General features: G+C 74.3%; 46 protein-coding genes, 1 tRNA gene and 1 pseudogene (1 of these 48 cut by a window edge). 19 read left to right on the top strand and 29 right to left on the bottom strand.

The genetic code is table 11. The features are described from left to right. Nucleotides 1-491: the 5' portion of an ABC transporter permease gene (locus IE245_RS00265; RefSeq protein WP_189944512.1), read on the bottom strand. The gene continues 196 nt to the left of window position 1, outside the view; only the first 491 of its 687 coding nucleotides appear in the window; it begins with the start codon at nt 489-491; the stop codon falls past the left edge of the window. Nucleotides 492-654: 163 nt separating this feature from the next. Between IE245_RS00265 and IE245_RS00270 the strand changes: the two genes are divergently transcribed. Continuing rightward, nucleotides 655-1,638, top strand: coding sequence for an ABC transporter ATP-binding protein (locus tag IE245_RS00270; protein ID WP_189944513.1), 984 nt, complete (start codon nt 655-657; stop codon nt 1,636-1,638). A 39-nt stretch (nt 1,639-1,677) separates the two neighbouring features. On the opposite strand, the gene IE245_RS00275 is transcribed toward IE245_RS00270, so the two are convergent. Continuing rightward, on the bottom strand, nt 1,678-2,790 hold the full coding sequence (locus IE245_RS00275) for an alpha/beta hydrolase (protein ID WP_189944514.1): 1,113 nt from the start codon (nt 2,788-2,790) through the stop codon (nt 1,678-1,680). A gap of 152 nt (nt 2,791-2,942) precedes the next feature. Here IE245_RS00275 and IE245_RS00280 point away from each other — a divergent pair, with 152 nt between their 5' ends. The 6 genes from IE245_RS00280 to IE245_RS00305 all read left to right on the top strand — a co-directional run bounded on the left by IE245_RS00280 (nt 2,943) and on the right by IE245_RS00305 (nt 7,786). Beyond that, on the top strand, nt 2,943-4,787 hold the full coding sequence (locus tag IE245_RS00280) for a phosphatidylglycerol lysyltransferase domain-containing protein (RefSeq protein WP_189944515.1): 1,845 nt from the start codon (nt 2,943-2,945) through the stop codon (nt 4,785-4,787). 37 nt (nt 4,788-4,824) lie between these two features. Further along, nucleotides 4,825-5,688, top strand: a complete 864-nt coding sequence (gene folP, locus IE245_RS00285; RefSeq protein ID WP_189944516.1) for a dihydropteroate synthase — start codon at nt 4,825-4,827, stop codon at nt 5,686-5,688. After that, the gene (locus IE245_RS00290; protein WP_189944517.1) at nt 5,685-6,191 is read left to right on the top strand and encodes a nuclear transport factor 2 family protein; all 507 of its coding nucleotides are present in this window, start codon (nt 5,685-5,687) and stop codon (nt 6,189-6,191) included. The genes folP and IE245_RS00290 overlap by 4 nt, the downstream gene beginning before the upstream one ends. Before the next feature lie 111 nt (nt 6,192-6,302). Further along, nucleotides 6,303-6,662 carry a dihydroneopterin aldolase gene (gene folB, locus IE245_RS00295; RefSeq protein WP_056569486.1) on the top strand — a complete coding sequence of 120 codons (360 nt, stop codon included), beginning with the start codon at nt 6,303-6,305 and terminating at the stop codon, nt 6,660-6,662. Then, the gene (gene folK, locus IE245_RS00300) at nt 6,659-7,258 is read left to right on the top strand and encodes a 2-amino-4-hydroxy-6-hydroxymethyldihydropteridine diphosphokinase (RefSeq protein WP_189944518.1); all 600 of its coding nucleotides are present in this window, start codon (nt 6,659-6,661) and stop codon (nt 7,256-7,258) included. Before folB ends, folK begins: the two co-directional genes overlap by 4 nt. 48 nt (nt 7,259-7,306) lie before the next feature. After that, nucleotides 7,307-7,786 carry a DUF3180 domain-containing protein gene (locus tag IE245_RS00305; protein WP_189944519.1) on the top strand — a complete coding sequence of 160 codons (480 nt, stop codon included), beginning with the start codon at nt 7,307-7,309 and terminating at the stop codon, nt 7,784-7,786. Nucleotides 7,787-7,804: 18 nt separating this feature from the next. Here IE245_RS00305 and folE read toward each other — a convergent pair whose 3' ends face one another. The 6 genes from folE to dacB all read right to left on the bottom strand — a co-directional run bounded on the left by folE (nt 7,805) and on the right by dacB (nt 15,192). Beyond that, nucleotides 7,805-8,410: a GTP cyclohydrolase I FolE gene (folE, locus tag IE245_RS00310; RefSeq protein ID WP_189944520.1), complete on the bottom strand. Its 606-nt coding sequence runs from the start codon at nt 8,408-8,410 to the stop codon at nt 7,805-7,807. A gap of 100 nt (nt 8,411-8,510) precedes the next feature. Further along, on the bottom strand, nt 8,511-10,523 hold the full coding sequence (gene ftsH / locus IE245_RS00315; RefSeq protein ID WP_189944521.1) for an ATP-dependent zinc metalloprotease FtsH: 2,013 nt from the start codon (nt 10,521-10,523) through the stop codon (nt 8,511-8,513). A 191-nt stretch (nt 10,524-10,714) separates the two neighbouring features. Beyond that, complete coding sequence (gene hpt / locus IE245_RS00320) at nt 10,715-11,254, bottom strand: hypoxanthine phosphoribosyltransferase (protein WP_067161225.1); 540 nt, start codon at nt 11,252-11,254, stop codon at nt 10,715-10,717. Between the two features lie 41 nt (nt 11,255-11,295). Continuing rightward, nucleotides 11,296-12,312, bottom strand: coding sequence for a tRNA lysidine(34) synthetase TilS (tilS, locus tag IE245_RS00325; RefSeq protein ID WP_189944522.1), 1,017 nt, complete (start codon nt 12,310-12,312; stop codon nt 11,296-11,298). Nucleotides 12,313-12,551: 239 nt separating this feature from the next. Continuing rightward, a complete protein-coding gene (locus tag IE245_RS00330) occupies nt 12,552-13,691 on the bottom strand; it encodes an Rv3626c family coenzyme F420 biosynthesis-associated protein (protein ID WP_189944523.1) in 1,140 nt (379 codons plus the stop codon). An 82-nt stretch (nt 13,692-13,773) separates the two neighbouring features. Then, nucleotides 13,774-15,192, bottom strand: a complete 1,419-nt coding sequence (gene dacB / locus IE245_RS00335) for a D-alanyl-D-alanine carboxypeptidase/D-alanyl-D-alanine endopeptidase (RefSeq protein ID WP_189944524.1) — start codon at nt 15,190-15,192, stop codon at nt 13,774-13,776. A gap of 102 nt (nt 15,193-15,294) precedes the next feature. Between dacB and IE245_RS00340 the strand changes: the two genes are divergently transcribed. Then, nucleotides 15,295-15,786: an inorganic diphosphatase gene (locus IE245_RS00340; RefSeq protein ID WP_189944525.1), complete on the top strand. Its 492-nt coding sequence runs from the start codon at nt 15,295-15,297 to the stop codon at nt 15,784-15,786. Nucleotides 15,787-15,920: 134 nt separating this feature from the next. Then, entirely contained in the window at nt 15,921-17,576 is a 1,656-nt protein-coding gene (locus IE245_RS00345) for a threonine/serine exporter family protein (RefSeq protein ID WP_189944807.1), read from the top strand. A 9-nt stretch (nt 17,577-17,585) separates the two neighbouring features. Here IE245_RS00345 and IE245_RS00350 read toward each other — a convergent pair whose 3' ends face one another. Then, nucleotides 17,586-18,800 carry a DedA family protein gene (locus IE245_RS00350; RefSeq protein ID WP_189944526.1) on the bottom strand — a complete coding sequence of 405 codons (1,215 nt, stop codon included), beginning with the start codon at nt 18,798-18,800 and terminating at the stop codon, nt 17,586-17,588. Between the two features lie 171 nt (nt 18,801-18,971). Between IE245_RS00350 and IE245_RS00355 the strand changes: the two genes are divergently transcribed. The 3 genes from IE245_RS00355 to gad all read left to right on the top strand — a co-directional run bounded on the left by IE245_RS00355 (nt 18,972) and on the right by gad (nt 22,319). Beyond that, nucleotides 18,972-19,340, top strand: a complete 369-nt coding sequence (locus IE245_RS00355; RefSeq protein ID WP_189944527.1) for a YbjQ family protein — start codon at nt 18,972-18,974, stop codon at nt 19,338-19,340. 236 nt (nt 19,341-19,576) lie between these two features. Next, nucleotides 19,577-20,854 (top strand): ion channel protein, encoded by a 1,278-nt coding sequence (locus IE245_RS00360; protein WP_189944528.1) that lies wholly within the window; start codon nt 19,577-19,579, stop codon nt 20,852-20,854. 43 nt (nt 20,855-20,897) lie between these two features. Further along, nucleotides 20,898-22,319 carry a glutamate decarboxylase gene (gad, locus tag IE245_RS00365; RefSeq protein WP_189944529.1) on the top strand — a complete coding sequence of 474 codons (1,422 nt, stop codon included), beginning with the start codon at nt 20,898-20,900 and terminating at the stop codon, nt 22,317-22,319. Nucleotides 22,320-22,367: 48 nt separating this feature from the next. Here gad and IE245_RS00370 read toward each other — a convergent pair. From IE245_RS00370 to IE245_RS00395, 6 genes and pseudogenes are all read right to left on the bottom strand, one after another. Next, a pseudogene (locus IE245_RS00370) lies at nt 22,368-23,139 on the bottom strand (ABC transporter permease). Then, nucleotides 23,136-24,113: an ATP-binding cassette domain-containing protein gene (locus tag IE245_RS00375; RefSeq protein WP_229851002.1), complete on the bottom strand. Its 978-nt coding sequence runs from the start codon at nt 24,111-24,113 to the stop codon at nt 23,136-23,138. The pseudogene IE245_RS00370 and the gene IE245_RS00375 overlap by 4 nt, the downstream one beginning before the upstream one ends. A gap of 87 nt (nt 24,114-24,200) precedes the next feature. After that, on the bottom strand, nt 24,201-24,833 hold the full coding sequence (locus IE245_RS00380; RefSeq protein ID WP_189944530.1) for a PadR family transcriptional regulator: 633 nt from the start codon (nt 24,831-24,833) through the stop codon (nt 24,201-24,203). Between the two features lie 42 nt (nt 24,834-24,875). After that, a complete protein-coding gene (locus IE245_RS00385; RefSeq protein ID WP_189944531.1) occupies nt 24,876-25,427 on the bottom strand; it encodes a DinB family protein in 552 nt (183 codons plus the stop codon). 73 nt (nt 25,428-25,500) lie between these two features. Next, complete coding sequence (locus IE245_RS00390; protein WP_189944532.1) at nt 25,501-26,958, bottom strand: aldehyde dehydrogenase family protein; 1,458 nt, start codon at nt 26,956-26,958, stop codon at nt 25,501-25,503. A gap of 94 nt (nt 26,959-27,052) precedes the next feature. Then, nucleotides 27,053-27,925: a Sco1979 family transcriptional regulator gene (locus IE245_RS00395; protein WP_189944533.1), complete on the bottom strand. Its 873-nt coding sequence runs from the start codon at nt 27,923-27,925 to the stop codon at nt 27,053-27,055. A gap of 349 nt (nt 27,926-28,274) precedes the next feature. Here IE245_RS00395 and IE245_RS00400 point away from each other — a divergent pair, with 349 nt between their 5' ends. Continuing rightward, nucleotides 28,275-28,769, top strand: coding sequence for an ATP-binding protein (locus IE245_RS00400; protein ID WP_189944534.1), 495 nt, complete (start codon nt 28,275-28,277; stop codon nt 28,767-28,769). 81 nt (nt 28,770-28,850) lie between these two features. Here IE245_RS00400 and IE245_RS00405 read toward each other — a convergent pair whose 3' ends face one another. The 3 genes from IE245_RS00405 to IE245_RS00415 all read right to left on the bottom strand — a co-directional run bounded on the left by IE245_RS00405 (nt 28,851) and on the right by IE245_RS00415 (nt 32,870). Next, nucleotides 28,851-29,063, bottom strand: a complete 213-nt coding sequence (locus IE245_RS00405) for a DUF397 domain-containing protein (protein WP_030219358.1) — start codon at nt 29,061-29,063, stop codon at nt 28,851-28,853. Between the two features lie 297 nt (nt 29,064-29,360). Next, a complete protein-coding gene (locus IE245_RS00410; RefSeq protein ID WP_189944535.1) occupies nt 29,361-31,415 on the bottom strand; it encodes an FUSC family protein in 2,055 nt (684 codons plus the stop codon). 279 nt (nt 31,416-31,694) lie between these two features. Next, the gene (locus tag IE245_RS00415; RefSeq protein ID WP_189944536.1) at nt 31,695-32,870 is read right to left on the bottom strand and encodes a DUF2786 domain-containing protein; all 1,176 of its coding nucleotides are present in this window, start codon (nt 32,868-32,870) and stop codon (nt 31,695-31,697) included. Nucleotides 32,871-33,211: 341 nt separating this feature from the next. Between IE245_RS00415 and IE245_RS00420 the strand changes: the two genes are divergently transcribed. Further along, on the top strand, nt 33,212-34,045 hold the full coding sequence (locus IE245_RS00420) for an ABC transporter ATP-binding protein (RefSeq protein WP_189944537.1): 834 nt from the start codon (nt 33,212-33,214) through the stop codon (nt 34,043-34,045). Continuing rightward, the gene (locus tag IE245_RS00425) at nt 34,039-36,045 is read left to right on the top strand and encodes an FtsX-like permease family protein (RefSeq protein WP_189944538.1); all 2,007 of its coding nucleotides are present in this window, start codon (nt 34,039-34,041) and stop codon (nt 36,043-36,045) included. The genes IE245_RS00420 and IE245_RS00425 overlap by 7 nt, the downstream gene beginning before the upstream one ends. 323 nt (nt 36,046-36,368) lie before the next feature. On the opposite strand, the gene IE245_RS00430 is transcribed toward IE245_RS00425, so the two are convergent. Next, a complete protein-coding gene (locus IE245_RS00430; protein WP_189944809.1) occupies nt 36,369-37,286 on the bottom strand; it encodes an NADP-dependent oxidoreductase in 918 nt (305 codons plus the stop codon). A gap of 179 nt (nt 37,287-37,465) precedes the next feature. Here IE245_RS00430 and IE245_RS00435 point away from each other — a divergent pair, with 179 nt between their 5' ends. Together IE245_RS00435 and IE245_RS00440 are read left to right on the top strand one after the other, a co-directional pair. Continuing rightward, nucleotides 37,466-38,713: a LuxR C-terminal-related transcriptional regulator gene (locus IE245_RS00435; protein WP_189944539.1), complete on the top strand. Its 1,248-nt coding sequence runs from the start codon at nt 37,466-37,468 to the stop codon at nt 38,711-38,713. Nucleotides 38,714-39,035: 322 nt separating this feature from the next. Continuing rightward, complete coding sequence (locus IE245_RS00440; protein WP_189944540.1) at nt 39,036-40,751, top strand: bifunctional 3'-5' exonuclease/DNA polymerase; 1,716 nt, start codon at nt 39,036-39,038, stop codon at nt 40,749-40,751. Nucleotides 40,752-40,781: 30 nt separating this feature from the next. Here IE245_RS00440 and IE245_RS00445 read toward each other — a convergent pair whose 3' ends face one another. Together IE245_RS00445 and IE245_RS00450 are read right to left on the bottom strand one after the other, a co-directional pair. Then, nucleotides 40,782-42,134, bottom strand: coding sequence for a hypothetical protein (locus tag IE245_RS00445; protein WP_189944541.1), 1,353 nt, complete (start codon nt 42,132-42,134; stop codon nt 40,782-40,784). Nucleotides 42,135-42,282: 148 nt separating this feature from the next. Continuing rightward, nucleotides 42,283-42,792: a SigE family RNA polymerase sigma factor gene (locus tag IE245_RS00450; protein WP_189944542.1), complete on the bottom strand. Its 510-nt coding sequence runs from the start codon at nt 42,790-42,792 to the stop codon at nt 42,283-42,285. A 172-nt stretch (nt 42,793-42,964) separates the two neighbouring features. On the opposite strand from IE245_RS00450, the gene IE245_RS00455 reads away from it, so the two are divergent. Both IE245_RS00455 and IE245_RS00460 read left to right on the top strand, forming a co-directional pair. Continuing rightward, the gene (locus IE245_RS00455) at nt 42,965-43,348 is read left to right on the top strand and encodes a DUF6479 family protein (protein WP_189944543.1); all 384 of its coding nucleotides are present in this window, start codon (nt 42,965-42,967) and stop codon (nt 43,346-43,348) included. Nucleotides 43,349-43,360: 12 nt separating this feature from the next. Next, nucleotides 43,361-44,131, top strand: a complete 771-nt coding sequence (locus IE245_RS00460) for a sigma factor-like helix-turn-helix DNA-binding protein (protein WP_229851003.1) — start codon at nt 43,361-43,363, stop codon at nt 44,129-44,131. On the opposite strand, the gene IE245_RS00465 is transcribed toward IE245_RS00460, so the two are convergent. The 8 genes from IE245_RS00465 to IE245_RS00500 form a co-directional block, all read right to left on the bottom strand. After that, the gene (locus IE245_RS00465; RefSeq protein WP_189944811.1) at nt 44,128-44,760 is read right to left on the bottom strand and encodes a pyridoxamine 5'-phosphate oxidase family protein; all 633 of its coding nucleotides are present in this window, start codon (nt 44,758-44,760) and stop codon (nt 44,128-44,130) included. The two genes, IE245_RS00460 and IE245_RS00465, sit on opposite strands and share 4 nt — an antisense overlap. Before the next feature lie 120 nt (nt 44,761-44,880). After that, nucleotides 44,881-44,954, bottom strand: a tRNA-Thr gene (locus IE245_RS00470). Between the two features lie 95 nt (nt 44,955-45,049). Next, nucleotides 45,050-46,609, bottom strand: a complete 1,560-nt coding sequence (locus IE245_RS00475; RefSeq protein WP_189944544.1) for an alpha/beta hydrolase — start codon at nt 46,607-46,609, stop codon at nt 45,050-45,052. Nucleotides 46,610-46,667: 58 nt separating this feature from the next. After that, the gene (locus IE245_RS00480; RefSeq protein WP_189944545.1) at nt 46,668-47,870 is read right to left on the bottom strand and encodes a DNA polymerase III subunit delta'; all 1,203 of its coding nucleotides are present in this window, start codon (nt 47,868-47,870) and stop codon (nt 46,668-46,670) included. A 205-nt stretch (nt 47,871-48,075) separates the two neighbouring features. After that, on the bottom strand, nt 48,076-51,312 hold the full coding sequence (gene tmk, locus IE245_RS00485; protein ID WP_189944546.1) for a dTMP kinase: 3,237 nt from the start codon (nt 51,310-51,312) through the stop codon (nt 48,076-48,078). Nucleotides 51,313-51,420: 108 nt separating this feature from the next. Beyond that, entirely contained in the window at nt 51,421-54,240 is a 2,820-nt protein-coding gene (gene topA / locus IE245_RS00490; protein ID WP_189944547.1) for a type I DNA topoisomerase, read from the bottom strand. Nucleotides 54,241-54,454: 214 nt separating this feature from the next. Next, nucleotides 54,455-54,652 carry a hypothetical protein gene (locus IE245_RS00495; RefSeq protein WP_189944548.1) on the bottom strand — a complete coding sequence of 66 codons (198 nt, stop codon included), beginning with the start codon at nt 54,650-54,652 and terminating at the stop codon, nt 54,455-54,457. A gap of 363 nt (nt 54,653-55,015) precedes the next feature. After that, nucleotides 55,016-56,569 (bottom strand): DUF7059 domain-containing protein, encoded by a 1,554-nt coding sequence (locus IE245_RS00500; RefSeq protein ID WP_229851004.1) that lies wholly within the window; start codon nt 56,567-56,569, stop codon nt 55,016-55,018. Nucleotides 56,570-56,671: the final 102 nt, after the last annotated feature.

Genomic DNA, 56,671 nt, shown 5'->3' on the forward strand with positions numbered 1-56,671 from the left:
GTGGTGAGGGCGATGGTGGAGACCGTGGCCATCCGGACGCCGGCCATCAGGACCGGCAGCGCGAGGGGCAGTTCGACCTGCCAGAGCAGACGCCAGGGGCCGAAGCCGAGGCCCCGGGCGGCCTCCCGGGTCTCGGCCGGCACGGCTTCGAGGCCGGCCAGCGCGTTCCGCACGAGGATCGTCAGGGCGTACAGCACGAGGCCGGTGACGACGAGCGCGGAGGAGAGCCCGAAGACGGGCAGCAGCAGCGAGAACATGGCGAGCGACGGCACCGTGTAGAGCAGGGTGGTGAGCCCGAGGACGGGGGTGGCCAGGCGCGGGCGGGCCCGCACCAGGAGGGCCAGCGGCACGGCTACGAGCAGCGCGATCGCCACGGAGGCGGCGGTGAGGCCGATGTGCTGGACCAGCGCGTCGGTCAGCTCCTCGCGGCGGGTGCGCAGGTACTCCCCGCAGATCCAGTCGTTGGCGACCAGGCAGTTCGGCGCGCTCATCCGGACCTCCCCCAGGTCGCCGCCGCTAGAACGTGTGTCTGACGACGACCCTAACCCGCGCCACCGACGGATCGGCCGGTCCGCGGCCTCGTGGCGCCCATCCGCCACCTCGCCGCAACACCTCCTTCACACACGCCGGGTGACGAGGGGACACAATGGGCCCATGATCCGGTTCGAACAGGTGACCAAGCGCTATCCGGACGGCACCACCGCGGTCGACGACCTCTCCTTCGAGGTCGCCGAAGGTGAGCTCGTCACGCTCGTGGGCCCCTCGGGCTGCGGCAAGACGACCACGATGATGATGGTGAACCGGCTGGTCGAACCGACCGCCGGCCGCGTCCTCGTCGACGGCCACGACATCGCCGGGGTCGACCCCGTCGCCCTGCGCCGCAAGATCGGCTACGTCATCCAGCAGGTCGGGCTCTTCCCCCACCGCACGGTCCTCGACAACACCGCCACCGTCCCCGCCCTGCTCGGCTGGAAGAAGACCGCCGCACGCGCGCGTGCCGCCGAACTCCTCGAACTCGTCGGCCTCGACCCCGCCGTCCACGGCTCCCGCTACCCCGCGCAGCTCTCCGGCGGACAGCGCCAGCGCGTCGGCGTCGCCCGCGCGCTCGCCGCCGACCCGCCGGTCCTCCTCATGGACGAGCCCTTCGGCGCCGTCGACCCGGTCGTCCGCGAACGGCTCCAGAACGAGTTCCTCGCCCTCCAGGCCACCGTCCGCAAGACCGTCCTCCTCGTCACCCACGACATCGAGGAGGCCGTCCGGATGGGCGACCGCATGGCCGTCTACGGACAGGGACGCATCGAGCAGTTCGACACCCCGGCCACCGTCCTCGCCTCCCCCGCCACCCCGTACGTGGCCGACTTCGTCGGCGGCGACCGCGCCCTCAAGCGCCTCGCCGTCACCCCCGTCACGGCCGAGGACCTCGACCCGCTGCCGGACGACGCCCCCGCCCCCGTACCGGGTGCGGCACCCGGCCCCGCGCCCCGCTCCGTACCCCTCGGAGGCACCCTCAAGGACGCGCTCGCCCTCCTCCTCCAGGACGACTCCGGGCACCTGACCGTCACCGGCGCCGACGGCCGCCCGCTCGGCACCCTCACCCCCGCCGGGGTGCACCGCGCGCTGCGCCGCGCCGACGCGTAGGACCCGCCCGGCCGTGATCCGCCGGGCCGGCCCCGGGGCTCAGTCCGCCCGGAGCTTCCCGCTCATCCACACCAGGCCGGGCGGGATCTCCCGGTTCCACGTGGTGAAGTTGTGCCCGCCGCTCTCCAGCGTGATCGAGGAGACCCGGGCCGGCGCCCTCACCTTCCGGATGAACTCCCGCGTCGCCTTCAGGTTCCCCTCGCCGGTCCTCGACGTCGTCACCAGGAACGACGACGCCGGCTGCGGCCGGTGGTCCAGGCTCCACAGCAGGTCGGCCCGGCGCCGCAGCTCCCGGTCCCCGTGGAACAGGTCGCCGGTCGTCACGTCCTCCGCCGCCCGGTAGTACGCCGAGAACCCCGCGCCCGCCGCGAACCGGTCCGGATGGTGCAGCGCGATCTTCAGCGCGCAGTAACCCCCCGTCGAGTTCCCCATGAACCCCCAGTTCCGCGGCTTCGACCCCACCCGGTACGACTCCGAGACCGCCCGCGGCAGGTCCTCCGCGAAGAAGGTCTCCGTCCGCGGGCCGCCCGGCACGTCCACGCACTCGGTGTCCCGCGGCGGCGCCACCGTCGGCCGCAGCATCACCAGGACCATCGGCTGCATCCGCCCCTCCTTCGCCTGGAGGTACGCCGTCCGGGGGTACTTCAGCCCCTTGATCAGGTTCTCCGCCGTGCCCGGATACCCCGTCAGCACCACCGCCGCCGGGAACGACCGCTGCGCGTACCGCTCCTGGAAGTACTCCGGCGGCAGGTACACGAAGGCCGGCGAGGTGATCCCCGACCGGTCGCCCCGCACCACCACCTCCTGGATCTGCCCGCCCACCGACGGCCGCGCCCCGCCCGGCACGTCCACCGCCCGCGTCCCCACCACCCGGACGTCCTTCGCGGCGGCGCCGTGGTCGACGACCACCCCCATCTCCTGCTCCTGGCCGAAGAGATCGGCCCAGGAGCCGTAGAAGAGGAACGAACGGTTCGCCGCGAGCCCCACCGCCGCGAACAGCGCCAGCTGCGTCGCGAACAGCAGCCCCACCCTGCCGAGCACCGGCCGCCACCCCCGGCGGGCGAGCCGCGGCCACCACAGCACCGTGACCGCGAACAGCGCGAGGGCCGCCGCCACCGCCGTGACCAGCGCCGCGCCACTCGTGAGACCCATCAGACGTCCGCACCTTCCCTCGTGGCGACTTCCCGGACGTCCCGACGACTTCCTGAGAATTTCCCGTGCCCGAATGAACCCGCCCCCGCGCAGCCCCGTCCTAAGGGGCGTCCCGAACAGGGCCGAAAACGACCACGGAAGCACGGGAAGCGATGTCTGTCACGGTAGATGGGGACAAAACATCATCGGTTCCGGTTCGGGTCCGCCGAATTCTCCGCGGCCCACGGCCGGAACGGATCCCCTCCCTCATCGGCACGGCCTGCACCCTCGTCGGCCTCCTCGACATCGCCGCCGGAGTCTTCCCCCGCTTCCGCGCCAGCCGCGTCCACGCCCTCGCCGAAGTCCTCCCCGGCACCCTGGGCCCCCTCTCCGCCGCCGTCTCGCTCAGCGCCGGCGTCCTCCTGCTCCTCCTCGCCCACGGCCTCAAGCGCCACAAGCGACGCGCCTGGCGCGCCGTCGTCCTCCTCCTGCCGCTCGGCGCCGTCGCCCAGTTCGTCTGGCGCCACTCGGTCCTCGGCTCCCTGCTCTCCCTCGGCCTGCTCGCCCTGCTGCTGCGCCACCGCGACCAGTTCGCCGCCCTCCCCGACCCCCGCAGCCGCTGGCGCGCCCTCGCCAACTTCGTCGTGCTGGGCGCCGGTTCCCTCGCCCTCGGCCTCGTCGTCGTCAGCGCCCACCCCCGCCGCGTCGTCGGCGACCCCAGCCTCACCGACCGCCTCGAACACGTCCTCCTCGGGCTCGTCGGCGTCGAAGGACCCGTCGCCTACACCCACGGCGTCGACTGGACCGTCGGCTACTCCCTCGGCGCCCTCGGCACGCTCACCGCGCTGACCACCCTCTACCTGGCCCTGCGCCCCGAACACCCCGCCGCCCGCCTCACCGACGAGGACGAGACCCGCCTCCGCGCCCTCCTCGACCAGCACGGCGGCCGCGACTCCCTCGGCCACTTCGCCCTCCGCCACGACAAGGGCGTCGTCTTCTCCCCCAGCGGCAAGGCAGCCGTCTGCTACCGCGTCGTCTCCGGCGTCATGCTCGCCAGCGGCGACCCCATCGGCGACGTCGAGGCCTGGCCCGGCGCCATCGAACGCTTCATGGACGAGGCCCGCGCCCACTCCTGGACCCCCGCCGTCATGGGCTGCTCCGAGACCGGCGGCCAGGTCTGGACCCGCGAGACCGGCCTCGACGCCCTCGAACTCGGCGACGAGGCCGTCATCGACGTCGACGCCTTCTCCCTCTCCGGCCGCGCCATGCGCAACGTCCGCCAGATGGTCAAGCGGATCGAGCGCGGCGGCTACACCACCCGCGTGCGCCGGGTCCGCGACCTCTCCGACGACGAACTCGACCGCGTCCGCGAAGCCGCCGCCGCCTGGCGCGGCACCGACACCGAACGCGGCTTCTCCATGGCCCTCGGCCGCATCGGCGCCCCCGGCGACGGCGACGCCGTCATAGCGACCGCCCACCTCACCGACCCCGACGGAACCGAAAGCCCCTACGGCGACCTCAAAGCCATGATCCACTTCGTGCCCTGGGGCCCCGACGGCATGTCCCTGGAACTCATGCGCCGCGACCGTTCCGCCGACCCCGGCATGAACGAACTCCTCATCGTCGCCGCCCTCCAGGCCGCCCCCGGCCTCGCCATCCGCCGCGTCTCCCTCAACTTCGCCATGTTCCGCTCCACCCTCGCCCGCGGCGAACGCATCGGCGCCGGACCCGTCCTCCGCCTCTGGCGCGGCCTCCTCCTCTTCCTCTCCCGCTGGTTCCAGATCGAGTCCCTCTACAAGTTCAACGCCAAGTTCCAGCCCCGCTGGGAACCCCGCTTCGTCGTCTACCGCGCCGGCCGCGACCTCCCCCGCATCGGCCTCGCCGCCATGCAGGCCGAAGGCTTCCTCACCCTCTCCCTGCCCCGCCCCTTCACCCGCCGCCGCCCCGCCCGGGCCCCCCGCCCCTGCGCCCACACGGTCCACCGGCACGCGGGCCGCGAAGAGGTCGGCACGGCCTGAAACCGCCCCCGCCCCCGCCGGGCCCTACGCTGGTCATATGAGTACGACGATCGACCGGGGCGCTCCCCTCGGCCTCCCCGAGTGGGACCGCTGCGCGGTCATGGGCGTGGTCAACGTGACCCCGGACTCCTTCTCCGACGGCGGCCGCTGGTTCGACACCACGACCGCCGTCAAACACGGTCTCGACCTCGCCGCCCAGGGCGCCGACCTCGTCGACGTCGGCGGCGAGTCCACCCGCCCCGGCGCCACCCGCGTCGACGAGGAGGAGGAACTCCGCCGGGTCGTCCCCGTCGTCCGCGGCCTCGCCGCCGAAGGCGTCACCGTCTCCGTCGACACCATGCGGGCCTCCGTCGCCGCCGCCGCCGTCCAGGCCGGCGCCACCCTCGTCAACGACGTCAGCGGCGGCCTCGCCGACCCCGGCATGGTCCCCGCCGTCGCCGCCGCCGAGGTCCCCTTCGTCGTCATGCACTGGCGCGGCTTCAGCGAGTCCATGAACAGCCTCGCCGTCTACGACGACGTCGTCACCGAGGTCGTCACCGAACTCCGCACCCGCATGGAGGCCGTCGTCGACGGCGGCATCGCCCCCGAGCGGATCGTGATCGACCCCGGCCTCGGCTTCGCCAAGCTCGCCCCCCACGACCTCGCCCTCGTCGCCCACCTCCCCGAGCTGCGCGCCCTCGGCCGCCCCCTCCTCGTCGCCGCCTCCCGCAAGCGCTTCCTCGGCCACGTCCTCACCCGCGAACCCGGCGCCACCCCGCCGCCCGCCCGCGAACGCGACGCCGCCACCGCCGCCGTCTCCGCCCTCGCCGCCCACGAGGGCGCCTGGGCCGTCCGCGTCCACGAGGTCCGCGCCACCGCCGACGCCGTCCGCGTCGCCCGCGCCGTCGAAGGAGCCCGGTGACCGCCGGGGACCCCCCGGCCCCCGCCGGACGCGAGGCCGACCTCGCCGCCGTCGAAGCCGCCAACACCGCCTTCTACGCGGCGCTGGAGGAGGGCGACTTCGACCGCCTCGAAGACCTCTGGCTCGACGACGGCGCCACCACCATCTCCTGCGTCCACCCCGGCTGGCCCGTCCTCACCGGCCGCGGCGAGGTCCTCCGCTCGTACGCGCTGATCATGGCGCACACCGACTACATCCAGTTCTTCCTCACCGACGTACGGATCTCCCTCGCCGACGACACCGCCCTCGTCACCTGCACCGAGAACATCCTCAGCGGCGGACCCGCCGAGGACGGCGCCGAGCTCGGCCCCCTCGTCGGCCAGCTCGTCGTCGCCACCAACACCTTCCGCAGGACCCCCGAAGGGTGGCGGATCTGGTCCCACCACGCCTCCCCCGTCATCGCCGAAGCCGACGACGACACGCCCCCCGCGACCCCCGCCGACGACGCCGGACCCTCCGCCTGACGCCCCCGACAGCAAGCGCTGTCGGGGGCCGCAGGTAGATTCGATGGAGGACACCCGGCCGTCCGCACCCGGCTGCGTGCCTCCGCAACTACGACAGCAGGAGTGATTCGCGTGGATCGTGTCGCGCTGCGCGGCCTCAAGGCCCGAGGTCACCACGGCGTCTTCCCCAAGGAGCGCGAGGAGGGACAGACCTTCATCGTGGACCTGGTCCTCGGCCTCGACACCCGCCCGGCGGCCGCCGACGACGACCTCACCAAGACCGTCCACTACGGCATCGTCGCCGAAGAGGTCGTCGACGTCGTCCAGGGCGAGCCCGTGGACCTGATCGAGACCCTCGCCGAGCGCATCGCCCAGCAGTGCCTCAGCCACGCGGGCGTGCAGGAGGTCGAGGTGGTCGTCCACAAGCCGGACGCCCCCATCACCGTCCCCTTCGACGACGTCACCATCACGATCACCCGGAGCCGACGATGAAACCGAGCCAGAGCGACCCCACCGTCCAGCCCGTGCCGGCCTCCGTCGTCGAGACCGTCGACGCCGCCGACACCACCCTCTCCAACCCCCGATGGGCCGTCGTCGCCCTCGGGGCCAACCTCGGCAACCGCCTGGAGAACCTCCAGGGAGCCGTCGACGCCCTCGCCGACACCCCCGGCCTCCGCGTCAAGGCCGTCTCCCCCGTCTACGAGACGGAGCCCTGGGGCGTCGAGCCCGGCAGCCAGCCCTCGTACCTCAACGCCGTCGCCGTCGTACGGACCACCCTGCCGCCCTCCTCCCTCCTGGAGCGCGCCCAGGCCGTCGAGGAGGCCTTCCACCGCGTCCGGGACGAGCGCTGGGGCGCCCGCACCCTCGACGTCGACATCGTCGCCTACGCGGACGTGGTCTCCGACGACCCGGTCCTCACCCTCCCGCACCCCCGGGCCCACCAGCGCGCCTTCGTGCTGGCCCCCTGGCACGACGTGGACCCCGAGGCCCAGCTCCCCGGCCACGGCGCCGTGACCGCCCTCCTGGCCGCCGTCGGCCGCACGGGCCTGACGCCCCGCCCCGACCTGGAACTCCGTCTCCCCGAGTAATCGTTACGCTACGTGGCAGACCACCCGCGACCACGTGAAGGACTCCCGGTGAAACAACTGCGGCTCAAAGTGCTCGCCGGACTCTTCCTGGTCGCCGGCATCCTCTCCTGGGGCGGCGCCCGCCTCTGGGACTCGGTCGGCACGCTCCCCAGCGTGCCGCTCGCGGCACCCGTCGTCCTCGCGGTGATCGCGGTGGTCCTCACCGCCACCGCCCTCTCGATCCGGGCCCGCCTCAAGGCCCAGCGCGAGCGCCGCCCCGGCGCCAAGGGCGTCGAACCCCTGATGGCCGCCCGCGCGGTCGTCTTCGGCCAGGCCAGCGCCCTGGTCGCCGCCCTCGTCGCCGGCCTCTACGGCGGCGTGGGCGTCTTCCTCCTCGGCTCCCTCGACGTCCCCGCCCGCCGCGACCAGGCCCTCTACGCCGCCGCCGCGGTCCTCGCCGGCCTCGCCGTCATCGCCGCCGCCCTCTTCCTGGAACGCGTCTGCAAGCTCCCGGAGGACGACGAAGGCCCGGGCGGAGCCCGGGCCTGAGACCGTCGCGGGAGCGCGTCAGCGCGCCATGATGAGGCTCATCGCCTCGGCACGGGTCGCGGGGTCGCGCAGCTGGCCCCGGACCGCCGAGGTGATGGTCTTCGCGCCCGGCTTGCGGATGCCGCGCATCGACATGCACATGTGCTCGCACTCGAAGACGACGATGACGCCACGCGGCTCCAGCATCTCCATCAGCGAGTCCGCCACCTGCGTGGTGAGACGTTCCTGCACCTGGGGGCGGCGGGCGTAGACGTCGACCAGCCGGGCCAGCTTCGACAGACCCGTGATCTTGCCCGTGGTGGACGGGATGTACCCCACGTGGGCCACCCCGCGGAACGGGACGAGGTGGTGTTCACAGGTCGAATACACCTCGATGTCCTTGACCAGCACCATCTCGTCGTGGCCCAGGTCGAACGTGGTCGTCAGCACGTCCTCGGGCCGCTGCCACAGCCCGGCGAAGATCTCCTTGTACGCCCGCGCCACGCGCGCCGGCGTCTCCCTCAGGCCCTCGCGGTCCGGGTCCTCGCCGACCGCGATGAGGAGCTCTCGTACGGCGTTCTCGGCGCGCTTCTCGTCGAACTCGCCGATCGTGCCCTCGCCGTCCAGCGTCACCGGGTCGGTCATCTGTGCCTCGTTCCGTCTGGTCTGACATGGCGCGCAAAAAAGGCCGCGCCCCCACAGGCTAGAACCTGTCGGGGCGCGGCTTCCATTCCGGGTCCGGGGCTCAGGGCTCCGGGGTGTCCTCGGGGGCGATGTCGATGCCCTTGGTGGTGTCCACCGAGGCCGTGCCGTTCGCGCTGTTCGTCAGGGCCAGCTCCTTGGGGGAGAGGACCGGCGGGCGCGTGGACGGGGTGCGGCGGGAGGAGCCGGTCCAGGCCGGGCGGGCCGGGCGCTTGACGATCGGGGCGAAGATCTCGGCGATCTCCTCCTTGCCCAGGGTCTCCTTCTCCAGGAGGGCCAGGACCAGGTTGTCGAGGACGTCGCGGTTCTCGACCAGGATCTCCCACGCCTCGTTGTGCGCGGTCTCGATGAGCTTCTTGACCTCTTCGTCGACCAGCGCGGCGACCTCTTCCGAGTAGTCGCGCTGGTGGGACATCTCGCGGCCGAGGAAGGGCTCGGTGTTGTCGCCGCCGAACTTGATGGCGCCGAGCCGCTCGGTCATGCCGTACTGGGTGACCATCGCGCGAGCGGTGGCCGTGGCCTTCTCGATGTCGTTCGCGGCGCCCGTGGTCGGGTCGTGGAAGACGAGCTCCTCCGCGGCGCGGCCGCCCAGCATGTAGGCGAGCTGGTCGAGCATCTCGTTGCGCGTGGTGGAGTACTTGTCCTCGTCCGGGAGGACCATCGTGTAGCCCAGGGCGCGGCCGCGGGACAGGATGGTGATCTTGTGGACGGGGTCGGCGTTCGGGGAGGCCGCCGCGACCAGGGCGTGGCCGCCCTCGTGGTACGCGGTGATCTTCTTCTCCTTGTCCGACATGATGCGGGTCCGCTTCTGCGGGCCCGCGACCACGCGGTCGATCGCCTCGTCCAGCATGTGGTTGTCGATCAGCTTCTTGTCCGAGCGGGCGGTCAGCAGCGCCGCCTCGTTCAGGACGTTGGAGAGATCGGCACCCGTGAAGCCGGGGGTGCGGCGGGCGACGGCGCCGAGGTCGACGTCCGGGGCGACCGGCTTGCCCTTCTGGTGGACCTTGAGGATCTCCAGGCGGCCCTGCATGTCGGGGCGGTCGACGGCGATCTGCCGGTCGAAGCGGCCCGGGCGCAGGAGGGCGGGGTCGAGGATGTCGGGCCGGTTGGTGGCGGCGATCAGGATGACGCCGCCCTTGACGTCGAAGCCGTCCATCTCGACGAGGAGCTGGTTGAGGGTCTGCTCGCGCTCGTCGTGTCCGCCGCCGAGGCCGGCGCCGCGGTGGCGGCCGACCGCGTCGATCTCGTCGACGAAGACGATGGCCGGGGCGTTCGCCTTGGCCTGCTCGAAGAGGTCGCGGACCCGGCTGGCGCCGACGCCGACGAACATCTCGACGAAGTCGGAGCCGGAGATCGAGTAGAAGGGCACCCCGGCCTCGCCGGCGACGGCGCGCGCGAGGAGCGTCTTGCCGGTTCCGGGCGGGCCGTAGAGCAGGACGCCCTTGGGGATCTTGGCGCCGACGGCCTGGAACTTCGCGGGCTCCTGGAGGAACTCCTTGATCTCGTGGAGTTCCTCGACGGCTTCGTCGGAGCCGGCGACGTCCGCGAAGGTCGTCTTGGGCGTGTCCTTGGTGATGAGCTTCGCCTTGGACTTGCCGAACTGCATGACGCGGGAGCCGCCGCCCTGCATCTGGTTCATCAGGAAGAGGAAGACGACCACGATGAGGACGAAGGGGAGGAGCGAGAGGAGGATCGAGACGAAGGGCGACTGCTTCGTCGGGGAGACGGTGTAGCCCTTCTCGATCTGTCCGGCCTCGAACTTCTCCTGCAGCTTGTCGGCGAGGTCGGCGCCCTGGGTGCCGATGTAGCTGGCCTGGACCTTGCTGCTGCCGTCGATCTTCGTGTCGCCGGTGAGCTCGATCTTGACGATCTGCTCGTCACCGGTGGTGATCTTTGCCTGCTTGACCTGGTTCTTGTCGATCGCCTGGACGACCTTGCCGGTGTCCACCGTCTTGTAGCCCTCGGACGAGCCGACGACCTGCATCAGCACGACCACGGCGAGGACGGCCAGCACGATCCACATGACCGGCCCACGGAAGTATCGCTTCACGTCCATCCATACGGAGCGAGAATCGCCCCGTCCCTCCTGCCCGTAGGTAAATGCCGCTGTATGAGAAAAGCTGTGCGAGAAGCACGGTGTGGAAAAAGCTGTTCTTCGGACGGTACCTCAGCATCGTCGCCCGCGACCGCCTTCCCGTGGTTCAACGGGAGGAAGGCGGTGCGGGTTCCCCGCCGCGCGGGGGTCGCTCAGCCGCCGTAGACGTGCGGGGCGAGCGTGCCGACGAACGGGAGGTTCCGGTACTTCTCGGCGTAGTCGAGGCCGTAGCCGACGACGAACTCGTTGGGGATGTCGAAGCCGATCCACTTGACGTCGATGGCGACCTTGGCGGCGTCCGGCTTGCGCAGCAGGGTGCAGACCTCCAGGGAGGCCGGCTCGCGCGAGCCGAGGTTCGACAGGAGCCAGGACAGCGTCAGGCCGGAGTCGATGATGTCCTCGACGATCAGGACGTGCTTGCCCTTGATGTCGGTGTCGAGGTCCTTGAGGATGCGGACGACGCCCGAGGACTGGGTGCCGGCGCCGTAGGAGGAGACGGCCATCCAGTCCATGGTGACGGGGGTGGACAGGGCGCGTGCCAGGTCCGCCATCACCATCACGGCGCCCTTGAGGACCCCGACGATGAGCAGGTCCTTGCCCGCGTATTCCGCGTCGATCTTCGCGGCCAGCTCGGCCAGCTTGGCGTCGATCTCTTCCTTGGTGATGAGCACCGACTGGAGGTCGGTGCCCATGTCCTTCTCGTTCACCCGGGTCACTTTCGTTGCAGCGTGCGTCAGCCTTGCCGGATGACCAGTCTGCCACCCTGGCGGCGGGCTTCGACCCGTCCGGGCAGGTTGATGGCGCCCTGGCCGCGCCAGCCGGTGATGAGCCGGTCGAGTTCCTCGATGTGGCGGGCGAAGAGGGAGCCGGCGGGGGCGCCCTCGGCGATGACGGCGCGGCGCAGTACGCGGCGGCGTACGGCGGGGGGCAGGCCGTGGAGCTTGTCGCAGGCGAGGGCGCCGGCCTCGTCGCGTACGGCGGTCTCGGCGTCGGCGGCCCAGGTGTCGAGGGCGTCGGCGTCGTCGCGGGAGAGCTGGGCCGTCCGGGCGAGGGCTTCGACGACGCCCTTGCCGAGGGCCTTCTCCAGGGCGGGGAGGCCCTCGTGGCGGAGGCGGGAGCGGGTGTAGGCCGGGTCGCTGTTGTGGGGGTCGTCCCACACCGCGAGTTCCTGGGCGATGCAGGCCTTGCGGACGGTCTGGCGGTCGAGCTGGAGGAAGGGGCGGCGGTAGCGGCCCTGGGTGCCGGAGACGGCGGCCATGCCGGAGAGGGAGCGGATCCCGGAGCCGCGGGCGAGGCCGAGGAGGACGGTCTCGGCCTGGTCGTCGCGGGTGTGGCCGAGGAGGATCGCGGCGGCTCCGTGGCGCTCGGCGGCGGCGTCGAGGGCGGCGTAGCGGGCGTCGCGGGCGGCGGCCTCGGGTCCTCCCTCGCGGCCGACGGTGACGGCGACGGCTTCGACGGGGGCGAGGCCGAGGGCGGCCATGCGGTCGGCGACCTCGTCGGCGCGGCCGGAGGAGCCGTCCTGGAGGCCGTGGTCGACGGTGATGCCGCCGGCGCGGACGGGGAGTTTGCGGGCCTCGAAGGCGAGGGCGGAGGCGAGCGCCATGGAGTCGGCTCCGCCGGAGCAGGCGACGAGCACGAGGGGGTGCGCGTCGCGGGGGGCGGCGGGGTCGGTGGGGTGCTCGGTGAGGACGTCGTGGAGTACGCGGCGGACCGCCAGGCGTATCGCCGCGACCGCAGGATGGGGACCCATGGTTCGGTGCCCTTCGTGAATGGGGTGGGGTGCCTCGGTCGGAGTCTTAACGGTCGGAATGGGGTGTTCGGTCACTCAGAGTGCGTCGATGGTGACAGAAACGTGGCCCTTACCCGAGCATTGCACGCCTCACCCCACGCTCAGGGTCCCTCGGATGGGTGATTGGTGGCGCGTTCGGTCGTGTTCCGGTGCCGTCCGCCGCTTCCGCCCCAGGAGTCTGCCGTACGGTGCGCCCCCGCTCAGGAGTCCGCCCTGCGGTGGACGCGGGCGATCCAGTCGGCGGGGGCGGCGATCTCGCTCTTGGTGGGGAGCGTGTTGGGGGAGGTCCAGACGCGGTTGAAGCCGTCCATGCCGACCTGGTCGACGACGGCGCGGACGAAGCGCTCGCCGTCGCGGTACTGGCGGAGCTTGGCGTCGAGGCCGAGGAGCTTGCGCAGCGCGAGGTCGAGGCGGGAGGCGCCGCGGGCGCGGCGGGCCTGGAACTTCTCGCGGATCTCGGCGACGGAGGGGACGACCTGGGGGCCGACGCCGTCCATGACGTAGTCGGCGTGGCCTTCGAGGAGGGACATGACGGCGGTGAGGCGGCCGAGGATCTCGCGCTGTTCGGGGGTCTGGACGAGTTCGACGAGGGAGGGGGCGGGGTCGCCCTCCTCGGCCTCGGGGCGGCCGCCGGCGAGGGTCTGGGCGGCTTCGCGGAGGCGTTCGAGGAAGGTGCCGGGGTCCACGTCGGTGGCGGCGAGGAACGACTGGATCTCGCCCTGGAGGTGGTCGCGGAGCCAGGGGACGGCGGTGAACTGGGTGCGGTGGGTCTCCTCGTGGAGGCAGACCCAGAGGCGGAAGTCGTGGGGGGAGACGCCGAGCTCGCGTTCGACGTGGACGATGTTGGGGGCGACGAGGAGGAGCCGGCCGCCGCCCTGGGGGGCTCCGGGGAGGTCGCGGGTGACGGGGGCGAAGGTCTCGTACTGGCCGAGGATGCGGGAGGCCAGGAAGGAGAGCAGCATGCCGAGCTCGACGCCGGTGACCTTGCCGCCGACGGCGCCGAGGACGGCGCCGCCGGGGGTGCCGGTGCGGCGTTCCTGCATCTTGCCGAGGAGCGGGGTGAGGAGTTCGCGGAAGCCGGCGACGTTGGCCTTGATCCAGCCGGCGCGGTCGACGACGAGGACGGGCGTGTCGTGGGCTTCGGTGCCTTCGGGGAGCATCCGGGTGTAGGCGCGGACGTGTTCCTCGGCGGCCTTGGCGTGGCGGCGGAGTTCGGCGACGACGGCACGGGCCTCGTCGCGTCCGACGTCGGGGCCGGGGCGGACCAGCCTGGTCGCGGTCGCGACCGCGAGGTTCCAGTCGACCATTCCGGACGTGCCTGCACCACCGATGCTCGTCATGGGTCAACGGTACGGGTTCGGGCCCGGTTCGGGTCCGGTCCGGAGGGTGGCGGCGGGGGCGGGTTCCGGTCGGTCCGAAGGGTCACTTCTGGCCGGTGAGGGCGGCGGAGAGGCGGTCGAGGGCGGGCTGGGCGAGGTCCGGGGAGGGGGTGCGGCCGGCGAGGAAGGCGAAGGCGAGGAGGCGTCCGTCGGCGGTGACGACGGTGCCGGCGAGGGTGTTGACGCCGGTGAGGGTGCCGGTCTTGGCGCGGACGAGGCCGGCGCCGGCGGGGGCCTGGGCGTAGCGGGCGGCGAGGGTGCCGGTGAAGCCGCCGACGGGGAGGCCGGTGAGGATCGGGCGGAGTTCGGGGTGGGCGGCGTCGGCGGCGCGGCTGAGGAGGGTGGTGAGGAGGAGGGCGGAGACGCGGCCGCGGCGGTCGAGGCCGCTGCCGTCGGCGAAGCGGGCGCCGTTGAGCGGGAGCGCGAGGCGGCCGAGTTCGGCGCGGACGGCCTTCTCGGCGCCGGCGAAGGAGGCGGGCTGCTCGCGGGCGAGGGCCGTCTGCCGGGCGAGGGCCTCGGCGAGGTCGTTGTCGCTGTGGGTGAGGGTGCGTTCGACGAGGTCGGCGAGGGGGGCGGAGCTGGTGCGGGCGAGGGGGGCGCCCTTCGGGGTGCGGCCGGGGGCGGGGGTGCCGGTGACCTCGACGCCGGCGTCGGCGAGGAGGGCGGCGAAGGCGGTGGCGGTGTCGCGGGCGGGGTCGCCGGAGCGGGGGGCGGGTCCGGCGGTGCTGTCGTCGAGGCGGCCGCCGCGGGTCATGAGGGCGGTGACGGGGGCGAGGTTCTCGTTGGGGCCGATGGGGTGGAGGGCGGGTCCCCGGTAGAGGCCGGTGTCGTAGGCGAGGCGTACGGAGGTGTGGCCGCGCTTCTTCAGGGCGCGGGCGGTGTCGCCGGCGAGGGCCTTCAGCCGGGTCTCGTCGAGGGTGGGGTCGCCGCCGCCGGTGAGGGTGACAGCCTTGCCGTCGGGGGCGGCGGTGACGGTGGTGGCGATCCGGTGGTCGGTGCCGAGGGCGGAGAGGGCCGCGGCGGCGGTGGCGATCTTGACGGTGGAGGCGGGGGTCATGGGGGTGCCGGCGCCTTCTCCGTAGAGCTGCCTGCCGGTGGCGGCGTCGACGACGGAGGCGGTGCGGGCGGTGCCGAGACCCGGGTCGGCCAGGAGGGGGACGAGGGTGCGGGGGAGGTCGCCGGGGAGGGGGCCGTCGCCCGGTCCGGAGACGGCGGCGAGGACGCCGGGGGCGCTGGGGGCGGGGGCCGGTTCCGGACGCGGGGGCGCGCTGGGGGCGGCGGCCGGGGCGGGGGCCCGTCCGGGGTGACGCTCGCCACCTGTCGCGGGGGCGGCGGCGCGGGCCCTCTCGGCCGTACGCTGGCCTCCGTCCCAGGGGCCCGCCGCGGTCGCCGCCGCGGCGGCGAGAGCCAGACCGAGCACGGCGGAACCCGCCGTGAGCTGCCACACCCTCGGTTCCGGCATCGCTGACCAGCCCCTTTCGCGATCACGTACCTGCGTGAGGGACACTTAATCACCGCGCGCCGTCGCGAGCATTCACTTGTGTTGATTCAGGAGGAGCCACCCGTGGAGTTCGACGTTCTCATCGAGATCCCCAAGGGATCGCGGAACAAGTACGAGGTCGACCACGAGACCGGTCGCATCCGTCTGGACCGTCGCCTCTTCACGTCGACGGCGTACCCGACCGACTACGGCTACGTGGAGAACACCCTCGGCGAGGACGGCGACCCGCTGGACGCGCTGGTCATCCTCGACGAGCCCACCTTCCCGGGCTGCGTGATCAAGTGCCGTGCCATCGGCATGTTCCGCATGACGGACGAGGCCGGCGGCGACGACAAGCTGCTGTGCGTGCCGGCGACGGACCCGCGCATGGAGCACCTGCGCGACATCCACCACGTGCCGGAGTTCGACCGCCTGGAGATCCAGCACTTCTTCGAGGTCTACAAGGACCTGGAGCCGGGCAAGTCGGTCGAGGGCGCCGACTGGGTCGGCCGTGAGGCCGCCGAGGCCGAGATCGAGAAGTCGATCGCGCGCGCCAAGGAGCAGGGCGCTCACTGACGCCCCGGTCCGAGGGACCTCGTGGAAGGCGGCGCACCCTTCGGGGTGTGCCGCCTTTCGTGCGTCCGCGTTTCGCACGTCCGTCTGACACCCATACTGGAATGCAAGATTCCCCGGGTGTGAGCGGAGACAGAGTGGTGGCGGAGCCGGCGGGCCCCGAGGAGGCTCCGGAGGACCGGAAGCCCCTGTCGGACGAGGCGACCTCGGAGTTCGCGCTGCCGGAGGGGCTGCTGCCGGAGCCGCCGCCGGAGCCGGAGGGCTCGGCGTTCGTGGTGCCGGAGGGGCTCGCCGCCGAGCCGGCGTCCGCCGAGCCGGAGGGTTCCGCGTTCGCGACGCCGTCGACGTACTCGGCGAAGGACTCCCCGCCGGCCTTCACCCCCGCCTACGGGGTCCCCCTGGCGCGGCTGCCGCACAACGCTCCCTGGCAGGACCGGATGCGGACGATGCTGCGGCTGCCGGTGGGCGACCGGCCGGTTCCGGAGGCGCCCGCCGCGAAGGACGAGACGGGGCCGTCGGTGCCGCGCGTGCTCGACCTGACCCTCCGCATCGGCGAGCTGCTGCTCGCGGGCGGGGAGGGCGCGGAGGACGTCGAGGCGGCGATGTTCGCGATCTGCCGCTCGTACGGCCTGGACCGCTGCGAGCCGACGGTGACGTTCACGCTCCTTTCGATCACGTACCAGCCGTCGCTGGTGGACGACCCGGTGACGGCGAACCGGACGGTGCGCCGCCGGGGCACCGACTACACCCGCCTGGCGGCGGTCTACCAGCTGCTCGCGGACATCAACGCGCCGGCGCACGAGGTGTCGCCGGAGGAGGCGTACCGGCGTCTCGCGGAGATACGGCGCAATCGGCACCCGTACCCGGGCTGGGTGCTGACGGCGGCGGCGGGCGTCCTCGCGGGCGCGGCCTCGACGCTGCTGGGCGGCGGTCCGTGGGTCTTCTTCGTGGCGGCGCTGGGCGCGGTGCTCGGCGACCGGCTGGCGTGGCTGTGCGCGGGGCGCGGGCTGCCGGAGTTCTACCAGTTCCTGGTGGCGGCGATGCCGCCGGCCGCGATGGGGGTGCTGCTGACGCTGCTCCACGCGGATCTGCGGCCGTCGGCGGTGATCACGGGTGGCCTGTTCGCCCTGATCCCGGGGCGGGCGCTGGTGGCGGCGGTGCAGGACGGCCTGACCGGCTTCTACATCACGGCCTCGGCGCGGCTCCTGGAGGTCGCCTACTTCTTCGTGGCGATCGTGGTGGGCGTGCTGTCGGTGCTGTACGTGGCCGTGCAGTTCGACGCCCAGCTCAATCCGGAGGGGGTGCTGAGTCCGGCCGAGCGGCCGGTGACGCAGATCCTGTCGTCGATGGTGCTGTGCGCGACCTTCGCCATCCTGCTCCAGCAGTCGCGGGGGACGGTGCTCTTCGCGACGCTGAACGGCGGGGTGGCCTGGGTGGTGTACGCGTCGATCGCGGTGACCGCGGAGGGGTCGACGGTGATGGCGACGGCCCTGGCGGCCGGTCTGGTGGGTCTCTTCGGGCAGCTGATGGCCCGCTACCACCACACGTCCTCGCTGCCGTACGTGACGGCGGCGATCGGGCCGCTGCTGCCCGGTTCGGCCACGTACTTCGGCGTCCTCGCGATCGCCCAGAACAACCTGGACCAGGGCTTCGCCTCGCTGGCGAAGGCGGCGGCCCTGGCCCTGGCGATCGCGATCGGGGTGAACCTGGGAGGCGAGCTGGCCCGCCTCTTCATGCGGGCCCCGGGCGCCGGCTCCGCCCGCAGCGCGGCGAAGCGGACCCGGGGCTTCTGAGCCGGTGTCCTAGCGGGGGGCCCGCGGCGGCGGGTTCTGGCCGTCGTAGCCGCCCTGGCCGTCGTAGCCGGGCCGAGTGCCGTAGCCGGGCTGGGCGTCGTAGCCGCCCTGGCCCCCGTAGCCGGGCTGGGCGTCGTAGCCGGGCTGGTTGCCGTACCCGCCCTGGCCGTCGTAACCGCCGTAGCCGGGCTGCTGCTGCCCGTAGCCGGACTGTGCGGGCTGCTGGCCGTAACCGGGCTGGGCGGGCTGCTGCCGCCCGTAGGCCTGGCCGTCGTAGCCGCCCTGTCCGGCGTACCCGGCCTGGTTGCCGTAGCCGTAGCCGCCCTGACCGGCGTACCCGCCCTGATCGGCGTAACCGCCGCCCTGGCCGCCGTAGCCGCCCTGGCCGCCGTACACGCCCTGGTCGCCGTAGCCGCTCTGATTGCCGTAGCCGCTCTGGTCGCCGTAGCCGTGGCCGGCGTAGCCGTCCTGGTCGCCGTAGCCGCCCTGGCCGTCCTGGCCGCCGTAGCCGCCCTGCTCGCCATAGCCGTCCTGGGAGCCGGGGGGCGTCGGGTCGGCGGGGGCGGCCGGGGCGGCGGGGGACGTGCCCTCTGCGGCGGCCTTCTTCGACTGGGAGCGGGCCTTGAGGTACTCGATCACGATCGGGACGACCGAGATGAGGACGATCGCGATGAGGATCGCCTCGATGTGCCGGTGCACGAAGTCGATCTTGCCGAGGGAGGCGCCGAGCAGGGTCACGCCCGCGCCCCACAGCACGCCGCCGACGATGTTGAAGGTGATGAAGGAGCGGTAGTTCATCCGGCTGACGCCGGCGATGATCGGCGTGAAGGTGCGGATGATCGGCACGAAGCGGGCCAGGATGAGGGACTTCGGGCCGTGCTTCTCGAAGAACTCGTGCGCCTTCTCGACGTTCTCCTGCTTGAAGAGCTTGGAGTCGGGCCGCCGGAAGAGCGAGGGGCCGACCTTCCGGCCGAAGAGGTAGCCCACCTGGTCGCCGAGGATCGCCGCGGCGACGATCAGCGTGCAGACCAGCCACAGCGGGGAGTCGAGCTTGCCCGTGGTGACGAGGAGGCCGGTGGTGAAGAGCAGCGAGTCGCCGGGGAGGAAGAACCCGATGAGGAGACCGGACTCGGCGAAGACGATGGCGAGGACGCCGATCAGGCCGAAGGTCTGGATCAGATAGTCCGGATCCAGCCAGCTCGGTCCGAGGGCAAGCGTGTTCACGGTTCCGGGCTCCTGGGTTCGGGGTGGGGGCATGTCGAGGTGCGGGCGGGACATGCCTGCGGCGCGCCCCAAGCTATCAACGCGGAAGGACGGGCCCCGGTTCCATCCGGCGGCCGGGGATGCGGAGCGGCCGCCTTCCGGCCACCCTGGGTGACCAGGAGGTGATGGCCGATGGGCATCGAGGAGTACGGAGGCGGTCAGGGACCGCACCCCGAGGTGCTGGTGGTGACGACGAACGACGTTCCCGGCTACGAGGTACGCCAGGTGATCGGCGAGGTCTTCGGATTGACGGTACGGTCCCGGCACCTGGGCAGCCAGATCGGCGCCGGTCTGAAGTCGATGATCGGCGGCGAGCTGAAGGGCCTGACGAAGACCTTGGTGGAGACCCGCAACCAGGCGATGGAACGCCTGGTGGAGCAGGCCAGGGCGCGCGGCGCGAACGCGGTGCTGATGTTCCGCTTCGACGTGACCGAGGCGGCCGACGTGGGCACCGAGGTCTGTGCGTACGGCACCGCCGTCGTCATCGCGCCGCGGACCTGACACCGGGCGGTCCGGGGGCGGGCGCGGGTCCGGGCGACAGGTGGCCCGGGCCCGCGCCGACCGCGCCGCGAGCCCGGCGGAGCCGGTGAGCGGGGTCACGGAGCGGCCCGGGCGGGCGGCCGCCCCCTCTCCGGCGGGACGCCGTCCGCCGCGGTCCCGACGTGACGTGAGGCGCACGCCCGAATGCCCCGGCCTTTCGAGGTGTTGTGCGGCATTTGCTCACTTATGGTGGGCCGGTGGCCACCGATCATGACGCGACCGCCCCCGTCGAAGCCCCGGTACGGATCCTGCTGCCGCAGGTGCTGCCCGCCCTCGTGGTGGGCGTCGGATCGGCCCTGCTGTTCCTCGGCATCAGCACGCTCGCCGAGGAGCTCCAGTCGGTGCTCTGGGAGACCGTGCCCGACGCCCTGGACGTCGGCCGGTACTCCTCACTGTGGATGATCACCGTCCTCACCGTCACCGGGATCGCCGCCGGCCTGGTCGTCTGGAAGGCGCCCGGGCACGCCGGGCCCGACCCGGCCTCCGAGGGGCTCGGCGGGCCGCCGCTCCCGCCGCTCGTGGTGCCCGGCCTCCTCGTCGCCTCCACCCTCGCCCTCGCCGGCGGCGTCAGCCTCGGCCCCGAGCAGCCGACGATCGCCGCCGCGGTCTCCCTGGCCGCCTGGCTGGGCCTGCGGGCCGCGCCGGGCGTACCGGGCGCCTTCTGGGCCTCCCTCGCCATCGCCGGCACCTTCGGCGCCCTCTTCGGCACCCCCGTCGCCGCCGCCCTGGTCCTCTCCGAGGCGCTCACCGGGCAGCCCGGCCGGGGCTCCCTGTGGGACCGGCTCTTCGCTCCGCTGCTCGCCGCCGGCGCCGGCGCGACGACCACCCAGCTCCTCTCGGACCCCAGCTTCGCCATGGGTCTGCCGCCGCTGACCGACCCCGGCTGGGAGGACCTGCTCGCCGCCCTCGTCGTGGCCACCCTCGGCGCCCTCTTCGGCCTCCTCGGCTGCTACGCCTTCCCCCACCTCCACCGGGCCTTCGGCCGGCTGCGGCACCCCATGCTGATGCTGCCCGCCGGCGGTCTGGTCCTGGGCCTGCTCGGCGCCCTCGGCGGGCACCTGACCCTCTTCAAGGGGCTCCACGAGACGAAGGAGCTCGTCGGCTCCATCGGGGTGTACTCCTCCGGGGAGCTGGCGAGGCTGGCCGTGGTGAAGCTGGCCGCCCTCCTCGTGGCCGCCGCCTGCGGCTTCCGCGGCGGCCGGGTCTTCCCGGCGGTCTTCCTCGGCGCCGCCTTCGGCCTCGTCGCCCAGGCGCTCGTCCCGGAGATCCACCCGGCGGTCGCCGTCTCCTCCGCCGTCCTCGGCGTCCTCCTCGCCACCACCCGGCAGGGGTGGGTGAGCCTCTTCATCGCCGCCGTCCTCGCCTCCTCCCCCGCGATGCTCTCGCTGCTCTGCCTGGCCACCCTGCCCGCCTGGCTGGTCGTCACCGGCCGCCCGCAGCTCGAACTCGACCACCAGGGCACGTCCCTCCGCTGACCCCCGCGCCGGCCGTCCGCCGCCGCAGAAGAAGGAGCCTCCGATGGCCCCCCTCCACAAGGGATCCGACCCCACCGACAGCGAGCGCTTCCGCCGGCTCGCCCTCAACCCCTTCTTCGGCGAGGCCGACCCCGTCGGCGGGATGACGGAGGCCCCGCCGCGCCACCGGTTGCCCGAGGGGCCGCTGGCGCCGGCCAGCGCGTACCAGCTGGTCCACGACGAGCTGATGCTGGACGGGAACTCCCGGCTCAACCTCGCCACCTTCGTCACCACCTGGATGGAGCCCCAGGCCGGTGTCCTCATGGCCGAGTGCCGCGACAAGAACATGATCGACAAGGACGAGTACCCGCGCACCGCCGAGCTCGAACGCCGCTGTGTCGCCATGCTCGCCGACCTCTGGCACGCCCCCGACCCGGCCGCCGCCGTCGGCTGCTCCACCACCGGCTCCAGCGAGGCCTGCATGCTCGCCGGCATGGCGCTCAAGCGCCGCTGGGCCAAGAAGAACGCCGACCGCTATCCGGCCACCGCCCGCCCCAACCTGGTGATGGGCGTCAACGTGCAGGTCTGCTGGGAGAAGTTCTGCGACTTCTGGGAGGTCGAGGCCCGCCTCGTCCCCATGGAGGGGGACCGCTACCACCTCGACGCCGCCTCCGCCGCCGCCCTCTGCGACGAGAACACCATCGGCGTCGTCGCCGTCCTCGGCTCCACCTTCGACGGCTCGTACGAGCCCGTCGCCGAGATCTGCGCGGCCCTCGACGAGCTCCAGTCCCGCACCGGCCTCGACGTCCCCGTCCACGTCGACGGCGCCTCGGGCGCCATGGTCGCCCCCTTCCTCGACGAGGACCTGGTCTGGGACTTCCGGCTCCCCCGCGTCTCCTCGATCAACACTTCGGGCCACAAGTACGGGCTCGTCTACCCGGGCGTCGGCTGGGCCCTGTGGCGCGGCGTCGAGGAGCTCCCCGAGGAGCTGGTCTTCCGGGTCAACTACCTCGGCGGCGACATGCCGACCTTCGCCCTCAACTTCTCCCGCCCCGGCGCCCAGGTCGTCGCCCAGTACTACACCTTCCTCCGGCTGGGCCGGGAGGGCTACCGGGCCGTCCAGCAGACCAGCCGGGACGTCGCCCGCGGCCTCGCCGAACGCATCGAGGCCACGGGCGACTTCCGCCTCCTCACCCGCGGCGACCAACTGCCCGTCTTCGCCTTCACGACCGCCCCCGACGTCACCTCCTTCGACGTCTTCGACGTCTCCCGCCGGCTCCGCGAACGCGGCTGGCTGGTGCCCGCCTACACCTTCCCGGCCCACCGCGAGGACCTGTCCGTCCTGCGGATCGTCTGCCGCAACGGCTTCTCCGCCGACCTCGCGGGCCTCCTCGTCGAGGACCTGCGCCGCCTCCTGCCCGAACTCCGCAGCCAGCCCCGCCCCCTCACCCGGGACAGGGCCGCCGCGACCTCCTTCCACCACTGACGGGCGTCCGCCGCGCCTCCTCCGGACCCCCGCGGGGCGAGGTCCGGTTCACCGCCCGAGCCGGCGGAACCTCCGTACGGCCAGCGGGAAGAACACGGCGAGCAGGGCCAGCGGCCACAGCACCGCCGCCGTCACCCAGCCCGGTTCGCCGCCCGGGTTGCCGAACAGCTCGCGGACCGCCGTGGCGGTCGCCGACATCGGGTTCCACTCCACGGCCGTGCCCAGCCAGCCCGGCATGGACTCCGGCGACGCGAAGGCGTTGGAGAGGAAGCCGACCGGCCAGACCAGGATCTGCACGGCCTGCACCAGCTCCGGCTTCCGCGCCACGAGCGCCAGGTGGATCCCGATCCACAGCATCGCGAAGCGCAGCAGCAGGAGCAGTCCGAGGGCCCCCGCGAAGGCCGCGGGGCCGCCCCGGGCGCTCCAGCCCATCGCGTACCCGACGCCGACCATCACGAGGAGCCCGGCCGCCGACTGGAGCATGTCGGCGACCGCCCGGCCGACGAGCACCGCGCCGTCGGCCATCGGCCATCGGCATGGAGCGGAAGCGGTCGACGACCCCCCTGTCCAGGTCCCGGGTGACCGCCGTCATCGTCCCTTCGAGCCCGAACACCATGGTCAGCGTGAGCATCCCGGGCACCAGGAAGTCGACGTACTCCCCCTGGACGGCCCGGCCGCCGCCGACCAGGTAGCCGAACATCAACAGCATCATCACCGGGAAGACGAGGCCGACGAGGACGGCGACCGGCTGCCGCGCCCAGTGGGCCAGCTCGCGCCGGGTCATCGTCCAGCAGTCGCTCAGCGCGTACGCGGCGCTCATGCCGCCACCTCCCGCTTCCCGTCGGTCAGGCGCAGGAACGCCTCGTCCAGCGTCGGGCGCCGCAGCGCCACGTCCTCGGCCTCGATCCCGGCCGCCTCCAGGGCCCGTACGACCTCCGCGAGCGAGGCCATCCGGTCCCGTACGGGCGCGCTGATCAGCCGCCGGTCCCGGTCGACGTCCGTCTCGCCGGCGCCGAAGGGCAGCACCCGTACGGCCTCGTCGAGGCGGTCGGCGTCCCGGACGACGACGTCGACGCGGTCCCGTCCGGCCCGGGACTTCAGTTCCCCGGGGGTGCCCTCGGCGACCACCCGGCCGCCGTCGACGACCGAGATCCGGTCGGCGAGCCGGTCGGCCTCCTCCAGGTACTGGGTGGTCAGCAGCACCGTCGTCCCGCCGTCGACGAGGGAGCGCACGGCCGCCCAGACCTCGCCGCGCCCGCGCGGGTCGAGGCCGGTGGTCGGCTCGTCCAGGAAGAGCACCTCCGGCTCGGTGATGAGGGAGGCGGCGAGGTCGAGCCGCCGCCGCATGCCGCCGCTGTACTGCCGGACCGGCTTGCGGCCGGTGTCGGTGAGCCCGAACCGCTCCAGGAGCGCGTCGGCGCGGAGCCCCGCTCCCCGGGCGCCGAGGTGGAAGAGCCGGCCGAACATCTCCAGGTTCTGCCGGCCGCTCAGCTCCTCGTCGAGCGCGGCGTGCTGGCCGAGCAGCCCGATCCGGCGCCGGACCTCGGCGGCCTCCTTCCGTACGTCGTGCCCCGCGACCCGCACCAGGCCCTCGTCGTGCCGGAGCAGGGTCGCCAGGACCCGTACCGTCGTGGTCTTGCCGGCCCCGTTGGGGCCGAGCAGGCCGTGGACCGTGCCGCGCCGGACGGCGAGGTCGAGGCCGTCGAGCGCCCGCTTGTCGCCGTACCGCTTGCCCACGCCCTCCATGAGGATCGCGTCGCCGCCACCCGTCGGCATCTGGTTCCTCTCGTTCATCCCGTTCACCCCTCTTTGACCCTAGTCAAATTTGACCAGTGATCCGGCGGGAAGGGTACGCCCGCCCCTCGGGCTAGTCAAACTTGATTAATCTTCGACGGCGTCACCGGTCGCGTACGGGTTCTCCTGGCCCTCCGCGAGGACGCCCACGAACGGCTCGCCCTCCCCCGCGAAGGTGTACGCCCCGCCCTCGATCCGCTCGATCAGCCCGAGCGTCCACTCCCGGCCGGCGTCCGCCGAGTGCACCCAGAGGTGCATGATCTCGCCGATGTGGCCGAGCTGCTCCGGACCGCCCTCCGGGACGTAGTACTCCGTCACCGACGTCCGCCAGGCGTCCAGCCTCCGCAGCCGCTCCCGCAGCAGCTCCACCGCCTCCGCCCGCGGCAGGTCGACGACGAAGCCGACCGCCGCCGACAGCACGTCCATCCGCTGGTCGTAGGTGGCCAGCGCCTCCCGGAGCAGCCGCAGGTACTCCTCCCGGCCCGCCTCGGTGATCTCGTACTCGACCCTCGGCGGACCGCCGGCCGTGCTCGGCGCCAGCTCCTCGGCGCGCAGCAGTCCCTGCTTCGCCATCTGCTTGAGCGCGTGGTAGATCGAGCCCGGCTTGGCGTTGGACCACTCGTGCGCGCCCCAGTACTCCAGGTCGTTGCGCACCTGGTAGCCGTGGGCGCGGCCGTGCTGCTTCACCGCGCCCAGGACGAGAAGGCGGATCGCCGACATCCCCACGTACCCCTCTGGTCGATTCCGACCAGAGTAGGCGGGTCACGACCCCGCGGTACGACCGCTCTCCTCGGCGATCAGCGCGAAGGAGACCTTGCCGTCCAGGGACTCGCGGATCACGTCCGCGTGCCCGGCGTGCCGGCCCATCTCCTGCACCAGGTGCAGCAGCATCCAGCGGACCGAGACGCGTCCGCCCTCCGGGAACCAGGGCGCGGGCGGCAGCGGGAAGGTGTCGTCCAGGCTCGGCGCCGTGCGCACGAACTCCTCGGTCTCCTCGGCCACGCCGTCCCAGAAGGCGAGGACCTCGGGGATCGTCTCGCCGTCGACGAGCCGGAAGGCCTCGCCCCAGGTCTCCTGGGTCCGCTGCCTCTCGTTCTCCCGCCGCTGGGCGAGGCGGAGCCAGTTCAGCTCCACCTCGGCCACGTGCTTGACCAGGCCGGAGAGGCTCAGCTCGCTGGCGCTGGGCCGGCTCGCCGCCTGCTCCTCGGTGAGGCCGAGGAGGGCGCGGCGGAGCGCGGCGCGCTGGGCCTCCACGAAGTTGAGGAACGCGCCGCGCTCGTCGCCGGGGGCCTCCGCGGGAACAAGAGCCACCATGATGTGTCCGCCTTCCGTCGTCTTCCTCGGGGTGCGTCACCCACGGTACGGAAGGAGTAGGACGGATTCCGTCCTAGAAGGGGAACCGGCTCCGGCCGTGCTGGATGGAGATCCACTTCTGGGTGGTGAAGGCCTCGATCATCGCGTCGCCGTTGAGCCGCCCGATGCCCGAGTGCTTCTCGCCGCCGAAGGGGACGATCGGCTCGTCGTGCACGGTGCCGTCGTTGATGTGGATCATGCCGGTGTGGATGCGCCTGGCGACCCGCACGCCCCGCTCCACGTCGGCGGTGTGGACCGCGCCGCTGAGCCCGTACGGGGTGTCGTTGGCGATCCGCACGGCCTCGTCCTCGCCGTCGAAGGGGAGGATCAGGGCGACCGGGCCGAAGATCTCCTGGGAGAGGACGGGGGCGCCGGCGGGGATGCCGGTCAGCACCGACGGGGAGACGACGTTGCCCTCCACCCCGCCGCGCAGCAGCGCGGTGGCGCCCGCCGCGACGGCCTGCTCGACGGCCCCGTCGACCGACTCGGCCTGCTGGGAGTTGATGAGCGGGCCGATGTGGGTGGCGGGGTCGGCCGGGTCGCCGACGCGCAGGGTCCTCACCTTCGCCACGAACTTCTCGGTGAACTCCGCCTCCACCCGCCGGTCGACCAGGACGCGGTTGGCGGCCATGCAGACCTGCCCCTGGTGGACGAAGCGGCTGAAGACGGCGGCGTCCACCGCGTAGTCGAGGTCGGCGTCGTCGAGGACGATCAGGGCGCTGTTGCCGCCGAGTTCGAGGACGGCGTGCTTGAAGTTCCGGGCGCAGACCTCGGCCACGTGGCGGCCGACCTTGTCGGAGCCGGTGAAGGAGATGACCTTCGGGACCGGGTGGGTGAGGAGCGCGTCGCCGATCTCGGCGATGTCGGTGACGACGACGTTGAGCAGGCCGGCCGGGAGGCCCGCCTCCTCCAGGATCTTCGCGACCAGGGTGCCGCCGCAGATCGGCGTGTTCTGGTGCGGCTTGAGGACGACGGCGTTGCCGAGCGCGAGCGCGGGGGCGACCGACTTGAGGGAGAGGAGGAAGGGGAAGTTGAAGGGGGAGATGACGCCGACGACGCCGACGGGGAGGCGGTAGACGCGGTTCTCCTTGCCGTCGACCGGGGACGGCAGGATGCGGCCCTCGGGGCGCAGCGCCAGCTGGACCGCCTCGCGCAGGAACTCCTTGGCGAGGTGCAGCTCGAAGGCGGCCTTGAGGCGGGTGCCGCCGAGCTCGGCGACGATCGTCGCGGCTATCTCGTCCTCGCGGTCCTCGACGATCCGCAGGGCCCGCTCGAAGACCTGGCGGCGGACGTACGGGTTGGTCTCGGCCCAGGCGGCCTGCGCGCGCTCGGCGGCCCGGTAGGCGAGGTCCACCTCCCCGACGGTGGCCACCGTGATCGAGGCGAGCTTCTCCCCGGTGTACGGATCGAAGTCGATGATGTCCCAGGAGCCGCTGCCCGGCTTCCACTCGCCGTCGATGAACTGGTGGGCCAGGTCGGTGAAGTGCGACATGGACGGTGAACCCCTCTGCCGGCTGCCGGTCACCCGGGCGCGCGCGGGCGCCCGGCCGCCGGGGCTACTGATGCGCCGTCATCGTACTGATGTATCAGGAGAGTTGGAGGAGGCCCCGGAGAAGATCACGACTTTCGGCCGGATCCGGGCTGTCCTTCGCCAGCTTCTCCATCACCGTGCCGTACTGGGCGACCTCCTCGCGCTTGTCGAGGTAGAGGGCGCCGGTGAGCTGCTCCAGGTAGACGACGTCGGAGAGGTCGGACTCGGGGAAGCTGAGCATGGTGAAGGCGCCGCTCTCGCCGGCGTGCCCGCCGAAGCTGAACGGCATCACCTGGAGCGTGACCCCGGGGTTCTCCGAGACCTCGATGAGGTGCTTCAACTGGCCCCGCATGACGGCCCGGTCCCCGTACGGGCGACGGAGCGCGGCCTCGTCGAGGACGACGTGGAAGTGCGGGGCGCGCTCGGAGACGAGGACCTTCTGGCGTTCGAGGCGGAGGGCGATCCGGCGGTCGATCTCGGCGCGCGTGGCGCCCGGCATGCCCCGGGAGACGACCGCGTGGGCGTACTCCTCGGTCTGCAACAGGCCGTGCACGAACTGGACTTCGTAGACCCGAATGAGGGAGGCGGCCGCTTCGAGGCCGATGTAGGTCTGGAACCAGCCCGGCAGGACGTCGCCGAAGCTGTGCCACCAGCCGGCGAGGTTGGCCTCGCGGGCGAGACCCAGGAGCGCGCCGCGCTCGGTCTCCTCGGTGACTCCGTAGAGAGTGAGCAGATCCTCTATGTCCCTGGCCTTGAAGCTCACCCTTCCCAACTCCATGCGGCTGATCTTGGATTCGGAGGCGCGGATCGAGTAGCCGGCGGCCTCGCGGGTGATGCCCCTCGATTCGCGCAGGCGCCTCAACTGGGAGCCCAGCAGGATCCGTCGGACGACGCTCCCGCCCGCTCCGTTCATTTCGCCTGCGGTCACGGCTCCAGCCTTCCCTTCACGGTGACGAGCCCCCGTTCGAGCCCCGGATTCTGCCACCAAACGCTTCAGCGCGTACACATCCGATTACGGAAGGGGAGGCGCAGGGGTGAGATCCGGACGGAAGGCGGCGCGCCCGTGTCAAGAAGATTTCCACAGATTCACCACAGGGTCGGACAGGTCCGGCATCCGTTCCCCGCGTGCACGTGCATCTGCCCTTGCATCCCGTCGGCGCATTCGGAACCATGGACCCGCGCAGCCGCGTACTCGTTCGCGTTGTCGTGTTGTCGCAATGTTTCGCACTGCTTGCACCGTTGTCGCACCGCCACCGCGATTCCCGGGAGTGCCTCGCATGGGGACGAATGGATCGACCGTGCTCGAGCCTTTACGGCAGGGTCTCCCGCCGATCGATCCCGGTGCCGTCTCCACCTCCGCCTCCTGCGCCCTTCCCGCCCGGTACGAAGCCGTGCGCGGGGCACGGAAGTTCACCAGCGCGACACTGGACAGCTGGGACCTCGCCGACCGCTTCGACGACGTGGCCCTCGTGGTCTCCGAACTCGTCACCAACGCCCTCCGGCACGCCGTCCCCGACGGCCCCGAGGACCCGCAGGCACCGCAGGTGCGGCTGCACCTGATGCGCTGGGCCTCGCGCCTGGTGTGCGCGGTGCGCGACCCCAGCCGGCAGAGCCCGGAGGCACGCGAGGGCGAGGAGGACTTCTCGGCCGAGTCGGGCCGGGGGCTGTTCCTCGTGGAGTCGTTCAGCGACAGCTGGGGCTGGCACCCGCTCGCCGGGACCCTGCAGGGCAAGGTCGTGTGGGCGCTGTTCCGGGTCGGGCCGGAGGAGTAGGGAAGCCTCGAGCACTACGGGGAAGGGCCCCGGCGGGTGACCGCCGGGGCCCTTCCCCGTGTCGGGTGTGCGGTCGTCGGGTCAGACGAGGTGGTCGAACTCCCCGTCCTTGACACCCAGCAGGAGCGCCTCGATCTCGGCCGGCGTGTAGACGAGCGCCGGGCCGTCGGGGTGACGGGAATTGCGTACGGCAACGTTTCCCCCCGGCAGTTTGGCGAACTCGACGCACGAGCCCTGGGAGTTGCTGTGCCTGCTCTTCTGCCAGACGACGCCTCGCAGCTCCGTCGCCGCCATGCCGTTGTACGCGTGGTGCGCGTGGTGCACTGGTAGCTCCCCGAGTTGCTTGGTACAGGTGTCAACTTCCCCGGATCATAGCTGCGTTCATATGCCGATGCATGAGCAGATGCACGTGCACGAGGCGTGGCGTAGCCGCTACGCCACTCAGCGTGCGGCCGCGGGGAGGTCCCCCGTGATCTTCCCATCCGGGTGGACGGGAACGCCGGGGAGGTGGTTCCCGGGGAGGCGGTTTCCCGGGGGCCGGGGGTCCCGGGCGGTGGTTTCCCGGGCCGGCCCTTCGGGGCCGGGCGCCGTTCAGGCGTCGGCGAGGGCCGCCGACAGGTCGTCCAGGGCGGCCAGGAGGAGCCGGGCCGCCTTGCGCAGCAGCGGGTCGGTGACCTCGGCCTCCCAGGCGGCGACGGTCGCACGGAGGTCGTCCCAGGCGGGGGCCTTCCGTTCGCGGACCGCCTTCGCGCCGCGTTCGGTGGCCTCGCCCAGCGCCTCCGCGAGGCCCGCGGCGGCGGGCAGGGGCGGGGCGCCGTGCTCGGGGAGGTGGGCCTCCAGGAGCATGGCGGCCCGCCCGAACTCGGCGATCGCCCGGCCCGCGCCCTCGGCGGCCGCGTGCGGGAGCCCCCGGTGCCGCACCGGCTCGTGGGTGGCCCGGGCCAGCGCGTCGTGCCAGGCCACGCGCGCGGCGCGAGCGGAGAGCAGGGCCTCGCGGACGTCCGGGCTGCCGGGCCCCGCGGGGTCGGCGTACCGGGCGGCGACGGCGGCGGCGTACCGCCCGGACGCGGTGAGCCAGTCGGCGAGCCTGCCGCGCAGCCGGGGCGTCTCCCAGGCAGGGTAGACCGCGTAGGAGAGCATCGCGAGGAGGCCGCCGAGGAGGGTGAGCAGGACCCGGTCCCGCACGGTCTGGGTGACTCCCGAGCCCTCCATGCCGAGCAGGAAGACGACGTACGCGGCGACGCAGACCTGGCTGACCGCGTACCCCGTCCTCATCAACAGGTACATGCCGAAGGCGCAGAGCACGGCGAGCCCGGCGGAGAGGTACGTCCCCGGGTGCGCGGTCCGCACGACGGCGGAGGCGAGCCCGACGCCGACGAGCGTGCCGCCGAAGCGGGCCACCGAGCGGGAGTACGTCTGCGAGAAGTCCGGCCGCATCACCATCACGGAGGTCATCGGCGCCCAGTATCCGTGCCCGAAGGGCAGCACCTGGCCCAGGAGGTAGCCGGCGGCGGTGACCGCGGAGACGCGCAGCGCGTGCCGCAGGACCGCCGAGCCCGGCCGCACCTCGGCCCGCATCCTCGCGACGACGAGCGGCAGGAGCCGCAGGAGGGTGGGGCGGGGGGCGGACGGGTCCGCCGGGTCCCGGCCGGTCTCCGTGCGGGGTTCGGCCGTCTCGACGACGTCGCCGAGGAGGGCGGTGAGGCGGAGGGCGGCGCGGTGGGAGCGGTCGGAGAGGATCGTGCCGGTGTCGGGGGTGCGGAGGGCGGCGACGGCGGCCGGGGGCAGCCGGACCGGTGCGCCGTGCCGGATGGCGTGCGCGGCGGCGTCGAGGACCTCGCCCGCCGCGGCGAGCAGCTCGCGCACCCGGTCGCGCTGCGGCCCCTCGGCGGGGGCGCCGACGGCGGGGTCGGCGAGCGAGGCGAGGACGGGCCGGATCCGTTCGGCGAGCCGCCGGGGCCCGTGGAGTTCGGCGGGCCGGCGGCGGGCCTGCCGCGGGGTGACGGCGGCGGCGGCGCTGCGGGCGGTCATCAGCGGGACCGGGTCGAAGGACGCGACCGGGTCGTGGCGGAGCCGGCGGGCGTAGTCCGCCTCCGCGGCGAGCGCGTCGGCGAGCGCGTCGCGCTGGGCGCCCCAGGGCCGGACGGGCAGCAGCACGACGAGCGCGGCCTGTACGACCCCGCCGGCGAAGATCGTGGCGGCGTGGCCGGCGGCGGTGGCGACCGAGGTGGGCAGGGTGACCGTGACCAGCATGATCGCCACGTTGGAGGAGGCGATGATGCCGGCGGTGGGCCCGACGGCCCAGGCGAGCCCGGAGAGGAAGGTCCACAGGACCAGCAGGGCGAGGAAGAGGAGCGTGTGCGCCCCGGTCAGGTACCCCAGGAAGGTGGAGGCCGCGAGGCTGGCGCCGGAGGCGAGCGCGAGGGTGGGCCGGGGCCGCCACGACCGCTGGAAGGTGGCGATGGCCGCCTGGAAGGCGCCGAACGCGGAGGACGCGGCGACGGCCGGCCCGAAGAAGGCCAGCGAGAAGCCGACGACGAGCGCGAGCCCGAGCGCCCCGCGGGCCGCGGCGACGGGAGCGAGCCGCCGCCGCTCGACGGTGAGTCCGGAGCGGGCGGTCTCCCTCAGCGCCCGGAGCCAGCTCATGATCCGAGCGTAGCGACGATCACCCCGTATGGCATGGAACCCGGCATTTCGCCCCCCGGGGTCCCGCCCTCGCCGAGCCGGGTCCGGTCCGGGATCCAGCCGCTGCCGGACCGTTTCCCGCCCCGGGCTTCAGCCTCTGCCGAGCCGGGCCGGGGCCGGCCCGGGGCCTGAGCCGGGGCCTGAGCTCAGCCCTTGTCGAGCCGGGCCGGGGCCGGGGCTCAGCCTCTGCCGGACCGTTTCCCGCCCCGGGCTTCAGCCTCTGCCGAGCCGGGCCGGGGCTCAGCCCTTGTCGAGCCGGGTCCGCCCCGGGGTCAGGGTGGCGGACTCGGCGGCGGTGGCGCCGTGGTGCCAGCCGTCCTCGTCCCACATCGCGCGGACCCGGGCGGCCCTCGTCTCCGGGAAGAGCTCGTCGGTGCGGGCCGTCACCGCGACCTCGCGGGAGGCGAGGACCGGCAGCAGGGTCGGGGCCTCGGCGGCGACCCGCCGGGAGGTCGCCTCGAGGCGGGCGCCGAGCCGGTTCGCGTACGCGAGCAGGAAGGACTGCCGGAAGGACTTGGTGCGCTTGCGACCGCCCTTGCGCTGCTCGGCCTCCGCACGGGTCATCGCGGCCGTCCCCTGCACGAGCAGCGAGGTGTACAGCAGCTCGACCGGGTCGAGGTCCGCCTCGAAGCCGACGACCGTCGAGAAGCCGTACGTCTCGTTCCACACCGCCCGGCAGTGGTTGGCGCTCGCCACCGCGTCGAGCAGGATCGCCTTCGCCTGCTCGTACGGCGGCTCCACGCCGACCCGGATCGCCCCCGGCGTCTGCGGCGACGGCGCGCCGGCGGCGAGCCCGGCCTCGTCGAGGCTGTGGCGGGCCATCAGCTCCTGCGCCTTCGCCGTCAGCGCCTCGGCCTCCTCCGGATAGCCGGTGGCCTCCGCCTTGGCGAGCAGCGCCCGGATCCGGGTGAGCATCCGCGGCTCGCCGACGGCCGCCGGCGGCAGCGTCTCGCCCGGTACGGGTCCCACCGCGTCGAGCCGGGGCAGCCGGACGAGCAGCCGGTACAGCTCCAGGACGGCGGTCGCGTACGAGAAGCGGTCGGCGGGCCCGGCCCCCTCCCCCGCCGCGTCGGTCAGCGCGTCGAGCTGTTCGCGCCAGCGCCGGGGCAGCGTCGCGTACCGCGCGGTCTCGGCCCGTACCAGGTCGCCGAGCAGCCGCAGATGCTCCTCCGCCAGCTCGCGGCGGACCGTCCGCGCCAGGTCGGCGGGCTGCCAGCCGCGCTCCCACAGGGTCCGTACGAACTCCTCGCCGCGCCGCGCGAGCCCCGCGTCGGTCCCCGGGTCGGCGGCGAGCAGGGAGGCGGCGGTGTCGAGGGAGCGGTCGTCGCGGGCGTGCAGCGACTCCCGCAGCGCCCGTTCGACGGTGGACTCCGTGGACTCGGTGGACTCCGTGGACCCCCGTGCCTCGTCCCGCATGACCGTGCCCTCTCCGTCCCCCGCGCCGACTCTTCTCCTCCGATGGTCTCAGGGCGGCGGGGCACGGCCGCCCCCGGGACGCCCGCCCGGGGCGGAGGTGGGCCCGGCCAGCCCCGGGACACCCGCCCCCGGCCGGGGGAAGCCCGGCCCTGCCCCGGGGACACCCGCCCCCACCCGGGAGGAAGCCCGGCCCCGCCCCCGGGGACGCCCGCCCCCACCCGGGAGGAAGCCCGGCCCCGCCCCCGGGGACGCCCGCCCCGGCCGGAGGTAGGCCTGGCCCTACCCCGGGACGCCCGGCAGACGGCGTGACCCGGAGCGGGCCGGAACGGTTCGCTGGAGCCATGACCAGGACCCTTTCTCCTTCCGCCCCCGCCGCCGTGCGGCTCAGGGGGCTCGTCCGGCGGCACGGGGACGTCCGGGCCCTCGACGGCGTCGACCTCGACGTCGGCGCCGGCACGTTCACGGCCGTCATGGGCCCCTCCGGCTCCGGGAAGTCCACCCTGCTGCGCTGCGCCGCCGGACTCGACCGCCCGGACGCGGGGCGCGTCGAGGTGGCGGGCACGGCCCTGGAAGGGCTCGGCGAGCGGCGGCTGACACTGCTGCGGCGGGACCGGATCGGCTTCGTCTTCCAGTCCTTCAACCTGCTGCCGACGCTGACGGCCGCGCAGAACGTGGCCCTGCCGCTGCGGCTCGCCGGCCGTCGTCCGGCGCGCGGCGAGGTCCGGGCGGCGCTCGCCCGGGTCGGGCTCGCGGGGCGCGAGCGGCACCGGCCCGCCGAGCTCTCCGGCGGCCAGTGCCAGCGGGTCGCCATCGCCCGCGCCCTGATCACGCGCCCCTCGGTCCTCTTCGCCGACGAACCGACCGGCGCGCTCGACTCCACGACCGGCGCCGAGGTGATGGACCTGCTCAGGGCCCTCGTCGACGAGGAGGGCCGGACGCTGGTCATGGTGACCCACGACCCGCTCGCCGCCGCCCGCGCCGACCGGGTCGTCTTCCTCGTCGACGGCCGCCTGGCGGACGAGCTGGCCGCGCCGACGGCCCCCGAGGTGTCGGCCCGCCTCGCGGCCCTGCGCCCGGCGGGAACGGCAGGAACGGCGGGAGTCGCTGGAGCCTCGGGAACGGCGGGAGTCGCTGGAGCCGCGGAGAAGACCGGAACGGCGGGTGTGCCGTGCTGAGTCTCGTCGTCGGCGGACTGCGGACGCGGTGGGCGTCCCTCCTGGGCGGGTTCCTGGCCCTCGCGCTCGGGGCGGGGATGCTGACGGCGACCGGACTCGGGCTCGCCGCCGCGCTGGACCCGCCGCCGCACGCCCCCGAACGGTTCGCGTCCTCGCCCGTCGTCGTCCTCGGGCAGGACCGGCTGACCGTGGAGGTCCGGCGCGGGCCCGGGACCGCGTCGGCCTCCCGGCCGCTCGACCGTCCACAGCCTGTGGACACCGGAGTGCTCCGCGAACTCCGCGCCCGCTGGACGCTCACCGGGGCGGGCACGGGCGCCCCGGACGCCGTCGGGCTGGACGCACCCGTCGCCGAGGTCAGGGCGGTCGTCGGCGACCGGGCGCAGGTGCTCACCGGCGCCGACCGCCGCCGCGCCGACCCCGGCCACGAGGACGACACCCGCGAACTCACCGGCCTCAACGCCCTCCTCGGCACCGCGGGCGGCGTCGCCGCCTTCGTCTCCGTCTTCGTCGTCGCCTCCGTCTTCGCCTTCTCCGTGGCGCTGCGCCGCCGCGAGTTCGGGCTGCTCCGCACGGCCGGCGCCACCCCCGCGCAGGTCCGCCGGCTGCTGCTCGCCGAGGCCGCGGTGCTCGGCGTCACCGCGTCCGCGGCCGGCTGCGCGCTCGGCGCCCTCGCCGCGCCGCCGATGGCACGGGCGCTGGTGGCCCGGGAGCTGGCGCCCGCGTGGTTCGCGACCGCGGCCGGCGGAAGCGCCGGATGGCCGTACCACGTGGCCTTCTGGACGGGGCTCGGCGTCGCGCTCGCCGGCGCTGCCGCCGCCGCCCACCGGGCCGGACGGACCGGCCCCACGGCCGTGCTGCGCGAGGCGGACGTCGACCGGGACGTGCTGCCGCCCGGCCGGGCGCTGCTCGGCGCCGGGCTGCTCGCGGCCGGGCTCGGCCTGCTGTCCTGGACGTACGGCACGGAGCCCGAGGCGCTGCTGAAGCGGAAGACGTACACGACCCTGCCGATGCTCCTGATCGGCGGCACGGCCCTGCTCGCCCCGCTCCTCGTGCGCCCCGTGGCCCGGCTGCTGCCGGTCCCCGGCGGCGGGGCCGTCGGGCTCCTGGTCCGGGCGAACGCCGCCGCCGCCGTGCGCCGCACCTCCGCCGTCGCCGCGCCCGTCCTGGTGACGGTGGCCCTCGCCGGCACGCTCTTCGGCGCCTCGGAGAGCGTGGCGCGCGCGAAGGAGACGGAGGCGCGGGAGCGGACCGCGGCCCCGTACGCGGCGGAGGCCGGCCCGACCTCCCTCTTCGTGCGGGACGGGGCCGAGGCGGTCGTGAAGTACCGGGCCCGCGCGGTCGCCGACCCGGCGGCCTTCGCGGAACTGGCGCGGCTCCCGGTGGTCGCGGGCGACCTGCGGGACCTGGACGACCGGTCGATCGTCGTCAACGAGGAGTTCGAACGGCGGCGGGTCGGCGAGGAGGTCGAGGTGTGGCGGGCGGACGGCAGCGGGCCCGTACGGCTCCGGGTGGCGGCGGTCCTGGCACGCGGCACGGGCGACAACGGCCCCTACGTGACCCGCGCGCAGGCCCCGGGCACGGCCCCGGACCGGCTGACGCCGGGCACGGAGCCCCGGCCCGTGAACCGGGCGGCCCGGACCGGCCTCCGCCTCCTCCTCGGCCTCACCCTCCTGTACACGGTGATCGCCCTGGCGAGCACCCTGCTCATGGCCACGTCGGTGCGCGGCGGGGAACTGGCCGCCCTCCGGCTGGCCGGCGCCACCCGCGCGCAGGCCCTGCGGGCGGTGACGGGCGAGGCGCTGCTCGCGGTGGCCGTCGGCACGGTCCTCGGCCTCGCGGTGACGGCCGCGGTCCTGGGGGCCCTGGGCGCGGCCCTCGCCGCCCTCTCGGCGCCGGTGACCCCGGCCCTGCCGTGGGCCGAGACGGGGGCGGCGGCCGCCGTCTGCGCCGCCGTCGCCGTCGCCGCCTCGGCCCTCCCCGCGTGGCGCCTCTCCCGCTGACCGGCGAAGGTGGAACAGGGCGGTGGCCGGGGTCGGAGCCGGGCCACCGCCCCGCCCGTGCCCGGGGCCCGCCCCGGTGCGGCCGGCGCCCTCGCCGCACCCCCCGTGTGGGCGGGCGTCCCGCCAGGGCGGTGGGGGTCCCCCTGCTCGAGCGAGGCCGAGAGCTTGGGAGAGAGGGTGGGCACACGGGACGGCGCCCGCTTGCCGCGCCGGGCTCCAGCGCCTGAACCCGCACCTGCTGTACGGCTCCGTACGGGCGCGGGTCCGGGCGCAAGAGCGGAAGCACCCACCGACGGTGCCGTTCCGCGGGATGCGCGGACCCGTCACGGGAGGAGGACCAGCTTGCCCCGGGTGTGGCCGGATTCGCTGAGTTCCTGGGCCCGCGCCGCCTCCTTCAGGGGCAGCGTGCCCGCGTGGCGCAGCCGAAGGGTGCCCGCCAGGACGCCCTCCGCCTGCGCCCGCAGCCACCCCCGCACCCGCCCGGGGTCCGTCTCGGGCACGCTGAAGAGGACCCCGTGCTCGTCCGCGTCCGTCGCGGCGATCGTCACGACCCGCTCCCTCCCCGCCAGTTCGATCGCGAGCGGCAGCACCCCGTACCCCGCGGCGTCGAAGACCGCGTCGACGCCCCCGGACGCCGCCGCCCGCACCCGCTCGGCGAGCCCGTCGCCGTACTCGACGGGAATCGCGCCGAGTCCCCGCAGGTGGTCGTGGTTCGCCGCGGACGCCGAGCCGACGACCGTGACGCCGGCGGCGACCGCCAGCTGCACGGCGATGGTGCCGACGATGCCCGCCGCGCCGTGCAGGAACAGCGTCTCCCCCTCCCGTACCGCGAGCTGCTCCAGGACCCGCGCCGCGGTCTCCCCGGCGACCGGCAGGCCGACCGCCGCCTCGAAGGACAGCCCGGCCGGCTTCGGCAGTACGCCGACGGCGCCGGCGAGGGCGTACCGCGCGTACCCTCCGCTCTTCGCCCAGCCGAACACCTCGTCCCCGACGGCGAGTCCGGTGACGCCCTCGCCGGTCGCGTCGACCGTGCCGGCCACCTCGATCCCGGCCACTGCGGGGAAGGTCGTCGGGTGCAGCGCCGTCATCAGGCCCCTGCGCGTCTTCCAGTCGACCGGGTTGACGCCCGCCGCCGCGACCCGCAGCCGCACCTCGCCGGGTCCCGGCTCCGGCACGGCGACGCCGGTCTCGTACCGCAGCACCTCGGGTCCGCCGAACTCCTCGAACACGATCGCGTCCATCGTCGCCGTCGCCATGTCGCCCTCCTCGTCAGCGCGTTCGCTTCTCCGCGAGCGCTTCTCGATGCCTTGACGGGCTCAAGCCTCCGCCCGCGCGCACCCCTTCCCGGCCCTCCTTCCGGCCGGTCCGACCTGGCCGAAAGACCAGCCGCCCCCTCCACGTCCCTCACTAGGCTGGCGTCATGGACGTGCCCACGCTGACCGCCGCGTACGAGATCCTCCGCAGGCCGCTCGACGGGGTCCTCGCACAGCTCTCCGCCACGCTCGCCCCGGTCGTCCCGCACCTCGGCGCCGCCGAACTCTCCACGCACTGCGCGCACTCGCCGTTCAAGACGGCGGGCGACGCGGTCGGCGGGCTCACCGCCGCCGACCTGGCGCCGCTGCTCGCCGCCGGGGTCCCGGGCGAGCCCTGGCAGGGGACGGTGCGGCTCGCCGGGCGCCCGCGCCCGGTCCTCGCGGTGACGAGCGACGCCACCGCCCGGCGCTCCCTCCTGGTCCTGCTCCGCGAGGACGGCTCCGCGCCCGCGGGGCCGGACGGACTCGCCCCGGCGCAGGCCCTGTGGGACCTGGTGACCGCCCATCTCGACCGGTTCGCGGTCGAGGCCATGCCGGGGGCGCTGGCCCGTTCCCGCACCGCCGCCGACACCCGCGCCCGGGTCATCGCCGAGCTGACCACCTCCCACGCGGCGGCCGTCTCCGGCGTCCTGTCGGTGCTCCGCAGCAGGAACCTCGACGACGCGGCGGCCCGGGCGGCCGCCACCGACCTCGCCGCCTCCGCGCTCCTGGAGATCCGGTCCGTGCGGCAGCGGGACCGCGCGGTCGCGGAGGAGTCCGCGCGGGCCGCCTTCGGCCGGCTCGCCGACGAGCTGCGGCCGGTCTTCCGGCACCAACCGGCCCGGCTCGAACTCGGACCGCCGGACAGCGACCTCTCCCTCCCCGCCGACCTCGCGCACAGCGCCCGCGCGATCGTCCGCGCGCTGCTGCCGATCGTCCTGGACCAGGAGGGCGTGAGCCGCGTGCACGTCGGCTGGCGGCTCACCGAGCACGAACTGCTCGCCACCGTCCGCGACGACGGGCCGGGCGCGCTCGCCGTCCACGACATCGGCGCGGGCACGGTGCGGGACCGGCTCGACGTCCTCGGGGGCCGGATCGAGCTGGAGACCGTCCCCGGCTGGGGCACCACGATGACGGCGGTCATGCCGCTGGCCACCCCGGACGCACCGGCCGGTGCGGCGCACCCGCTGGCGACCCTCGGCGAGCGGGAGACGGAGGTCCTGCGCCACCTGGCCCTCGGCCACCGCAACCGCCGCATCGCCGGGGAGCTGCACATCAGCGAGTCCACGGTGAAGTTCCACGTGGCGAACATCCTCGGCAAGCTCGGCGTCGCCTCCCGCGGCGAGGCGGCCGCCCTCTTCCACGCGGCGGCCTAGGAGACCCCGCCGTGGCGGGCGGGACGTGACGGCCCCCGCCGCACCACGGCCGCACGACGGACCCCGCCGCACCACAGCCGCCTGACCGACCTCACCGCGCCATGACCGCCTGACCGACTCCACCGCACCACAGCCGCCCGACCGACCTCACCGCACCACAGCCACCTGACCGATCCCACCGCACCGTGGCCGCCCGGCGAGGGGCGCCGTGCCGCCGCCGCGTGACGGATCCGCCGCTCCCCGGTCCGCGTGACCGACCCCGCCCCGCCGGCCGCGGTGCCGTCACGGGGCTCTGTCAGTGACGGGTGCCAGACTCGCGCCCATGACCGAGAGGTGGGCGCTGGCCCCGGAGCCGGAGGGGGAGGGCGCGGTCCTCGCCCCCCTCCGGCCCGACGGCACGCCCGCGGGCGAGGTGCGCCGCGAGCCGTCCCTGGTCGCCGCCGTCCGGTCCCGGCCGGAGGTGGCGCGCTGGGTGTGGCGGTCGACGGCCGAGGTGTATCCGCGACTGCTGGCCGCCGGCGTCCGCGTCGAGCGGTGCTACGACGTCGAGGACGCCGAGCAGCTGCTCCTCGGCCACGAGGGCCGGCTCGGCGAGCCCCGCTCGGCCGCCGCCGCGTGGGCCCGGCTGCGGAACGAGCCGGTGCCGTCCGACCCGCCGCCGCGCGCCGCCGAGCCCACCTCCCAGGACTCGCTCTTCGAGCCGGGACCGGCCGTCTCCGTCCCCTTCGAGGGGCTCCTGGAGGTGTACGCGGAGCAGCAGCGCCGCCACGACCTGGCCGAGCACCCGGGCAGGATGCGCCTGCTGACCGCCGCCGAGTCGGCCGGGATGCTGATCGCGGCCGAGATGCACCGGGCCGGACTGCCGTGGCGGGCCGACGTGCACCGGGAGCTGCTGCACGAGCTGCTGGGCGAGCGGTACGCGGGCGGCGGCGAGCCGCGCCGCCTGGCGGAGCTGGCGGACGAGGTGTCGGCCGCCTTCGGCCGCCGGGTGAGGCCCGATCTGCCGGCGGACGTGGTCAAGGCCTTCGCGCGGGCAGGGATCCGGCTGCGGTCCACCCGCCGCTGGGAGCTGGAGGAGCTCGACCATCCGGCGGTGAAGCCGCTGGTCGCGTACAAGAAGCTGTACCGGATCTGGACGGCGCACGGCTGGTCCTGGCTGGCGGACTGGGTGCGCGACGGCCGCTTCCGGCCGGAGTACCTCCCGGGCGGCACGGTCAGCGGCCGCTGGACCACCAACGGCGGCGGGGCGCTCCAGATCCCGAAGGTGATCCGGCGCGCGGTCGTCGCCGACGAGGGCTGGCGGCTGGTGGTCGCGGACGCGGACCAGATGGAGCCGCGGGTGCTCGCCGCGATCTCCCGCGACCCGGGCCTGATGGAGGTCGCCGGCCATCCGGACGACCTGTACACCCGACTGTCGGACCGGGCGTTCTCCGGCGACCGCGACCACGCCAAGATCGCCCTGCTGGGCGCGATCTACGGCCAGACCAGCGGCGACGGACTGAAGAACCTCGCGGCGCTGCGCCGCCGCTTCCCCCGCGCGGTGGCCTATGTCGACGAGGCGGCGAAGGCCGGCGAGGAGGGCCGGCTGGTCCGCACCTGGCTGGGCCGTACGAGCCCGAAGGCGGTCGGCGCCGGTGACGACGGCGAGGCGGGCCTCCCCCAGGACGGCCCCGAGCCGGCCGCCGCGGAGGACGGCTCCGGCTTCGCCTACGGCTTCACCCCCGGATACGCCTCGAACAACGCCCGGGCCCGGGGCCGCTTCACCCGCAACTTCGTCGTCCAGGGCAGCGCCGCCGACTGGGCCCTGCTGATGCTGGCGGCCCTGCGCCGTACGCTCTCCGCCGCCGGGATGCGCGCCGAGCTGGTCTTCTTCCAGCACGACGAGGTGATCGTGCACTGCCCGGCCGAGGAGGCGGCGGCGGTGACGGAGGCGATCCGGGCGGCGGGCGACGAGGCGGGCCGGATCGCCTTCGGCGCGACCCCGGTCCGCTTCCCGTTCACGACGGCGACGGTGGAGCGGTACGCGGACGCCAAGTAGCTCCCGCGTACCGCCCGTTCGCGCCTCCCGTCACTTCGCGGGCAGCTTCGCCCACTTCGGGTCGAGGGCGATCGTCTTCAGCTGCTCCAGCGTGAGCGCGGGCTCGGCGCGGGTGGCCGCCTCGTGCTGCGCGCCGGTGTTGAAGGCGGAGACGACGACCCGGAAGCCGTCCTTCGTCATGGTGTCGGCGGTCCACCAGACGACGCCCTCGCCGCCCTTCTCGCCGGGCTGCCGGGTCAGCTTCACCTTGCGGCCGTCGGGCAGGGTGGTGACGTCGCCGGAGCCGAAGAGCCGGCCGGCGACCTCGTCCATGCCGTACTGCACGTTGACCTGGACGAGGCTCTTGCCCTTGCCGTCGTCGACGACGACGAAGGCGAACTCGCCCTCCCCGCCCTTGTCGACGACCGTGAGGCCCTTGGGCAGCAGGGCGCGCAGGGTGGCGGAGACGCCGTTGCCGGTGATCTGCGGCGGCGCCTGGCGGACCTTGCCGGGAGCGCCGACCTTGCCGGGCTTGGCGGGCGCGGTGGGCAGCGGCGGGATCTGCTTCAGGAGCGGCCGCCACGCCTCGGCGGTGACGAGCGCCTTGAGCTGAGCGGCGGAGAAGGGCGGGTTCTCGCGGCTGATCTCGGCGCCCTTCTCGGCGGGCGCGTTGTACTCGTTGACGTCGACGAGGAAGCCGTCCTTGGTGAGCAGGGTGGCCCGCCAGTTCTTGGTCTCCTCGCGCTTGTCGGGGTACTCGTACCCCTGGAAGACCATCCACCGGGAGCCGTCGCCGAGCCGCCCCGGCTCGCAGTCGTCATAGGGGACGTACGCCTTCTCCGGGCAGGTCACCATGTCGACGCCCGCGTCGGGGGTGCGGCCGGCCCGGGAGAGGGTGACGCCGACGGCGGCCTCGCCCCGGCCGTCGTCGAAGTACCCGCCGAGGGCCTGGCCTGTGCCGTCGAGGCTGTCGAACCGCCAGTTCCCGGCGGGGGTGTGGGCCTTGAGGACGTCGGCGATCTCGGCGAGCGGGATCTCGGCCTCGGCGGGCTTCGGGGACTCGCCCGCGAACTCGCCGGAGTCGGGCGTCGCCGTCCCGCGGTTCTCGGGCGTCGTCGTGCCGCCGCCCTGGGGCGGCGCCGCCGCGGACGCCTTGCCGGCCTGCTCGGCGGGGGTGACGACGGAGCCGGCGTACACGCCGCCGGCGCCGATGGCGGCGAGCGCGAGGGCGCCGCCGGTGACGGCGAGCCTGCGGCGGAGGAGCCGGCGGCGGCCGCGGGCGAGGCCGCCGGAGACGAGCTCGGGACGGCTGTCGACGGGGAAGCCCTCGCCGGTGGCGCGCAGGGCGGAACCGAAGTCGCCGAGGAACTCCGCGTCGGGGTCGTGGTGTTCGTTCAGGGGCATGACGAAGTAGCCCTCTCTGCTGGGACGTACGGGAAGCCGGTGGGTACCGGAAGGGTGACGGGTGCGGCGGAGTGCCGCTCAGCGCGGCGCGCACGCACCGCGGCGGGCACTCAGCGCGGCGCGCGCGGACTCACCGCGGTGCGCGGGCTCACCGCAGCGCGAACTCGGCGATGCTGCCGCCGAGTCGCTGCCGCAGCTTGCCGAGCGCCCGGGTGGAGCGGGTGCGGACGGCCGCGGAGCTGGTGTGCAGGGCGTCGGCGGTCTCCTCGACGCTGCGGTCCTCCCAGTAGCGCAGCACCACGACCGCCCGGTCCTTCGGGGGCAGTGCGGCGAGCGCGTCGAGGAGGGCGATCCGCAGCAGCGGGTCCCGGCCGTCGTCCGGGGTGTGGTCGGGCAGTTCGCCCAGCGGGCGCTCGGTGGCGGAGCGGCGCCGCTGGTGGCTGAGGAAGGTGCGGACGAGCACGGTCTGGGCGTACGCGGCGGGGTTGCCGATCCGGGGCACCCTCCCCCAGAGCGCGTACATCTTCCCCAGCGTCTCCTGCGTGAGGTCCTCGGCGAGGTGGACGTCCCCGCTGGTCAGCAGGCAGGCCGAGCGGAACAGCTGGCCGGTGCGCGCCGAGGCGAACTCCAGGAACTCGTCCGCGCGGGACGTTCTCATGCCCCTCCTCTTCCTGGCGTCGGTGGCGAGCGGTCACCGGTGGTCGCCCTGTGTGACCGCCGGGCTCGCTGTCGTGTCGTACACCCCTTCGACGCGACGGGGCCGGGGAAATGTTTCATCGAACTCGCCCTCGAACGCATCCGAAGAAGCGGAATCGGGTAATCCTGTTGGTATGAACACTCTCAGCGCAGAGACCCTGGCCGCTGGAGTCTGGCAGTCAGGTCTGGCACAAGTCCTCGGCGGCCTGGTGCTCGTCGCCATCCTCATCACGGCCTTCTGGTTCGGCTACCGCGTCCGCACGCGTGAACCCCGCCCACCGCAGCCCGACGAGCAACCGCACCGCCCGGACACGGGCGCGCTCCCCGGCGAGATGTCCGAGTACCGCCGGGGCACCGAGATGCCGCACACCGACGGCGCGCACCGGCTCATGCCGTACCAGCTCAAGGACGGCGGCGGCACCGAGACCTCACCGACCCCTCCGGACGAGGAGAAGCGCAAGTGGGGCGGGATCTCCAGCGGCGGCTTCGGCAGCGGAGGCACCGGGCACGGCGACTGAACGGCGACCGACGTGCACGCCACCACGCGCGGGCGGCTGAGGGCGATGGCCCTCGGCCTGCTCGGCTCCGCCCCCGAGGCCGAGCGGGCGGTACGGACCACGGAACGCGCCCTCGCCTCCTACGGCCCCGGCCCGAGGGCGCGCCGCGGACCGGGCCCCGTCCCCGACCCCGGTCCGCCGCCGGAAGCCGTCCTGGCCCGGATCTGCCTGGGCCGGCTCCGCGCCCGTGAGGCCCGCCGCACCGATCCCTGGGACCCCTGGGCCGACGCCCCCGACGTCCCGGGCCTGACCCCTGCCGAACGGCTCGTCCTCGTCCTCCACGACCTCCACGGCGTCCCGTACGAGACCCTCGCCACCGTCCTGGAGCGCGCCCCGGCGGCCGTCCGCCAGATCGGCGCCCGCGCCAGGGCCCGGGCCCGGGGCGCCGAGGAGATGCCCGCCCCCGATCCCGTACGGCTCCGGGCCGCCGTGGACGCGGTCCTCACCGCCGCCCGCGAGGGCGACACGGCGGCCCTGCGCGCCCTCCTCGACCCCGACGCGGTGCTGCGCGCCGACCGGGGGGCCGCCCGGGGCGGGGTCCGCCCCGCCCACGGCGCCCCGGCCGTCGCCCGCGTCCTCGCGCCCCGCGCGGCGGCGGCCCGCCCGGTCCTGGTGGACGGCGCCCCGGCCCTGGTCGCCGCCCCGGACGCGGTCTACGTCTTCACGGCCCCGGCCGGCCCGATCACCTCGATCGACGTCCTCGCCGACCCGCCCCACGTCTCCCGCCACGCGATCACCACCTAGGGGGCGCCGGTCCTCCGCCCGGCCCGCCCCGCGATGTGCTCCGGCACGGCCGCGGCGAGGCCTGCGGGCAGCGCCGGGTCCGGCACGGGCGTCCCGAACGTGGTCACGACCGGCAGCACCCCCGCCCACAGCCCCAGCTCCGCGTCCTCGGAGCCGCCGTCGTCCGGCGGCCCGCTCCGCGTCTTCACCGAGGCCTCGGTGAGGTCGAGCGCGAGCAGCGAGGTGGCGGCCAGCTCCTTCCGGCTGGGCCGCCGGACGTACTCCCACTGCCCCGGGCTGCTCTGCTCGGTCAGCGCCCGCAGCCCCCGCAGCTTCTCCTCCGGGTCGGTGACCCGCTCGGGAACGCCGTAGATCATCGCGCACCGGTAGTTCACCCCGTGCTCGAACACCGACCGCGCGAGCACCAGCCCGTCCACGTGCGTCACGGTCACGCACACCGTGCTCTCCGGCGCCCGCACCAGGCTCCGGCTGGCCACCGATCCGTGCACGTACAGCCGGTCGCCGTCGACCCCGTACGCCGTCGGCACCACCATCGGCACCCCGTCCACCGTCACCCCGAGGTGGCACAACCACCCGGCGGCCAGCACGGCATCCAGATCCGCCCGCCGATGCGACCCCTTCTCCCGCATCCGCCGCAACCGGGTCCGCTCGGTCACCCCGATCTCGCCCACGCTTCCCCCCGACTCCCGCTCGCACTCCCGAGACCAGAAAAGGCCCGGCCGGACGATGTCCGGTCGGGCCTTTCTCTGAGCCGCCTTCGGGATTCGAACCCGAGACCTACGCATTACGAGTGCGTTGCTCTGGCCAACTGAGCTAAGGCGGCGCCGCGTGCAGCACCATGGTCGGTGCAGCAGCGTCGCCAAGTCTACACAGTTTCCGGGGATGCTTTGACCAGGGGCGGAGCGGGCGGCTGCGGGGCTACGAGCAGCGCTTGCCGTCGGCGGGCGGGGTGCCTTCGAGGAGGTAGGTGTTGACGGCGGTGTCGACGCAGTCGCTGCCGCGGCCGTAGGCGGTGTGGCCGTCGCCCTCGTAGGTGAGGAGGGTGCCGGAGGAGAGCTGGCCGGCGAGGGACTCGGCCCACTTGTAGGGGGTGGCGGGGTCGCGGGTGGTGCCGACGACGAGGATCGGGGCGGCGCCGTCGGCGGTGATGCGGTGCGGGCGGCCGGTGGCCTCGGAGGGCCAGTAGGTGCAGTTCAGGGCGGCCCAGGCGAGGCCGGTGCCGAAGACCGGGGAGGCCTTGTCGAAGGACGGGGCGGCGGCCTGCGCGCCGGCCGGGTCCCGGTAGGCGGGGGGCAGGTCGAGGCAGTTCACGGCGGCGTTGGCGAACATGAGGTTCGCGTACGAGCCGTCCGGCTCCCGTTCGTAGTAGCTGTCGGCGAGCGCGAGGAGCGCGGAGCCCTCGCCGCCGATCGCCCGGGTCAGGGCCTCCCGCAGCTGCGGCCAGGCGCCCTCGTCGTACATGGCCGCGATGACGCCGGTGGTCGCCAGGGACTCGCCGAGCTCGCGGCTCTCGCCGGTGGGGACCGGGGCGGCGTCGGTGGCGCGGAAGAACTTCTTCAGGGCCTCCCCGGCCGCGGCGACGGACCCGGTGCCGAGGGGGCAGTCGGGGCGGGTGACGCAGTCGGCGGCGAAGGCCCGGAAGGCGGTCTCGAAGCCGGCCGTCTGGTCCCGGTTGAGGTCGAGCGCCGAGAGGGAGGGGTCCATCGCGCCGTCGAGGACGAGCCGGCCGACCCGGCCGGGGAACAGCTCGGCGTAGGTGGCGCCGAGGAAGGTGCCGTACGAGGCGCCGACGTAGTGCAGCTTCGCGTCGCCGAGGACCGCCCGCAGGATGTCCATGTCGCGGGCCGTCTCCACGGTGGAGACGTGCGGCAGGACCGCGCCGGACCGCTGCGCGCAGCCGGCCGCGAACCGCCGGAAGGAGGCGGCCAGCGCGTCGACCTCCGCCGCGTCGTCCGGCGTCTGGTCGACCTGGGTGTACGTGTCCATCTCCGGGCCCGTCAGGCAGTCGACGGGCTCGCTGCGGCCGACCCCGCGCGGGTCGACGGCCACCATGTCGTAGCGGGCCCGCACCGGCTCGGGGTAGCCGATGCCCGCGTAGCCCTGGAGGTAGTCGACGGCCGAACCGCCCGGCCCGCCCGGGTTCACCAGGAGTGAGCCGATCCGCTCGCCGGGTCCGGTGGCCCGCACCCGGGAGACGGCGAGCCGCACCTCGCGGCCGTCCGGCTCCGCGTAGTCGAGCGGGGCCCTGAGCGTCGCGCACTGGAAGCCGGGGACGCCGCAGTCCCGCCAGGACAGCTTCTGGCCGTAGTACTTCTTCAGCGCCGCGGGCGACGGCGCCGGGGAGGCGGCCTGCCGCGCCGTGACGGACCCCGGGCGCTCGGGGGCGGCGGCGCCGCTCCCGCCCGTGCAGCCGGAGAGGATCAGCCCGGCCGCGGCGAGCGCCGTGGCGGAGATGCGGAGGAGACGCCTGGAGTCCATCCCCGGAGCGTATCCGGACGGGTACGGAGCGTGTCCAATCGGGAGCTCCGGCCCCGGATCAGTCGCGGAGGGCCATCGTCATCGCCTCGACCGCGAGCAGCGGCGCCACGTTCCGCTCCAGGGCCCGGCGGCAGGCGAGGACGGCCTCCACCCGGCGCAGGGTCCGCTCCGGCGTGGTGTCGCGGGCGATCCGCTCCACCGTGTCCCGCACGTCCTCGTTGGCCAGCGCGGAGCCGGTGGCCAGCTGGAGCGTCAGCACGTCGCGGTAGAAGCCGGTCAGGTCGGTGAGGGCGAGGTCGAGGCTGTCGAGCTGGGTGCGGCGGCCGCGGCGCTTCTGCTTCTCCTCCAGCTCCTTCATCATCCCGGCGGTGCCGCGCGGCATGCGCCCGCCCTGGACCGCCCCGAGCGCCGCCTTCAGCTCCTCGGTCTCCTTGGTGTCGACCTCCTCGGCGACCTGCTTCGCGTCCTCGGCCGCCGCGTCCACCAGCTCCTGCGCGGCCCGCAGGCAGCCGCCGATGTCCGCCACCCGCAGCGGCAGCTTGAGGACGACGGAGCGGCGGGCCCTGGCCCGCTCGTCCGTGGCGAGCCGGCGGGCCCGGTCGACGTGGCCCTGGGTGGCGCGGGCGGCCGAGCGGGCGAGCTCCGGCTCGATGCCGTCGCGCCGGATCAGCACGTCGGCGACGGCCTCGACCGGCGGGGTGCGCAGGGTCAGGTGGCGGCAGCGGGAGCGGATCGTCGGCAGCACGTCCTCGACCGAGGGCGCGCAGAGCAGCCAGACCGTGCGGGGGGCGGGCTCCTCGACGGCCTTCAGGACGGCGTTGGCCGACTTCTCGTTGAGCCGCTCGGCGTCGGTGACGAGGATGATCTGCCACCGGCCGTTGGCCGGGGAGGTGAAGGACTTGCGGACGGTGTCGCGCATGTCCTTGACGAGGATCTCGGTGCCGACGGCGGAGACCGTCGTCACGTCGGCGTGCGTGCCGACGAGGACCGTGTGGCAGCCGGTGCAGAAGCCGCAGCCGGGCGCCCCGCCGAGCGCCCGGTCCGGGCTGACGCACTGGAGGGCGGCGGCGAAGGCGCGGGCGGCGTCGACCCGGCCCGCGCCGGGCGGGCCGGTGAAGAGCCAGGCGTGCGTCATCTTCGACGCCTCGGGGCCGGGTTCGCCGGCGGCCTGGGCGGTGACCAGCGCGTCGGCGTCCCGTGCGGCGGCGGTGAGCTGCTCCTCGACCCGCTCCTGTCCGACCAGGTCGTCCCATACGGCCATGTCTGCCCCTCCTGAAGGTACGTCCCCCATTGTGGGGCAGCGGACCGACAACCCGGCCCGGACCGGACCCGGGCCCGACCCGGAGCGGACCCCGAGCCCGACCCGGAGCGGACCCCGAGCCCGACCCGGACCGAACCGGCGAACCCGGTACGACGACCCGGCCCGACGGCCCGGCGGCCCGGCCCGACGGCCAGGCCGGGCGGCCTCAGCGGCGGCGCCCGCGGCCGTCCTGCTCGTCCTCGTCCCCGTCGTAACCGCCGAAGAGCTCGTCGGCGAGGGTCGGCAGGTCGTCCAGCGGGGTCTCCTCGGCCCAGTCGGAGCGGCGGCGCGGCCGGCCGGTCTCGTCGAGCTGCGGCAGCTCGCGGGTGACGTCGTTCGCCCCCCGCGCGCCGGTCCCGTCCCGGAAGAAGTCCTGCGGCACCCGGTCCACCGGGTCCGCCGCCCGCCGCTCGTCCCGCACGGGCGGGAGCACGGCGGTCTCGTCGACGCCGCGGTCGCCGATCTGCGGCAGGACCGCCGTCTCGTCCTCGGCGCGGCGCGGGTCCTCCGGCCGGACGACGGGCGTCGGCACGGTGACCTCGTTCGGCGAGACGGAGCCCTTCGACGGGGCGGAGTCCCGCGGGGCCCTCGGGTCCCTCGGGTCCTTCGCCGGGGCCGGGTTCTTGCCGAGCTGCACGACCGGCGTCTGGACGGTCACCTCGTTGGCCGAGGCCTCGGCCGCGGCACGCTCGGCGGCCGCGCGCTCGGCAGCGGCCTTCCGCTCCGCCGCCTCCGCCTCGGCCGCGGCCCTCTCCGCGGCGGCCCGCGCCGCGGCCTCCTCGGCCGCCTTCGCGGCGGCGGCAGCGGCGGCGGCCCGGCGGGCCTCCTCCGCGCGGAGCAGGGCCTCCTCGGCCTTGCGCTGCTTCTCCTGGCGGAGCGCCTCCGCCTCGGCGCGGAGCCGGGCCTCCTCCTCGGCCTGCTTGCGGAGACGTTCCTCCTCCTCGCGGCGGGCCTTCTCCTCGGCCGCGCGCCGGCGGGCCTCCTCCTCGGCGGCGATCCGGGCCTCCTCGGCCCTGCGCCGGGCCTCCTCCGCCTGCCGCTCGGCCTCCAGCCTGCGGGCCTCTTCCTCCTCGCGGCGCTTGCGCTCCTCCTCCTCGGCGCGCAGCTTCGCGAGCTGCTCCTGGCGCTCGCGCTCCAGGCGCTCCTCCTCGGCCTTGCGGGCGGCCTCTTCCTCGGCCTTGCGACGGGCCTCCTCCTCGGCCTTCCGGCGGGCCTCCTCTGCGGCCTTCACCTCGGCCTCGGAGAGGGGCAGCATCCGGTCGAGCCGGTGGCGCACGACGGTGGTGACGGCCTCGGGCTCCTGCCCGGCGTCGACCACGAGGTAGCGAGAGGGGTCGGCCGCGGCGAGGGCGAGGAAACCGGCCCGCACGCGCGCGTGGAACTCGGGCGGCTCCGACTCCAGCCGGTCGGGCGCCTCGGTGAACCGCTCCCGGGCGGTCTCCGGGGAGACGTCGAGGAGGACGGTCAGGTTCGGCACGAGACCGCCGGTCGCCCAGCGGGAGATGCGGGCGATCTCGGTCGGCGAGAGGTCGCGGCCGGCGCCCTGGTAGGCGACGGACGAGTCGATGTACCGGTCGGAGATGACGATGGCGCCCCGCTCCAGGGCGGGCCGGACCAGGGAGTCGACGTGCTCGGCACGGTCGGCGGCGTACAGCAGCGCCTCGGCGCGGTTCGACAGACCGGCGGAGGAGACGTCGAGCAGGATCGAGCGGAGCCGCTTGCCGATGGGGGTGGCGCCGGGCTCGCGGGTGACGACGACCTCGTGGCCCTTGGCGCGGATCCAGTCGGCGAGCGCCTGGACCTGGGTGGACTTGCCGGCGCCGTCGCCGCCCTCCAGGGCGATGAAGAAGCCGGTGGCGGCCGGGGCCTGGGCGGGGTCGGCGCCGCGCAGCGCGTCGCGCAGGTCGCGGCGGAGCGGGACGCCCGCGCGGTCGTCGGTCTTCGCGAGGACGAGCGCGGCGACGGGCAGCAGCAGCGCGCCGACGAGGGCGAGGGTGAAGGCGGCGCCGCCGTGGTCGAAGACGAACTTCCCGGAGCCGGAGACGAAGGGGTGCGGGCCGATCGCGGCGGCGAGCAGCGGCGCGGCGAGCGCGCCGACGGCGATGCCGACCCGGGCGGTGGCCTGGAGGTGCGCGGTGGTGCGCTCGCGCCCCGGCTCCTCGGTCTCCTGGTCGATGAGGGTGTGCCCGGTGTGGGCGGCGACCCCGGCCGCGTACCCGGCGAGGGCCGCGAGGAGCAGCACGGTCGCGGTGTCGGGCACGAGGCCGACGGCGATCAGGGCGATGCCGGTGACGGTGACGGCGAGGGCCAGCAGCCGGCGCCGGGAGAGCACCGGGAGCACGGAGCGGGCGGTGCGGATGCCGACGGCGGTGGCGCCGCTGAGCGCGAGGACGAGGAGCGCGTAGGTGACGGGCCCGCCGCCGAGGTCGACGGCGTGCAGAGCGGCGAGCGAGGCGGCCGCGCCGATGGCGCCGGCGACGGTGGCGCAGGCCAGGACGAGCAGCGGTACGGCTCCGGTGCGGCCCTTGCCCGCCGCTCCGGTGCGGCGCAGGCCCTCCAGGGGCGAGCGGGGGCGCGGGGTCTGTCCGCCGGGCAGGGTGATCGCGGCGAGGACGCTGACGGAGGCGGCGAAGAGGCCGGCGGCGACGTAGGCGCCGAGGGCGGCCTGGTGGAGCGAGAACCACTCGATGCCGGAGCCCAGCAGGTTGCCGATCAGGGTGGCGGCCAGCAGGACGGCGGCGGCGGCCGGGACGGCGAGGAAGGCGGTGCGCTGGGTGAGCGTGCGCAGGGCGCCGAGGTGGTCGGGGAGCGGCCGGACGGCGTCGCCCTCGACGGGCGCGGCGGGCAGCAGCGCGGGCGCGGCGCCGTCGCGGCAGACGGTCCAGAGGCGTTCGGCGGCGCCGGTCAGGAAGACGGTGCCGAGCAGGAACCACAGGGCGCCGCCGGGGGTCCAGTCGATCCACAGGGGCGCGATGACGAGGAGCGCGATCCGCAGCCCGTCGGCGCCGATCATGGTCCACCGCCGGTCGAGGGCGGCGCCGGGCGCGGTCAGGGCGGTGAGCGGGCCGAGCAGGACGGCGCCGAAGAGGACGGTGGCGAGCAGCCGGGCGCCGACGACGGCGGCGACGGCGAAGGCCGCGCCCCGGTAGCCGCCGCCGAAGGCGCCCTCGGTCAGCGCGGCCTGGAGGCCGAGCAGGACGAGGACGAGGAGGGCGAGGGCGTCTCCGACGCCGCCGACGACCTGCGCGCTCCACAGCCGGCGCAGCGGCTGGTGGCGTACGAGGGCCTTCACGGCCCGCTCCCGGGAATCCGCGACGAGGGCCGCGTCGAAGACGGGGGCGGCGCCGGGGGCGGGTGCGGCTTCGGAGTCGCCCAGAAGCTCTGGCTGCTCTGCTCGCGTCATCCGTCCACCCTATCCGGAGGGCCTTGCCCACCGGGGCCTCGGCCGAACAAACGTGGGAAGGGCGGGAGCGACGCTCCCGCCCTTCCTCCCTGTCCGGAACCGCGCGGACTACTCCGGCTTGGCCGCCGCGGTCTTCTTCGCCGCCGCGGTCGTCTTCTTGGCGGCCGTCGTGGTCTTCTTCGCCGCGGTCTTCTTGGCCGCGGTGGTCTTCTTCGCGGCCGTCTTCTTGGCCGCGGTCTTCTTCGCCGGGGCCTTCTTGGCGGTCTTCTTCGCCGGTCCCTTGGCGCGCTTCTCGGCGAGCAGCTCGTAGCCGCGCTCCGGCGTGATCGTCTCGACGCTGTCGCCGGTGCGCAGGGTCGCGTTGGTCTCGCCGTCCGTCACGTACGGGCCGAAACGGCCGTCCTTGACGACCACGGGCTTCTCGCTGACGGGGTCGGTGCCGAGCTCCTTCAGCGGCGGCTTGGCGGCGGCCCGGCCACGCTGCTTGGGCTGGGCGTAGATCGCGAGGGCCTCCTCCAGCGTGATGCTGAAGAGCTGGTCCTCGCTGGTCAGCGACCGCGAGTCGGTGCCCTTCTTGAGATACGGGCCGTACCGGCCGTTCTGCGCGGTGATCTCGACGCCCTCGGCGTCGGTGCCGACCACGCGCGGCAGCGACATCAGCTGGAGGGCCTCCTCCAGGGTGACGGTGTCCAGGGACATCGTCTTGAAGAGGGAGGCGGTGCGCGGCTTGACCGCGTTCTTGCCGGTCTTCGGGGTGTCCTCGGGGAGGATCTCCGTCACGTACGGGCCGTACCGGCCGGCCTTGGCGACGATCTGGTGGCCGCTGACCGGGTCGGTGCCGAGCTCGAAGTCGCCGCTCGGCTTGGCGAGCAGCTCCTCCGCGTACTCCACCGTGAGCTCGTCGGGCGCGAGGTCCTCGGGGACGTCGGCCTTCTGGTAGCCCTCCTGCTCCCGCTCGCCGCGCTCGACGTAGGCGCCGTAGCGGCCGACGCGGAGCACGATGCCGTCGCCGACGGGGAAGGAGGAGATCTCGCGGGCGTCGATGGCGCCGAGGTCGGTGACGAGCTCCTTGAGGCCGCCGAGGTGGTCGCCGTCGCCGTTGCCGGCGTCGGCGGCGGCGCCGGACACCTCGCCCTCGCCGAAGTAGAAACGCTTCAGCCACGGCACGGACTGGGCCTCGCCGCGGGCGATGCGGTCGAGGTCGTCCTCCATCCGCGCGGTGAAGTCGTAGTCGACGAGCCGCCCGAAGTGCTTCTCCAGGAGGTTGACCACGGCGAAGGAGAGGAAGGACGGCACGAGGGCCGTGCCCTTCTTGAAGACGTAGCCGCGGTCGAGGATGGTGCCGATGATCGAGGCGTACGTCGACGGCCGGCCGATCTCGCGCTCCTCCAGCTCCTTGACCAGGGTGGCCTCGGTGTAGCGGGCGGGCGGCTTGGTGGCGTGGCCGTCGGCGGTGATCTCCTCGGCGGCGAGCGCGTCGCCCTCGGCGACCTGCGGCAGGCGGCGCTCGCGGTCGTCGAGCTCGGCGTTCGGGTCGTCGGCGCCCTCCACGTAGGCCTTCATGAAGCCGTGGAAGGTGATCGTCTTGCCGGAGGCCGAGAACTCGGCGTCGCGGCCGTCGGCGGAGGTGCCGCCGATCTTGACGGTGACCGAGTTGCCGGTGGCGTCCTTCATCTGGGAGGCGACGGTCCGCTTCCAGATGAGCTCGTACAGCTTGAACTGGTCGCCGGTGAGGCCGGTCTCCGCCGGGGTGCGGAAACGATCACCCGAAGGCCGGATCGCCTCGTGCGCCTCCTGCGCGTTCTTGACCTTGCCGGCGTAGACACGCGGCTTCTCCGGCAGGTAGTCGGCGCCGTACAGCTGCGTCACCTGGGCGCGGGCCGCGGCGACGGCGGTGTCGGAGAGCACGGTGGAGTCCGTACGCATGTAGGTGATGAAGCCGTTCTCGTACAGCTTCTGCGCCACCTGCATGGTCGCCTTCGCGCCGAAGCCGAGCTTGCGGCTGGCCTCCTGCTGGAGGGTGGTGGTGCGGAAGGGCGCGTACGGGGAGCGGCGGTACGGCTTCGACTCGACCGAGCGGACGGTGAAGCGGGTGTCGGCGAGGGAGGCCGCGAGCGCGCGGGCGTTCGCCTCGTCGAGGTGGAGCACGCTGTCGCTCTTCAGCCGGCCGTCGGCGCCGAAGTCACGGCCCTGCGCGACGCGCTTGCCGTCGACCGCGGCGAGGCGGGCGGTGAGGGAGGACGGGTCGGAGGGGTCGCCGGCGCGGCCGGTGGAGAAGGTGCCGGTGAGGTCCCAGTACTCGGCGGAGCGGAAGGCGATGCGCTCGCGCTCGCGCTCGACGACGAGCCGGGTGGCGACGGACTGCACGCGGCCGGCGGAGAGGCCGCGCATGACCTTCTTCCACAGGACCGGGGAGACCTCGTAGCCGTAGAGGCGGTCGAGGATGCGGCGGGTCTCCTGGGCGTCGACCATCCGCTTGTTCAGCTCGCGCGGGTTGGCGACGGCGGCCTGGATCGCGTCCTTGGTGATCTCGTGGAAGACCATCCGGTGGACGGGCACCTTGGGCTTGAGGACTTCCTGGAGGTGCCACGCGATGGCCTCGCCCTCGCGGTCCTCATCGGTGGCGAGGAAGAGCTCGTCGGACTCGGCGAGCAGGTCCTTGAGCTTCTTGACCTGCGCCTTCTTGTCCGCGTTGACGACGTAGATCGGCTGGAAGTCGTGCTCGACGTCGACGCCGAGGCGGCGCACCTCGCCGGTGTACTTCTCCGGCACCTCGGCGGCGCCGCTGGGGAGGTCACGGATGTGCCCGACGCTCGCCTCGACGACATAGCCGGGGCCGAGGTAGCCCTTGATCGTCTTCGCCTTGGCAGGCGACTCGACGATGACGAGTCGGCGGCCGCCGTGTGCGGTCTCGCTGGTCGGGGACAACTTCGCTCTTCTCTCCGGTCGACGCGGTCTGCGCTGGCACGCACGTCAGCGACACGCACGGTGACGCTGGCGTCGCTGCGGAGTGTGACGGTACAACCCGCCCCCGTGTCAAACGGGGAAAGCCCGCAACGGCCACTCGAACGGTAACCCGACTCCTGCCCTTCCTGCCGCCCGGACTGCCGGACCGGCGGGGCGGTTCACTGTGGGGCGGGTCTCAGAGGCGGCCGAAGCACCAGAGGCCGAGGCCGAGGAGGAGCGCCCCCGCGAGGCCCGCGAAGGCGGCGGCGGCGCGGGGCGCGACGCCGAGCGCGACCGGCTCGCCGTGCCGGACCCGGACGGTCGTCCACAGCAGCAGCGCGCCTCCGAACAGCGTGAACGCCGCTCCCGCGAAGATCGCCGGCCCGCTCTCCATGCCCGTACCCCGTTTTCCGTCCGGCGCCGTCCCGCGCGTGGTGTGTCTCCCGAGGGGAGGCTGACACCTCCCGGCGTCACGGACGCGAATTCCGGGTGAACGACGCGGACCGGACCGTCCGGTTTCACGAAGATGGCCGGTAGTGCCCGACTGCTCCGGCGCGCTCCGGGTCGACCCCGGGGGCGTGCCACGGGAGCCCCGGGGGCTCCACGGCGGTCCCGGGCGGCTCCGGGGCTGCTCCGGGACGGCCTCGGGGCTGCTCCGGAGCGGCTCCGGGACGGCCCGCGACCGCCCGGGGCCGCGCCACGGGCCGTCGGCGGTCCGCTCGCGGAGCGCTCTCGGCCGTTCGCGGAGTGCTCGCGGCTACTCCGCGGCCGGCTTCTCGTCCGGAAGGAGGGACTCCGGAGTGAGGAAGCCCTCCTCCACGAGGAGCCGGATGGCCTGCGGGGTGCGGTCCCGCAGCAGCACCGGGTCCTCGCCCATGAGCTGGGCGATCGCGTCGAGGATCCGGCCGGCGCTGAGGGAGCCGTCGCAGACTCCCGCGAAGCCGGCGCCCACGTGGTCGACCCGGGTGGCCCGGCGCATGCCCCGGTTCTGCCGGAGGACGACGTGCTCGGGGTCCTCGGCGCCGGGCAGCCCGACCTGTTCCTGGACGACCTCGGGGGCGAGGGTGAAGCTGTCCGCGAGCAGGGCGGCGTCGTCGTGGCTCCGCAGGTAGTCCTGACGTTCGAAGTGGGCGCGGACCGTCGGGCCGAGCGGCTGCTCGACGGGGTGCGGCCACTCCTCGATCACGATCGACGGCTCGGCCTCGCCCGCGGCCACCGCCGGGTGGCGCCGCAGGGTGATCCAGCCGAAGCCGATGGCCTTGGTCCCGCTCGCCTCGAAGGCGTCCATCCAGCGGTCGTACGCCGCCCGGTACGCCTCGGGGTCGCCCCGGTGGTCGCCGCTGTCCCGCAGCCACAGCTCGGTGTACTGGGTGATGTCCTGCACCTCGCGCTGGACGATCCAGGCGTCGCAGCCGCGCGGCACCCAGGAGCGGAGCCGGTCCTGCCACTCCTCGCCGTCGACGTGCTGCCAGTTGGCGAGGAACTGCGCGTAGCCCCCGTCGTTCAGCCGCTCGCCGGCCTGCTGGACGAGGGTCCGGCACAGGTCGTCGCCGCTCATCCCGCCGTCCCGGTAGGTGAGTCCGGCGCCGGGGGAGATCACGAAGGGCGGGTTGGAGACGACCAGGTCGTACGTGTCGCCGTCCACCGGCTCGTAGAGCGAGCCCTCCAGGAGCTCGGCCTCGCGGGCCCCGGAGAGCGCGAGCGTCAGCCGGGTGAAGTCCAGCGCCCGGGGGTTGAGGTCGGTGGCGGTGACCAGGGTGGCGTGCCGGGCGGCGTGCAGGGCCTGGATGCCGGAGCCGGTGCCGAGGTCGAGCGCGGCGGCGACCGGGGTGCGGACGGTGATGCCGGCGAGGGTGGTGGAGGCGCCGCCGACCCCGAGGACGACCCCCTCCTCCTTGCTGCCGATCCCGCCGGCGCCGCCGACGGCGCAGCCCAGGTCGGAGACGATGAACCAGTCCTCGCCCTCCGGTCCGCCGTACGGCCGGACGTCGACGGTCGCGCGTACGGCGCCGTCCTCCTCGACCACCCAGCCGTCGGCCAGGGCCTCCTCCAGCGGGAGGGCGGCGGCGGCCCGGGCGGGCTCGACGGCCTCCTGGAGCAGGAAGAGCCGGACGAGGGTCTCCAGCGGGGAGTCGCCGCGGGTGGCGCGCAGGGCGGGCACGGTCTCGCTGCGGGCGAGCGCCGCGTAGGCGGCGGCGCCGAGCCGGTCGAGCAGACCGTCGGCGGTGAAGTCCGCGGCGAGCAGGGCCTCGCGCAGTCGGGCGGCGTGCGCGGGCACCGGGAGGCTGGTGGTCAGGCTGGTCGTACTCACGTGCTCCATTGTGACGGCCGCCCCGGCATCCCGGTCGGCGACAGCCCGGGAAGAGGCGGACGGGCAGGAGACGGACCTGCGGGAGGCGGACCCGCGGAAGGC

This window comes from Streptomyces roseolus (genome assembly GCF_014649855.1).
Taxonomy (GTDB): Bacteria; Actinomycetota; Actinomycetes; order Streptomycetales; family Streptomycetaceae; genus Streptomyces; species Streptomyces roseolus.

What these genes read in the sequence shown, in the direction of transcription:
- IE245_RS00270 (WP_189944513.1), top strand. Translation starts at nt 655, where the DNA reads ATGATCCGGTTCGAACAGGTGACCAAGCGCTATCCGGACGGCACCACC.
- IE245_RS00275 (WP_189944514.1), bottom strand. Translation starts at nt 2,790, where the DNA reads ATGGGTCTCACGAGTGGCGCGGCGCTGGTCACGGCGGTGGCGGCGGCC.
- IE245_RS00280 (WP_189944515.1), top strand. Translation starts at nt 2,943, where the DNA reads ATGTCTGTCACGGTAGATGGGGACAAAACATCATCGGTTCCGGTTCGG.
- folP (WP_189944516.1), top strand. Translation starts at nt 4,825, where the DNA reads ATGAGTACGACGATCGACCGGGGCGCTCCCCTCGGCCTCCCCGAGTGG.
- folK (WP_189944518.1), top strand. Translation starts at nt 6,659, where the DNA reads ATGAAACCGAGCCAGAGCGACCCCACCGTCCAGCCCGTGCCGGCCTCC.
- folE (WP_189944520.1), bottom strand. Translation starts at nt 8,410, where the DNA reads ATGACCGACCCGGTGACGCTGGACGGCGAGGGCACGATCGGCGAGTTC.
- ftsH (WP_189944521.1), bottom strand. Translation starts at nt 10,523, where the DNA reads ATGGACGTGAAGCGATACTTCCGTGGGCCGGTCATGTGGATCGTGCTG.
- hpt (WP_067161225.1), bottom strand. Translation starts at nt 11,254, where the DNA reads ATGGGCACCGACCTCCAGTCGGTGCTCATCACCAAGGAAGAGATCGAC.
- tilS (WP_189944522.1), bottom strand. Translation starts at nt 12,312, where the DNA reads ATGGGTCCCCATCCTGCGGTCGCGGCGATACGCCTGGCGGTCCGCCGC.
- IE245_RS00330 (WP_189944523.1), bottom strand. Translation starts at nt 13,691, where the DNA reads ATGACGAGCATCGGTGGTGCAGGCACGTCCGGAATGGTCGACTGGAAC.
- dacB (WP_189944524.1), bottom strand. Translation starts at nt 15,192, where the DNA reads ATGCCGGAACCGAGGGTGTGGCAGCTCACGGCGGGTTCCGCCGTGCTC.
- IE245_RS00355 (WP_189944527.1), top strand. Translation starts at nt 18,972, where the DNA reads ATGGGCATCGAGGAGTACGGAGGCGGTCAGGGACCGCACCCCGAGGTG.
- gad (WP_189944529.1), top strand. Translation starts at nt 20,898, where the DNA reads ATGGCCCCCCTCCACAAGGGATCCGACCCCACCGACAGCGAGCGCTTC.
- IE245_RS00375 (WP_229851002.1), bottom strand. Translation starts at nt 24,113, where the DNA reads ATGAACGAGAGGAACCAGATGCCGACGGGTGGCGGCGACGCGATCCTC.
- IE245_RS00380 (WP_189944530.1), bottom strand. Translation starts at nt 24,833, where the DNA reads ATGTCGGCGATCCGCCTTCTCGTCCTGGGCGCGGTGAAGCAGCACGGC.
- IE245_RS00385 (WP_189944531.1), bottom strand. Translation starts at nt 25,427, where the DNA reads ATGGTGGCTCTTGTTCCCGCGGAGGCCCCCGGCGACGAGCGCGGCGCG.
- IE245_RS00390 (WP_189944532.1), bottom strand. Translation starts at nt 26,958, where the DNA reads ATGTCGCACTTCACCGACCTGGCCCACCAGTTCATCGACGGCGAGTGG.
- IE245_RS00400 (WP_189944534.1), top strand. Translation starts at nt 28,275, where the DNA reads ATGGGGACGAATGGATCGACCGTGCTCGAGCCTTTACGGCAGGGTCTC.
- IE245_RS00405 (WP_030219358.1), bottom strand. Translation starts at nt 29,063, where the DNA reads ATGGCGGCGACGGAGCTGCGAGGCGTCGTCTGGCAGAAGAGCAGGCAC.
- IE245_RS00410 (WP_189944535.1), bottom strand. Translation starts at nt 31,415, where the DNA reads ATGAGCTGGCTCCGGGCGCTGAGGGAGACCGCCCGCTCCGGACTCACC.
- IE245_RS00415 (WP_189944536.1), bottom strand. Translation starts at nt 32,870, where the DNA reads ATGCGGGACGAGGCACGGGGGTCCACGGAGTCCACCGAGTCCACGGAG.
- IE245_RS00420 (WP_189944537.1), top strand. Translation starts at nt 33,212, where the DNA reads ATGACCAGGACCCTTTCTCCTTCCGCCCCCGCCGCCGTGCGGCTCAGG.
- IE245_RS00430 (WP_189944809.1), bottom strand. Translation starts at nt 37,286, where the DNA reads ATGGACGCGATCGTGTTCGAGGAGTTCGGCGGACCCGAGGTGCTGCGG.
- IE245_RS00435 (WP_189944539.1), top strand. Translation starts at nt 37,466, where the DNA reads ATGGACGTGCCCACGCTGACCGCCGCGTACGAGATCCTCCGCAGGCCG.
- IE245_RS00440 (WP_189944540.1), top strand. Translation starts at nt 39,036, where the DNA reads ATGACCGAGAGGTGGGCGCTGGCCCCGGAGCCGGAGGGGGAGGGCGCG.
- IE245_RS00445 (WP_189944541.1), bottom strand. Translation starts at nt 42,134, where the DNA reads ATGCCCCTGAACGAACACCACGACCCCGACGCGGAGTTCCTCGGCGAC.
- IE245_RS00450 (WP_189944542.1), bottom strand. Translation starts at nt 42,792, where the DNA reads ATGAGAACGTCCCGCGCGGACGAGTTCCTGGAGTTCGCCTCGGCGCGC.
- IE245_RS00455 (WP_189944543.1), top strand. Translation starts at nt 42,965, where the DNA reads ATGAACACTCTCAGCGCAGAGACCCTGGCCGCTGGAGTCTGGCAGTCA.
- IE245_RS00465 (WP_189944811.1), bottom strand. Translation starts at nt 44,760, where the DNA reads ATGCGGGAGAAGGGGTCGCATCGGCGGGCGGATCTGGATGCCGTGCTG.
- IE245_RS00475 (WP_189944544.1), bottom strand. Translation starts at nt 46,609, where the DNA reads ATGGACTCCAGGCGTCTCCTCCGCATCTCCGCCACGGCGCTCGCCGCG.
- IE245_RS00480 (WP_189944545.1), bottom strand. Translation starts at nt 47,870, where the DNA reads ATGGCCGTATGGGACGACCTGGTCGGACAGGAGCGGGTCGAGGAGCAG.
- tmk (WP_189944546.1), bottom strand. Translation starts at nt 51,312, where the DNA reads ATGACGCGAGCAGAGCAGCCAGAGCTTCTGGGCGACTCCGAAGCCGCA.
- IE245_RS00495 (WP_189944548.1), bottom strand. Translation starts at nt 54,652, where the DNA reads ATGGAGAGCGGGCCGGCGATCTTCGCGGGAGCGGCGTTCACGCTGTTC.